Below are 57,671 nucleotides of genomic sequence, written 5' to 3' on the forward strand. Positions count from 1 at the left end.
TTCTTTAATTAAAGACATAACAAAACCCGAATAACGTCCCTTTTTTAAGGGTGTCCATTATTCGGGTTATAGTTCACAGGCACCCTGTCCTTTTAGTATGCAACTAGATTTTTAGAGGACAAAGTGCCTTTCCCTCTGTCCGGTAAATTTTTACCATTAAATTGTATTATTCTGCTAAAATATTGATAGGGTATAGGTAATATGATGTAATTGAAATATTTGGATTAAAAAGTCAAACTATCTATGTCATCAAAGAATTTTTCTATTGGAGAGGATTTTATGCGTAACCGAAAAACAATGGTAGTAAGTATTTTAACTGCGTTCATGCTGTTTTTTTCTGCAAGTACGGCTTCAGCGGCTGTGATGTGGGGAAAGACTGAGTTAAAGCAGGGGCAACTTGGTAAGGTCACCATTTTAGCTGATGTTCCCTCTTATAAGCTAGTAAATAATGTGGAGAAGCCTGATAAGTTACTAAAAAAGGCTGGAGAATATCGAGTATATTCTTATAAAAAAGTGGGGGATAAGGAATTTTACGGATTAGGAGGAGGTTTATTTGTTCAAAAGACTCCTAAAGTAAAATACGAGACCCCTTCAAAAAGTAAACTGGCACAATTGAAAGCTGAACTTACAAAACGTACTGCTGTTCAGGATATTCATGGTCTATTAAGAGGCTGGGACCTTGCTGCCGTTAGCCTTCATTATGGTAAGAATCTGATTGAGTTTGAAAAGATGGAACCCATCGGGAAAAAGTGGGCTGTTAATCGCTTGACCATTAACAAGTGGGATGAAACTGGAGCATCGTTTGAAAACGATGTGAAGGACTATATCCGAAATGAAAGCCAGAATAGTGTCCAATTTAAGATAAAAAAGAATACATCTTCTTTATTTGAAGGAACTGCTTTTAATGGAATAGAATACGTCTATGATTATATTGTTAAAACGAATACTGGCTATACGGTTTATGAAATCCATCTGGAAAAAGTAAATGAAGGCTGGAGATAAGGTGTAGGGGATGCGGAAGTGCCTACTCAAGCGACAATCAATCAAATTGAAAAATTAGCTCCTCAACTCATTCAAAAAATGAAAAACTATCAATTTGTTGACAGCTTGAAAAATGAGCCTGTTATGAAAACGATATCCTCTCAGAAAGAATGGAGATTAATATCGACAGCAATTACAGGAAACGCACTGACTCAATTTGTTCCAAATGGATGGACGCGTTCTTTTGAAAGGGATGATGAACAGGGAAGCTATGGGCTAGAGATTAATAAAATGGCCATTTCTCAAAAGAAACATGCCGAATTGCTAAAGAAGTATAAAAGTATCTCAACTCTAACCAATTCATCCACAAATGTGAAAGCCTATCGAACCGACCTCCCAATAAGTGTCGTGGATGAAATTGTTGGAGGACGATCTGGTGATAATCGTATTGTCTTTGTTCAGAAAAAAGGCAGCACAACTGTCGATTATTATAAAATCTATTTTGACACACCTGAATACTATCCCGTTGAACAATGGACTGCAGCTCATAAAAGCGAAGCCAACCAAGCATTTAATATCGTAATCGATAGCATTATTAAATCCAATCAGTAGGAAGGACAAGGGGACAGGCACCTTGTCCGGGGTAGTTTCGAAGATTTGGTTAATACCGCTTGTTTCAATGGCCTTATTTTCACGCAATTGAAGCAAAAATTGTCTTACATTTTCTAAGGACAAAGTGCCTGTCCCTCTGTCCCGATTTGTCGAAATTTGATGGGGTTGCGGGGGCTTGGAAAATGTTAAAATGGTAGTGCAACTGAATAAATTAGGGTGGCCAGGTTGTCTGCTTCTTTTCCACTTAGGAAGGGAGGTGATAATACTGGATGAAATTCTCGACATTCTAAAGGAAATTCTGAAGGGAATCATACGTGAGATTATTGCTTATGTCTTTCGGAAAAACTTCTTAGAAACGAAGAGAACCACCCATCGCCGTGGACAGCATGGTGGTTCTCAAGACAAACATGAATGATTTTGACAACCACCATCCTAACGGCAGCGGTTGCAAAGAGAAGTGTTCGCGCACTTCTCTTTTTTATTATAACTCCATTATACACTAATATATTCCTATTTTAAAGGAGGTGCTTTCAGCTGTTAACATAATTCACCCATTTCGAAACCAGTAGGAAGCCCTACTTTATCAGACAATGCTCAATCACCAGGTATCGTAAGAACTTCGCTATTAACTGCCTTCGGTTAGATCAGTTCAACTGTTCATAATCTTCCCTGATTCTTGTCGTGAAAAATCACTGCAGCAATGTCGAATTATTTTTTAAAAAAGAGGACAAGTTTCAACTCCCTTCAAAATTTATTTTTTGTACATTGAATAAAAGACCAGTGAAGGGTGAACAGACATGTACTTTAACTATTTATTAAGTATACTATTTGGTGAAACCGAGGTCTTACATTCAATGGAGTGTCCTGTATGTGGCTTTGATGAAGTTTATTATATGGACAAGGTAACAGGTAAACAGGTAGGAAGAGCATGTGAAGGCTGCAACTTTGTTCAGAAATTTGACTTTGACTAAGAAGGACACGGGGACAGGCACCTTGTCCGGATTATCTCAATGAAGTTTTGTCTGCCTAATGGTAAAATTTTAATAGAAGCAGAACCGCCCAGATTTTTTTTATGAACAGGAGGGATATAATGTCATTAAATGTGGCAATCCTAGGATGCGGAAATATGGGTTCCTTCATTACAAAGGCAATTGTAAATGGAGAAGCGGGAGATATTACTTTACATACCCTTATTGGTACTAAACGTAGCATAAAAAAGTTAGAGCAGCTGGCGGAATCGGCAAACTGTAAATGGACAACGGACCCTGGGACATTAGAGATCGATGAAGTCGATTTTATTATTGAAGCTGCGGGACAACAGGCTGTTAAGGACCATATGCTTTCTTATTTAGAAAAGGGGAAGCACATTATGATCATTAGCATAGGTGCCTTGGCTGAAAGAGAAGTCTATGAAAAAGTGTTGGAACTTTCAAAGAAATCAGGGGGACAGGTGATTCTTCCTTCTGGAGCGATCGGCGGACTTGATGCCATCAGGAGTGCGGCCATTGGAGGGCTGGAAACGGTTGAGTTAATTACTAGAAAGCCGCCAAATGCGCTAAAAGGTGCCCCATATGTGATTGAAAAAGGGATCAATCTAGAAAACTTACAAGCTGAAATTGAAATTTTTCACGGAAATGCCTTAGATGCGGCAAAAGCCTTTCCGGAAAATATTAATGTAGCTGCAGCCTTAAGCCTTGCGGGAATAGGTCCAGAACGAACTCGGGTAACGATTGCAGCGAATCCCAGTTTAACCAGAAACACCCATGAAATTAGGGCTGCGGGCGCATGTGGAGAATACTGCTTTAAATTTGAAAATAATGTATCCCCGGAAAATCCAAAAAGCAGCCATCTTGCCGTGCTAAGTATTCTAAGTGCCCTTAAAGAATTTCAAAGGACAGTTTTGTTTTGAGCATGCCCTTATTTCTTCGCCTTATCTGTCTAATAGCCACGGCACGGTTAATAAAAAAAGTCCAAGGAATCACGTCTGATTCGTTGGACTTTTGGCGCGGTGTAAGAAAACCATGAATGATACCCTATAAAACTCTAATTATTTACCTAAAAAAATATATTGGATCTATATAAAAATAAGATGTATCGCTCTTCCGTCGCAAGAGACGGTGACACTTCTCTTACGACGGTCGAGAAGCGCCACCAATTTTGTTGGCAATTTTGTATTGTAATCCGTATTTTGTTGAGAAATACCCTGTTACCGCAGTATTTATCAACTCTGAAACTTGAATCTTATCAATATGAATGGTTAAGATTCCGTTTAAGTATCCGATGATCGCAATAATTCCAACATACATTAATACATCATTCACACTTAATTTAATTTTTTTCATGGTTTCTCCACCCCGCGCAACTAATTTTACGACAGGGTGCGCTGTTACGCGTTCCTTAGAAGATGGCTGCTTCAAAGCCGACATCCCCTACGCATTAACTAAAGATTATCATAAGGCAAAATAAATTGTAAACATTTTTCTAGTAGATATTACCTATTTTAAGGACAAGGGGACAGGCACCCTGTCCGGGCTATTTTTGCGAAAACTTGTTGATTAAACTTTTTATAAAGAATCCTTTTTGTTTATCCCGCTTTATCGGTAGCAGTAGGAGCAAGGACAAAGTGCCTGTCCCTCTGTCCACATTCTAAACCTGACTTACAAGCGGAACGGTGGTGAAGTCGATTTGGATGAGATCCCATGAGGTGACAATGCCAATGGGTTTTTGCTCCTTGCTTCCGGTTTGCGTAATCAGGATGGCTTCGAGTTTTTCATTTCGTTCAAATGCCCCTTCGAATACTTCCTCAAGATCATAGATGGTGCTATCCCTGCTCAAGAAAGCGACGTTATGATTTTTTTCGCAGGCCAGAATGTCCTTTGCTTTTATACCTTCAACTGAAAGGCTATCCCCAATTAAATTCTTTGACATCCATTTTGCGATTCCACCTTCAGTTAGCAGACCGACAAACTGTTTCTCATCATAAATGGGAAACTGAGAAAATCCTTTCATCTCGACGACTTTTAAGATTTCTTTGATAGAGGACTCTGGACTAAAGCAGGTAACTGGCTGGGAAGCAATAGATAGAGCTAAAGGCGGTTCCATTAGCAAACTTGCAATTTTTTCAATCTCTTTAACCGTTTCTTCATGCGGGTCAGCGATATAATGTTCAGTATCAAATTTTTGGTGAACAAGGGCGTTGCGTAAATGGCCAAACTGCTTAAGCAGATTGTAATGATGGCGAACAACGCTATGTAACTTTCTGCTCGCATATAATGCTTCACTATAGGAAACATGATCAGACGTGCCAGTGGCTAATTCCTTCAATTGAAAATGAATTCTATTAAAAGCTGCCTCAAATCTCACAGCCCGATCTTTTTGGTCCAATATGGTACTCATGGGTGTTTCTTCCTCTCTTTGAAGTTTATTTTTAATTTATCATAAATAGTGCGTCAGCTACTACGTGGATTTTTAGGAGGACACAGGGATAGGTTTCCAGTCCCGTGCAAGGAGGTGATGAAACTTTTTTTAAAATCTATCGTATACAGTTTATGACGGTAAGTTATGTACTAAAAAGGAGATAATGAAACAATTTGAATAAATGACTGAAAAAACTATTATTTTTGGTCTACTTCATTACCATAGTGGAAGCCTATTATTCTACAATTTTTATTGAACCTAAATCGCCTCCGCGTCCACAGGCACAAAATGTACAAATGGCTAGTCAAAACTCTGTGGTTCATATGCGGTAGCAGGGATTAATGAGGGGCAAAGGTACGGTGTCTGTCCCTATTACTTGTGATCTGTGGCTTCCAAAAAGTAGCACTTAATTCAATTTAAACTGGAAAATATATAATAGAGAATAAGTTTAAAAGATTAACTGGAAAATTCTAAAAAAAAGGACAAGGTGCCTGTCCCTCTGTCCACTAAAAGGAGATTAAGATGAATATTCAAAAGGGTCAGAAGGCGGATGTGACAAAAGGCAGAGGTTTATCGGCATTACAGGTATCTTTGGGATGGAGCACTCAGGTGAAGGAAATGGAAGTGGACGGGGCGGCGTTTTTGCTGTCAGCTAACGGAAGCTGTGCAAGCGATGAGGATTTTATTTTTTATGGACAGCCTGTCAGCAGAGGCAATGCTGTACGTACGAATCCGTCCTCTAATGATAGAAATGACGGATTCCAAATTTCCATTCCAAACCTGCCTGGAGATATTGAAAAAATAGCATTTACCCTCACGATTCATGAAGGTGAAAAAAGAGGGTATCATTTTAGCAGCGTGAAAGATACCTTTTTGTTAATCACAGACAGCCATAGTGGTGAGGTGATTCTCCGGTTTGAATTTGGTCAAGACTTGCAGCAGGAAACGGCTATTGTGTTAGGGGAGTTGTATCGTTATAAGGGAGAATGGAAATTTAATGCGATCGGAAGCGGCTTTCATGGCGGATTAGCTGCATTGTGCAACAATTTTGGAATTGAAGTGGATGATGAAGACGAAGCTGAGATGGCTCCAGCTCCGGTAAAAGCTGAATCCTACCAGACTATGAAGGAAACCGTGCCTAGCCTGCCTGTACAGGAAATTCCGAAAGCACACCAGCCAAATCCTATACCGGCAGCACCCGTAATGCTTCAAAAAGTGGAACTTAAAAAGAAAGAATCTATATTGATTAAAAAAACCGATAAAGTCACCGCCATGCTGGAATGGGAAAATAAACACAAAGATTTGGATTTGTACTGTTTTTATGTCACGAAAAATAATAATACTGGAAAAATATATTACAAGAACTTAGGAAAACCAAATCAATCTCCTTATATCACGCTGGATGGAGATTCCAGGCAAGCAGGCAGGGAGACTGTTATTGTTCATCGGCCAGATGAATTAAAATACGTATTATTTGCTGCCTATAGTGCCATATCTAATGGATTTGGCAGTTTTAAAGGTATGAAGGCAAAGGCTGTGGTAGATAACCACAATGGTCAGACCGTTATCGCACCTCTTTTGCAAAGGAATATTTTCTCCTATTGGGTCGCGATTGCCCATATAGATTTTACAGACTCCCATGGGATGAAAATCAGTCATGTTGAAACCTATTCTAGAGGTGGATCCGAAAAATCGCCATTACTTTACGAAGACGGATCCTTCAAAATGGATGTTGGACCGGAAGAATTTAAAAGGTAAATTATTCTACAGCCTTAGGATAGATAAAATAACTCGCAGCGTAAATTATCTTGCTCGTCAAGAAAAGGAGCAAGCTTCTAGCGATTTTTATATCCAAAATTATATCAGTGATTAAAAAGAGCGATTATCACACGGATTCGCTCTTTTTTTATTTTAGGATTGTTAGTTACTGTAAAAAATTCATATTTTACAAAAGTCATAGATAAGATAACATAGGTCTTTCCCATCGGAACGGCAAAGCCGTCCATATATTAGAAAATTCTGCAAAAAGGACAAGGTGCCTGTCCCCGTGTCCACAAGGCTCTCTGTCCAATAAAAACTGGAAATTATACAAATATGTGGTATAATTATTTTAATATTTTGTATTTTATAATAATTTTGTATAGTTTGTTAATTTTGATTAGGCAGGTGTACATATGAAGAAAGAACCGATTCTCAAAATTAATCAGCTTACTGTTTCCTTTCAATCGGGAAAAAAATTCGTGCCAGCGGTTGATGGCGTTAGTTTTGAACTGAGAGAAGGGGAGATTCTGGGCATTGTCGGGGAATCCGGGAGCGGCAAGAGTGTGACTTCCCTGTCAGCCATGGGGCTGATTCCGAGTCCTCCAGGAAGGATCGAAACGGGTGAGATTATTTTTGACGGAAAGGATTTATTGCATAACTCCGAAAAAGAATGGCGAAAAATTCGCGGGAACCAGATTTCAATGATATTTCAGGAACCGATGACATCACTTAATCCTCTATTTACGATTGGCAACCAATTAATGGAGGCCATCCGCTTACATACTACTCTATCAAAGGCAGAAGCGAAAAAGCATAGTATCGAATTATTAAAACTAGTTGGCATTCCAAGGGCTGAGGGAATCTTAAAAGAATATCCGCATCAGTTATCCGGTGGGATGCGCCAGCGCGTGATGATTGCGATGGCCATGGCCTGCCAACCGCGTGTTCTGATTGCCGATGAGCCCACTACTGCTCTTGATGTCACCATCCAGATGCAAATCCTTGCCTTAATGAAAAGCTTAAACGAAAAAACCAATACCTCTATCATCCTTATTACTCACGATTTAGGCGTTGTTGCCGAAATCTGTGAGCGGGTCATTGTTATGTATGCAGGTGAAGTGGTAGAACAGGGGGATGTGCGAACGATCCTGAAAAATCCGCAGCACCCATATACAAAAGGACTGTTAAAATCAGTGCCAGATTTACGGGAAAAGAAGGAGAAGCTGTACAGCATTCCTGGGACCGTCCCAACACCCGGGTCGATCCAGCAGGGCTGCCGTTTTGCGGCCAGATGTTCCGAGGTGTTTGATAAGTGCCGAGGTGAATCACCAGCCTTATATAAGACGGGAATTGAAGAGCATGAAGTGCGCTGTTTCCTGCATACCTTGAAGGAGGGGAGGGATGAACATGTCGGAGTTACTTCTTGAAGTCAATGGGCTGAAAAAATACTTCCCCATTAATGGCGGCATTTTCGGGCGAAAGCAGGGGGAAGTCAAAGCTGTTGATGATGTTTCTTTTTACGTAAAAAAAGGGGAAACTCTAGGCATTGTCGGGGAATCGGGATGCGGCAAATCGACAACCGGCCGGCTGCTCATGAGACTGATTGAGGCAAGTGACGGATCTATTATTTTTGAAGATAAAGAGATTACGAACATGTCAAAATCAGAGCTTCGAAGAATTCGCAGGGATATTCAAATGGTTTTTCAGGACCCATATGCCTCACTGAATCCGAGGCATTCCATTGAACGGATATTGGAAGAGCCTCTGATTGTTCATGGGATTGGCACAAAGGAAGAACGGCGCAAGCGGGTCAAGGAAATGCTTGAGGTTGTAGGTTTGAGCAGCTTCCATGCTAAAAGGTTCCCGCATCAATTCAGCGGCGGGCAGCGACAGCGGATCGGAATTGCCAAAGCATTAATGACCAAACCGAAGCTGATTATTGCCGATGAGCCAGTTTCAGCGCTTGATGTGTCCATCCAGGCTCAGGTGCTTAACTTGATGAAGGATATTCAAAAGGAATTCCAGCTCACCTATATCTTTATTGCCCATGACCTTGGGGTTGTCCGTCATATCAGCGACCGTGTTGGCGTGATGTATTTAGGCAGAATTATAGAGCTTGCTGATAGTGAAGAGCTGTATGAAAATCCGTTACATCCTTATACCAAGGCTCTGCTTTCCGCGGTGCCTATTCCAGATCCAGATTTAAAGAAACAGCAAATCTTAATCGAAGGGGACCTTCCAAGCCCTGCAAACCCTCCCTCTGGCTGTGCCTTCCACACCAGATGTTTCGAGTGTATGGATATTTGTAAAACAACAAGACCAACAGAGAAACAGATTAACGGTCATTATGTTTCCTGTCATTTATATAACGAATGACTAAGAAGCATTTTTGATAGATAAATATAAGGGGGAAATGGTGTAAATGAAGAAAAGGACATTCAAACTGATGCTGATTTCCTTATTAGCTATCAGCATGTTCCTTGTCGGCTGCAGCAGCAAGTCCAATAATACTGAAAGCAGCGGCGAAAAGGAACCAGCAAAAGAAGAGGAAAAGGCAGCAGCCCCAGCTAAAGACACACTCGTCTATGGCCGCGGCGGTGACTCTGTTTCGCTTGACCCAATTACGACAACAGAAGGAGAGACCTTCAAAGTAACGATCAACATTTTCGAAACCTTATTAAACTACGGGGAGCAGGATACAACCATTCATCCGGGTCTTGCCGAAAAATGGGAAGTATCTGATGACGGTTTAACCTATACATTCAACCTCCGCCAAGGGGTAAAGTTCCATGACGGTACAGATTTCAATGCCGATGCCGTTATTTATAACTTTGACCGCTGGATGAACGGCGATGCAGAGAAATTCCCGTATTACACCATGTTTGGCGGTTTTAAGGCTGATGAAGGCCATGTCATTAAAGAAATTAAAGCACTTGATGAGCACACTGTTCAGTTTATTTTAAAAAGACCGCAAGCTCCATTCTTGAAAAATTTAGCGATGTCCATGTTTGGCATTGCCAGCCCTACGGCACTTGAAAAATTTGGAGATGATTTCAGAAGCAATCCAGTCGGAACAGGTCCGTTCAAATTCGTCGAATGGAAGCCAAATGACCGCATTGTCATTGAAAAGAACCCTGAGTACTGGGATAAGGAACTTCCGAAGCTAAACAAAATTATTTTCCGTGTCATTCCAGAAAACACAGCCCGTCTAAATGCCCTTGCCAACGGAGAAATTGATGTGATGGATGGTCTAAATAACTCTGATGAAGCAACAGTGCTTGCCAATGATCAGCTGCAAATCATTGAACGCCCATCCATGAACGTCGGATACTTAGGATTAACAACAACTCGTAAGCCATTTGATAACAAGCTTGTGCGTCAGGCGATTAACCATGCGATTGATAAGCAGACAATTATTGATGCCTTCTACGGCGGGAAAGCGCTTCCAGCGAAAAACCCAATGCCGCCATCTATTGAAGGCTATAATGATGCCATCGAAGAATATCCGTACGATTTAGAAAAAGCAAAAGCGCTTCTTAAGGAAGCAGGCTATGAAGACGGCTTTGAGATTGATCTATGGGCAATGCCTGTAGCGCGTCCATACATGCCGGAAGCGCAAAAAGTGGCGGAAGTCATCCAGGAAAGCTTAAGCCAGATTAATGTAAAAGCGAACATCCAATCAGTTGACTGGGCTACTTATCTAGACATGGCAACCGATGGTGAATTCGATATGTTCATGCTTGGCTGGACAGGTGACAATGGAGATCCAGATAACTTCCTGTACACATTGCTTGATAAAGACAGCATCGGAAGTAATAACAATGCCCAATACAGCAATGATGAATTGCATGATATTTTAATCGAAGCGCAAACCGTTGCCGATCAGGAAAAGCGTAATGAGCTTTACAAAAAAGCACAGGAAATCATCCATGAAGATGCTCCATGGGTGCCGCTTGTTCACTCCACACCGCTGTTAGCAGCAGCTAAGGACGTTGCGAACTATCTGCCGCATCCAACTGGCTCTGAAGTATTAAGCAAAGTTGAATTTGCCCAATAAGTGAAAAAGAGGGGGAGGTAGTTTGCCTCCCTTTTTGCAACAATTTTTCTTATAAAAAGGCTTTGTTATTATACATTGTTGATCTCCTGTAGGTATGAGAATTCATAGGCGGAGAATTTCCTGCTAATGTGAATAGTTGGAGCTTAAAAGCAAATATAAGTGGAGTTATTCCGATTAACTGCACAAATAAATCGAAAACCAAAGATTTGGATCATATAACCGAAAAAAGCTCCTTTATTTTTAGGGAAATAGGGGTATTTCCAAATTTAAACGAATTTTCACCGTTTATTTTTTGAACACAGTGAAATCAACATTCATTTATAAAGAGCCTATAAAAATGAGGTGATGAAGATGCTTACCTATACGATCCGGCGAATTTTTTCATTAATTCCCGTATTAATTGGGATGACGCTGATTGTTTTTGCCATCATCCATGCGATTCCAGGGAACCCGGCCCAGGTAATCCTCGGACAACGGGCGACAAAGGAATCCATCGCGGAGCTTACCAAACAATTAGGGCTGGATCAGCCTTGGTACATACAATATTTTGATTATATAAAAGGATTATTGCAGGGGGATTTAGGTATTTCGCTTCGGACAAGGGGCCCCATCAACGAAGAAATTTGGCCATACTTGGCTGCTACGGCAGAGTTAACTTTGGTAGCCATTATTATTGCGGTCATAATCGGCGTAAATGCCGGGATTATCAGTGCATGGTTTTCGAATTCCTGGTTTGATTATGCTGCAATGGTTATTGCGTTAATCGGAGTATCCATGCCAATCTTCTGGCTTGGGTTAATGGGACAATGGATCTTTTCGATTGAACTGGGCTGGCTTCCTCCAACAGGGCGGGAGAATGCCAGGGATCCTGTATCAGCAATTACGAATATTTATCTTATCGACACCCTCTTGCAGGGAAGGTTTGATCAGTTTCAAGTGGTCCTTAAGCATTTAATTCTGCCAAGTGCAGCCTTGGCGACCATCCCAATGGCGATTATCGCCAGAATGACCCGGGCGACCATGCTTGAGGTAATGAAGTCTGATTACATTCGCACAGCAAGAGCAAAAGGATTGAGAATGTTCTTTGTGGTGTACAAACATTCATTGAAAAATGCGATTATTCCTGTGCTTACGGTTATTGGCTTGCAGACCGGCCTGCTTTTAGGCGGAGCAATTTTAACCGAAACGATCTTTGGCTGGCCCGGGATTGGCCGATATTTATATGATGCAATCGGGTACCGTGACTATCCTGTTATCCAATCTGGGATTCTGGTTATTGCCGCCATCTTCGTTTTCATCAATTTAATTGTGGACTTATTATATGTCTTTATCGATCCGCGAATTAAGTACACAAAGTAAAGGAGGCAGATGAAATGGCAGAACTTGCAAAAAATACGGCAAATATCGAGACCATCCCCCCTGAAGAAAAATTTATCCCCCCATGGAAGGAAGCATGGCGTTCCTTTTGTAAAAATCGGCTGGCTGTTGCAGGTTTAGCAATCGTTATTTTTTTCATTATTCTTGCTATAATTGCTCCATGGATCGCCCCATATGGGTTTAAGGACCAGGTTATGTCCGAGCGGATGCAGGCTCCGTCAAGCAAGCATTGGTTTGGCACAGACGACTTCGGGCGTGATATTTTTTCGCGTGTTCTGTATGGAGCAAGAATTTCTTTATGGGTCGGATTTTTCTCCGTATTAGGATCTGTTGTTGTCGGGACTTTCTTAGGGATTATTGCCGGGTATTACGGGCGCTGGGTAGATGCGATTATATCCAGGATCTTCGATATTATGCTTGCTTTTCCGAGTATTTTATTAGCGATTTCCATTGTCGCAATCCTTGGTCCTTCTTTGCAAAATGCACTAATCGCGATTGCCATTATTAATGTGCCAAACTTTGGCCGGCTTGTCCGTTCAAAGGTTTTAAGTGTAAAGCAGGAAGAGTATATTATGTCTGCGCAGGCAACCGGGATGAAAGATTCCCGCATTCTTTTCCAGCATATTTTACCAAACAGTATTTCCCCGGTCATTGTCCAGGCAACATTGGCCATTGCCACAGCTATCATTGAAGCGGCAGCCTTAGGTTTCCTAGGCTTGGGCGCGCAGCCGCCAACACCGGAATGGGGTAAAATGCTCGCGGATTCGAAGAACTACATTACTACAGCTCCTTGGACATTATTTTTCCCTGGGATGGCCATCATGCTTACCGTTCTGGGCTTTAACTTGATGGGAGATGGCTTAAGAGATGTCCTTGATCCGAAGATGAAGAATTAGGGGAAATGAGTAAATGAAAGAGTATCATTGTTGTGCCACTTGCAAAAACTTTCTTATCCAAAGGGAAGATAAAAAATTAAAGATGATGTGTACCCGGTTGGGTTACGAAACAAAAACTCATTACAAATTTAATTGCTGGGACCCTCGTGAAGATATTAGAGAAAAAATTCGGAAGGAAGATAAGAGTTAATTTTTTTTAGAGTGGTGCTTTTGTCACCACTCTAAAAATGCAAGGAACTGTAACGCTTTTTGTGAATCTTTTATTAAATAAATGATGAAACAGCAGAAATCCTGTTAATTAAGTATTGGTAAATTATTCCCTATTTTAACAAATAGATCCCATTTTATACAGAATATTGGGAATTAATCCTCTTAAATTAAGCAGTTCCGTCCCCTATACTTAAATTGCTTATAGCAAACTATTATTATGTTGGGGAGGGCCATATGAGTAAAAACCACAAAATGCCAAAAGTTCTAACTGCTGTTTTAGCTGCTTCTCTAGCCTTTGGATCTGTCAGTTACGCAGCACCGCCTGCCGAGCCAGGGAAATCAGGATATTCACAGGATCAAAAAGTTATTGCGAAGGTGGATGCCGCACGCGCGATTGAACACATTCGTTATTTATCCGAGGAGATAGGTACAAGACCAGGTGGCTTAGAAGGTGAGAAGAAGTCTGCGGACTACATTGCTAAGACGTTAAAAAGCTATGGTTATGATGTAGAGTATCAATATTTTCCTGTTGCAGACCAGTACATAGCAAATGTAAGTTTTAACGATGGCACAGAATGGGAAATGGCCGCGGCCCCTAATGGCAAAGTTAGCAGCGAGCCTGTCAAAGCTGAAGTTGTCTTTGTAGAAGGTGGCCTTTCAGCAAGTGATTTTGAGAATGTCAGTGGGAAAATTGTATTAATGGCACGGGCTTCAACAACTGCTGATTATAGAACACAGGTAGATAATGCGGTGGAAGCAGGTGCTGCCGGGGTTATTTTACAAAGTTTAGTAGGCAGCCGCGGAAATTATGGGCAGACTTTTAACCCTAATCTGTCAAAAGAATATAATGTACCAGTATTTGGTGCTGCTTTTATTCAAGGGGAATGGCTGAAGGAGCAAATGGAAAAAGGCGCTGTTGAAATTAGTTTAACGGCGGAGCATTTTTCTAATCTGCAGTCAGTGAATGTTATTGCCACGAAACCGGCTAAATCAAAAAGCGGGGATGCGAAAGAAGTCATTCTAAGTGCTCACCATGACAGTGTTGTTGGGGCGCCGGGGGCGAATGATAATGCTTCAGGTGTAGGCCTCATGCTGGAACTTGCTCGTGTCTATAAAGGATATAATACGGATAAAACCTTGAAGTTTATTGCCTTTGGATCAGAAGAAAGAGGCCTGCTTGGCTCCCGATACTATGTTGATCAGCTAACTCAAGAACAAAAAGACCAGATCGAAGCCGTCTTTAATCCAGACATGGTTGCAACCAATTATGACAAGGCTAAAAACCTATATGCCATGACTCCAGATGGAAGCAGAAATATCGTTACGGATTCTACAACTGCTGCTGGGGCACGCTTAGGTAATTCCGACATCCTGCCTGGAACTTTTGGTTCGAGCGATCACGTACCATTCCATCAAGCAGGAATTCCTGCAGCCCTATTCATCTGGATGGGCATCGACAGCTGGGACCCGCTGGTTTATCATATCGAAAAAGTCTATCATACGCCGCAAGATACTATTGCTGACAACATCTCGGAAGAACGAATGAAGTCCGCCCTGGACATTATCGGATCTGGACTATTTGATGTGGTTCGGAAAAAAACTCCGGGGAATAACTAGGTCAAGCCAAGGACGGTACCTGGGGGCAAGTGAACCGCAGAACAGTACCGATATTGCGTTCTAAATTACTTTAATTTGAAAAGGACAAGGTGCCTGTCCCTCTGTCCGGTTAAGACGATTGCATGCGCGCAGTCGTCTTTTTTCTGTTGGCTGTGTTATAGCTGAATTTTGATTTTAATCGCTTAGTTGATCTTCGCTGCAGGCGCGTAGACTCCTGGGGGATCAGCATTGAAGTGAGACGTGCGCAGGAACGTATGTGGCGAGGAGGCTCGCAAAATGCCCCCCGGAAAGCGAAGCGCCTGGAGCGGAAATCAACGGCCAAAGTTAGCAGAGCCTTTCTGTTATAACCATCTCCGCAAAAAGAAACCTAATAAAGCAGGATTTCCTTACAGCCATAAAGAATTATACCATTCTAAAAAAGCCATGATGGGGGTATCTACTTGCTAAGTGAACAGCAATTAAAAGATATTAAAGAACTTCAGCACATCTGTGAAGAAGGTGAATCTTTTCAGTTAAAGTTAAATTGGGATATGCTGCAGGCACGCACTGAAAGGAACGATTTTTTTCAATATGAAGACGGAAAATTGGTTGGATTTCTCGGCCTCTATGGTTTCGGCAATAAGGTAGAGGTTTGCGGAATGGTGCACCCGGATTTTCGGAGAAAGGGGATATTTACAGAGCTCTACAGAAAGGCTGAAGAAGTTATGAAGGAAAGAGGCTATCGAGAGATTCTTCTCAATACCCCTTCAAGCTCGCAATCCGGTCAGGGATTTTTGCAAACTGTTCCGTGCACCTATGCTTTTTCTGAACATCAGATGAAGTGGCAGCAAAAGGAACTAAGCCTAAATCATGATGTTCAATTGCGGCCCTCCACCCCGGAAGATTTAGATATAGAGATTAGCTTGGACGTGCAATGTTTTCATTTTGATGAGAATGATGCCCGTGAATTTAATGAACGAATTAGACGTGAAAGCATGGAGGAATTATATATTATAGAATATGAAGGAACTTCAGTTGGAAAAGTCCGTGTTTCCCATTATGGGGGAGAGGCGTGGATTTATGGATTTGCTATTTTTCCAGCCTATCAAGGCAAAGGCATTGGCCGGAAAGTGTTATCCAATATTATTTTGCAAGAACATGAGAAGGGGTTTCCAATCTTTTTAGAAGTGGAAGCAAAGAATGCACATGCCTTAAAGCTTTACGAATCCTGCGGGTTTGCATCATATCATTCACAGGATTACTACCAAATGCGAATTCCATTTTAACAATTAGGTCTTTATTCCTTGTCTGAACTATACTATCCTATGAATATCTGAAAAAATTAGTAGGTGTTCATTAAATGGGTAGTTATGAAAAGGCAATTATTATAGGTGGGGGGATTTCGGGGAAACTTGCCGCACGGGTGTTATCCGACTTTTTTGAAGAAGTCCTCATTCTTGAGCGGGATCAAGATACGGAGGGACCGTTTCCTAGAAAAGGCGCTCGCCAAGGGGAGCATCTGCATGCTCTTCTCCACGCAGGACAATACGGGCTTGAGGAACTTTTTCCCGGAATTACGGAAAAGTTTCACCAAAGCGGTGCTGTGAAAATTAATTCAACGAAAGATTTAGCATGGTTTCATCATGGGGCTTGGAAGCTCCGCTATGATGGAGGTTATACCACCACTCTGCAAACCCGTCCGCATCTGGAATGGCATATGAACCAATATATCAAAGATATTCCCAATGTAACGGTTCTCTTTAATAAAGAGGTCAAGGATTATATATATCAGGCTGATGACAATCGGATCTATGGAGTCGAGGTTAAAGACCTTAAGGATGGAGCTGCAATCACGTTAACCGCTGATTTAATCGTTGATGCAAGCGGGTCAAGCAGCATTTCGGCAGCCTGGTTTAAAAAAGCGGGTGTACAAATTCCGATTGAAAAAGTTGATATTGGACTAAGCTATGTCAGCCAAATGTTTCAGCTTACGGAAAGCCAATCAAGGGACTGGACGATTAAATTAGTCTACCCTAATCCGCCTCTTGAAAAAATTGGCGGCACTATATCAAAGGTAGAAAATAACCGATATATGGTTACAGTTATCGGCTATCAGAATGAAATTCAGGAAAAAGAAGTTTTAAAAAGTGAAGGCGGGTTCCGCGAACTGACTAAGAGGCTGCCGAAATTAGATATTTATGAAGAAATCACGAGTGCCGTCCCATTAACTAACATCTCCGTCTATCGCGTTCCTCAGATTACTTGGAAACGATTTGAAAAAATGAAAGAGCTGCCGAAAGGATTACTATTAATCGGTGATACAGTTTGCAGAATCGACCCCGTTTTTGGACAGGGCATGAGTATTGCTGTGATAGAAGCACTAGCTTTACAAGAGGTGTTTAAGAGTAATCAAGATTCCTTTCAAAGTAAGATTACTAGTTTTCATAAGAAAGTATCACGCATAATCAAGCCTATATGGGAAATGGTGATTGCAGAGGATTTTCGCTATCCAGGCGTCACAGGAAAGAAACCATTTGCACTTTCGATCAGGCAATGGTATGCCAAAAGAATCTTTCTTTTATCCGCACAAAGTGAAGAAGTCTATGATTCTTTTATTAAGGTCATGAACCTCACGCGTCCTATGGAATATTTGTTTCGGGTGCCGGTCGTTGCCCGGGTTTTGTCGAAATTTAAGGTACGCTAAGAAAAAGCCGATTTTCCCCGTGCAGGGAAGGTCAGCTTTTTTTAATGCGTGCTAATCGCCATATGGATAAAACTTGTATACACAATAATATTTAAGGTAATCAGAATCTTTCCTCATTATATATAATAATTATGATAACATTCTTAATAAGACATACAACTTGGGAAGTCTTTTTCGAAAATTCTATAAAACAATCAATCTGTAGTTTAATACGGTTTAAGGAGGCTGAAAATGAATCAAAATGGTGTTGTCCATGCAGTTTGCTCCCTTGATTGTCCGGATCAGTGCGGATTGCTGCTGCACAAACAGGATGGAAGGATTGTAAAAGTGGAAGGGGATCCGGATCATCCGGTGACAAAAGGTAATATTTGCAATAAGGTCCGAAATATGACGCATCGCATTTATGATGAGAAGCGTTTGACACACCCGATGAAGCGGGTAGGTGCCAAAGGGGAGGGGAAATTTGCGCAAATTAGCTGGGAGGAAGCCATTGAGACGGTTACTTCCAAATGGAAAGAGCTAATTAAAACCGATGGACCCGAGAGTATTCTCCCTTACAGCTTTTATGGCAATATGGGAAGACTCGCAGCGGAAGGTATGGATCGTCGCTTCTTCCATCGCCTGGGTGCTTCACAGCTCATTCGCTCGATCTGTTCAATCGCCGGAACTGTAGGCTATAAATACACGATGGGCGGTGCTTTTGGCATTGATCCAGAGGATACGATCCATTCCAAACTGATTATCCTTTGGGGGATTAATGCGGCTAGCACGAACAAGCAACAGGTGGTTCTTGCTCAGAAGGCCCGTAAACAAAATGGCGCCAAAATTGTTGTGATTGATGTTCAGAAAAATCAAACGGGCCGATTGGCAGATTGGTTTATTCCTATTTTGCCAGGGACAGATGCTGCGCTGGCCCTTGGTATCATGCATATCCTATTTAATGAAGACCTGGTTGATGAGGATTTTTTACAACAGTATACTGTCGGGCACGAAGAACTCCGCGAGCATGTCAAGCAATACACCCCTGAATCTGTTTCTAACATTACGGGAGTGCCAGTAGAGGATATCTATAAGCTCGCTCGGATGTACGGCAATACTGCTCCTTCTTATATTCGGATTGGAAACGGCCCGCAGCACCACGATAATGGGGGCATGTTTGTTCGAACGGTTTCCTGTTTGCCTGCCTTAACTGGTCAGTGGCTGGAAAAAGGCGGCGGAGCTATTAAATCAAATTCAGGATACCTGGCAATTAATGAGCGGAACCTGCAGCGGCCTGACTTGCTTGAAAACAAAAAGACACGTGCTATTAACATGAACCAGCTTGGCGATGCCCTGCTGCATTCGGACCCGCCTGCAAAATCGCTGTATGTTTATGGCTCTAACCCGGCTGTCGTTGCTCCTTCGGGAAATAAGGTTAGGGAAGGACTGGAGCGGAAGGACCTGTTCCTTGTTGTCCATGATTTATTTTTAACTGAAACGGCTAAATACGCTGACATTATTTTGCCTAGCACATCGTCATTCGAAAACACCGATCTTTATACTTCATACTGGCATCAATTTCTGCAAATCCAGCAGCCGGCGATTGAACCAATCGGCGAATCCAAATCGAATGTCGAGGTTTTCAAGATGCTGGCAAAGGGGATGGGCTTCACTGATTCTGCCTTTGAGGATTCAGAAGCGGAGATGATTGCTCAAGCGCTGGATAACCCTGGCAATCCTTATTTGGAAGGAATCGATTACGAGGATTTGGCTGAGAAGCAATATATCAAAGCTAATATAAAGCCTCTGTTTGCAGACAAACTGCCAACACCGAGCGGAAAGATAGAGCTTTATTCACAACGGATGAAAGCTGACGGTCATCCGCCATTGCCAACTTATATTCCATTAGTTGATGATGGGGATTATCCATTTTTATTTGTACCAGCACCGAATCACAATTTCTTAAACTCTACTTTTTCAAACAATGAAAAGCATATCTCGCTTGAAAAAGAGCCGCGCCTGCATATCAATCAAAAGGATGCACATGCGGCAGGCATTGAAGATGGAGACATGGTATGCATTTGGAATCATCGCGGGGAATGCAAAATAAAAGCTGCTGTAGGTGAAAACGTCCTGCCAGGTGTCCTCGTCACACAAGGTCTATGGGCGGATTTAGAAGGTACCCAGCATCTAGTCAACTCCTTAACACCAGATAGAATCGCCGACATGGGCGGCGGCGCCACCTTCTTCTCTGGACGAGTGAATATGGAAAAGGTATCTAGTATGGAAAGTGATTTCCAAATTAATAGGGGTAGTACCTGTAATTGTTCGGGTTTTGTCAAAATGTAAGGCATAAAAAATAATAAAGTAAAAGGCAGAGTTTCAGCCTGGTTAAGCATGTTTTTCGGACAACCCTCATATGGATTAAAATAAGTCTTTTTGTTGGAAGTATGAGGTGATCAACATGTTTGCCAGGATTGCTGCTTTGGTAATTGGAAGCATTCTTCTGGGGATTGGGATCAATGGATTTTTAGTGCCGCATCATTTGCTTGATGGAGGAATTATTGGTCTCGCCCTCATTTTGCATTATTATTTCGATTTTCAAACGGGATTATGGTCGGCGTTACTAAGTGTCCCGCTGATTATCTATGCATGGATGAAGGATCGTGCGCAATTTCATGGCAGTATTTACGGGATGATTTCCACTGCTATATGTATTGATTTATTTGCCCCAATACACTTTTCATTGCCAGTCTGGCTGAGCGCCATCCTCGGCGGAGTCATTTGCGGAATCGGAGTGGGGCTGATGCTTCGCTATAAGACGAGCACTGGGGGCACTGACTTGATTGCCTATTTTATCGCAAAGGCAACCCCAATCAGTATCGGACTTCTCATTGCCATTATGGATTGCTTAATCGTATTGATTGGCTACCAAACCCTTGGTCTTCGAAGCGTGATGTTTTCCAGCATCACAATATTAACCGCTGGAATGCTGGCAAATGTTTGTTATGAGAAGTTTTAGGCTAAAAAATTGGTATTGTCCTAGCCTAAATCAAGAAGGCACAACCAGCAAAAGCTCATTGTGCCAGAAGATGAAAAGGGTTACTTCCTAAATACCGAAACCTCATCAATCGAGATTGAATGGTTTGAATTATTTGTTATTGTCAGTGTCGGGTTTGCATCTAAGGCTTCGAAAGTAAAAGCGTACATGACATAAGCATTAATGCTTACAAGGTTGCCAGCCTGGAAGCTTTGCACCGGCACGCCGTCAATGGCAATGTCAATTGTACCTGTTGCAGGAATGGCACCGCTTGCAGATACAGCAAATCTGAATTCATAAATTTTTCCTGGATCTAAAGGAAGCAATTCCTGTGAGATGCTGGCATCAATCAATAGATTCGCGTTTTGTTGGCCAAGCAGCTGTGGACCATTTCTCCCGATAACGACTCCACCCTCGGATGTCCAAAAGGGACCGATGTTTTGATTTTCAAAATCAGACTCCTCAAAACCCCCGTTTTGAACACGATTCGTATTTTCGGTTACTATACCCAAGTTTCCATCTCCTTTCTCTTGGATTAGATAAAGGGAGCCCTTTATCCGTTACCATTATATGAACAGACAGATTAAAGGCTTGTATATCTGTCTAAGACGTCTTTGCTCGTTTATGCCATTGGTTTTTAGATGAATTTTATTCAGTTAGTTCAGAAATAAATGCACAAAAAGGTGACGATTCTAGTATTCTTAAGTATAATTCTAGTAACAAATAGGAGGTGATGAGGGTGAAAACCATAACGGTTGAGAACTTAGCTAAGAAATTCTCGTTGAAAGTAGTAGTCGGCGAAGGGCAGCTGCAAAAAAAGATAACGCAATCACGGGTGCATCGTCCGGGTCTGGAATTTGTCGGCTATTTTGACTTTTTTCCAACAGAACGAGTTCAAATACTTGGCAAGAAGGAAATCACCTATTTACATAGATTAAGCAAAGATGAACGTAAACTTAGAATCGGAAACATTGTCCATTATCATCCGCCATGCTTTATTGTAACGGCTGGGGAAGAGGGGCTTACCTATTTAACGCAGCATTGTGAAGAACAGGGCATTCCTTTGCTTTTAACAAGTAAGCCTGAAGTCACCTCTGAGTTTATTACGAAATTAGATGCGTATTTGGTCAAGGAACTCGCACCGGAAATAGCCGTTCATGGTGTCTGTATGAATGTGTCTGGGATTGGGATTTTAATTCGCGGGAACTCAGGGGTCGGAAAAAGCGAAACGGCACATACCTTAATTCGCCGGGGACATCGGCTGGTGGCAGATGATATTGTTGTTTTAAAAAAGCTAAGTCACCAAACGATTCTGGGCACGCATGATGAAAAAACGAAGGAGTTCTTGGCTCTCCGCAGTATTGGACTGCTGAATGTGGTTCGTTTATACGGACGCAAAGCTTTCCAGGACGAAACGCGAATCACCCTAGACATTAACTTAGTTCGCTGGGAGAAGGATGCTCTGTATAATGATTTGGATCAGGAATTTCACTACACCGATTATATGGGTGTGAAAATTCCGTCTATGGAAATCCAACTTCAGCCTGGGCGCGATGTTGCGGGACTCATTGAGGCAGCAGCCAATAACTGGTATTTGAAGCAGCAAGGCTACAGTGCAGCAGAAGAATTCATGAGCCGAATTCAGTCGGAGATTGATTAGGGATTATTGCTGTTTCTTTTAAAATGCTAATGGAGAGTTGGAATCGTGCCCAGGAGAGCTAGATTTTTGAGGGTGAAGGGAACGGAAGGGCTGGAATCGTGCCCGGGAGAGCTAGAATTCGAGGGTGGAGGGAACGATAGCGCTAGTACCGTGCCCGGGAGAGCTAGAATTCGAGTGCGCAGGGAACGGAAGCGCAAGTATCGTGCCCAGGAGAGTTAGAATTTGTGGGTGGAGGGAACGATAGCGCTAGTACCGTGCCCAGGAGAGCTGGATTTGGAAGGTGAAGGGAACGGAAGCGCTAGTATCGTGCCCAGGAGAGCTAGATTTTGAGGGTGAAGAGAACGGAAGCGCTAGTATCATGCCCGAGAAGGTAAGATCTCACCTCTGGAAGGAACGGACCGGGATTTATCCAGCTATTTTAAGTACACGAAGGGGACTATATAGTACGTCCTTAAGAAAAAACCAGAACGGAAATTTCCATTCTGGATTTTGTTCTGCCTATAGTGAATCGTAGGCTTCCTTAATATCTTCGATGGTTTTATCCAGTTCCTCGCCCCAATGGTCATTTACATGCTTCAATACCACTTCACCATCCGGAGTAAGGATAGCGTATCCTCTATAAGCGACTTCGCCATTTTTCATGCCTAAATCATCAATTAATTCAAGCTTCTGATCCGAAACAAAGGGAAGACTCGTTCCAAAAGTCTTTACTAATTCATCATGCAAGAGCTTTTGCTGCTCAGGCTGATCTCTGCTAATAATATATTTTTCCATGTCAAACTCATCTAAAACATTAAGATTGTTATGCAGCTCAACTAGCTGCTTGAGGCAAGTCCCTCAGGTATAGGATGTAATAAAAAAGAAAAGAACCGGTTTTTCCTGCGGGAAGGTGACTTCATTCTTTTCATGGTCTACCAAAGTAATTTCGTCAACGGTTTTTGATCCGCATGCGGTTAACAGCAGCATGATGGCTGCTATTGTTAAGAAAATTTTCAGCTTCATGATTGCTCCTTTATCATTTCTTGAATTCTCATTAAATTATATGTGAATGAATCCACAAATTCAATGTTGGAGATTGCACTGTCTGCAGTAGTCATCATTTTTCACAAGGATGGTGAAATTTGGTGGATATATTGCAAGTTGGTTGATATCTACCTGGAATTGGCGGGCATTTTCAGTTTTTGCATCTTATTTTGAAATTTCACTTTGGAAATAAAAGTGAATGATAAGATAATGGGGGAAATTAAATAGAAAGATGTTAATGTTCATTTTGAATAGTGTATAAAACAAGCATAGCAAAAAGCTATGCTTAAAATAACAGCTATTCTTTACTGATTTTTTCCTTGGTTCATCATATCCTCAGCCACTGTTTCCGCCATCCCATACAATCCGTTCATTGCTTGTTCCTCAGGATCTAAACCAATTCCATTGTCGTTAGGCACTTTGTTTTTGTCTGTCATTTGTTCTTGATTTTTATCATTTGAATGATTCAAAGCTTTCACCTCCATTTTTTAGAATGCCTTTATTTAACATAAATCATTCATTAAAAAATGGGGAAGCATCCTGACGCCTTCCCCAAAAAACAAGTATTAGTGCTGGAAAAACACTTCATGAATATCCTCGACCTCTGCGGCCAATAAGACCGCCAATTTGATCCGCGCCTTTTTGCTGTCATAATCACCAGCCAAAAGTACACCTAGATTTTGCTGGGACCAAGCACTTCCTGGGAAATCATAGACCGTCTTTACTTCTCCTTCTTCGGCGCTTGTTGTAAGCAGGACATAGATGCCCTGTTCTGTTGCTCTTTTTACACTTTCAAGGATAAATGGAGGGGCATGTCCTCTTCCAGGTGCCTCTACGATAATTCCTTTCGCTCCGTGCTCAGCTGCACAGTCAATGAATTTTCCATCTGATCCTAGCGAGCATTTGATTAGTTCCACACTTGGCAATTCAGTGTTCAGTGTATAGGTCTCTCTTCTAAGAGGTTTTTGATAAATAAAAATGGTGTCCTGATCGACAATTCCTAAGTAGCCGAATCCGAAGGAAGTAAACCCGTCAACGTTAGAGGCATGTTTTTTCTTAACATATCGTGCTGAAAAAATTCGCTCATTAAACAGGACCACTGTGCCGATATCTTTGCATTCAGGCCAGGCCGCCAATAATATCGATTGCTTCAGATTGACAAAAGCTTCTGTCCCAGCTGCTTCAGGCCCTCTTTGTGAACCTGTGACGACGACCGGTCGTTCGTCGGAGATTACTAAATCTAAGAAATACGCCGTTTCCTCAAGTGTATCTGTCCCATGAGTCACAACCACACCGTCAACATCTTTACTCTCGAAGACCGCTTCAATTCTTTCTTTGAGCGCAGTTAAATGCTTGAACGTCATATGATTGCTGGGGATTTGAAAGACTGAAATTACTTCAACATCTATGTATGCAGGTAGATCACATTTTTGTGAAAGTTCCTCACCGGTCATGACGCCAGCGGTTAATAGTCCTGTTTCGGGATTTCTTTTGCTGGCAATTGTGCCGCCCGTACTCAGCATAACAATTTTTTTCTTATCCACGGTTTCTCCTCCTCCTCATTTAACAATAAATAAAGACACACCTAGCCCTTTAAAAAGAGAAAGTGATTTCATTGCTTTAACGCAGTAACACACCGGGGGCCTGTCCCCCGGTGCTGTAATGCGTTAAACAACTGGGGGCCTGACCCCCAGTGCTTTAAAGTGCTAAAATAATTAGTTTTTACTTAGCCTTCACCTTCGTTTTCGTCTTCGTCTGTTCCGCCGTACCATTTCCATAATGCGAAGCCGCAAAATATTAGTGATCCTAGGGTGGTGTAAAGCCAGATGGATAACATAGGATTAATCCACATTTGTGTTTTCCTCCTTATCTATCTTCTGATTGGAATTTTTAAATACGGTGGCTCCAATCCACATGACGGCGATTCCAACTAATGTGCCCCAACCGCCAGCGGCTTGAGGGCTTTTTTCAAATCCGGTGAAATAGAATAATAGATAGGATACAAGACCTAAAATCATGGAAAGCTCAGCAGCTCGTGCCGACGCTCTTTTTCTTGTGAAAACAGCATACAATATTGGCCCGAGTGTACCAGAAGCAACACCAGAAATGCCAATCCACATAAAGTCACCGATAAATTTTGGCGGATTTAGGACAATTAGCAGGGCAACGATTCCTACGACAATGACTGCATAGCGGCTGATTCGAAAGGCAACTCTATTTAACTTTTCTTCATCAGCTTGAACGATCCCTCTTTTTACAAGAACTTTTCGATAAATATCATTGGCGAAAACCGTTGACATAACAACAAATAAACCATCAGTAGTGGAAAGTGCAGCCGCCAGAATGGTGACCCCAACTAATGCTGCTAAGAACGCAGGCATTCCCCAAGTGACATATTCCAATAATGACTGATCGGCGATTTCTAATCCAGGAAGCGCTACACGAGCGTATATACCGCCAAATAGAACTACTAGACATAATAAAGCGGTGATAATATAGGTTGCGATCATTTTTCGCAGATCACGCGGGTTTTTTAGTGATAAAACTTTGTTAAATAATTGCGGCTGCGAAGAAAAAGCAAACTGAATAATAAATAATCCAATTACCGCCGAGGCCGCATAATAATTCGAGTTAGGATTAAAAATCTTCACCAAGTTTTCATCCTGGCTGGCAAGATTCTCAGTAATGTGGGTAAACGCTTTGGTTATACTTCCGTCCCCAAAATAGATAATTCCAGAAACGAAAATAATGACCCCTGTGATTACCATAATAATGGCTTGAGCGGCATCGGTGTAAACATCGGCATAAGAACCTCCAACATACACATAGGCGACAACAATGACAGTGATCACAATTAGGCCCGTAAGGTACTCCATTTTGAGCATATTTTGAAAGATTTGCGCACCTGCTGAAAATTGGGCCGCGATATAGAAAATATTAAATAACATAATAAGACCCGAACCAACACGGAGAATATCACTGTTATAATAATCGCCCAGCCAGTCAGGCAATGATAATGATTTTTGCGACGTATTTACTTTTCGAATGACTTTAGCAACGGCAATGATTCCAATCGGCGCAGCACAGATTAATGACAAAAACAGCCAAAGATTACTGTAACCCCATGCATAAGAATAACCTGGATACCCCATAAATGTAGCTGCACTAAAAAAAGTAGCCGCAAATGACAGACCTAAAACATATGGACCTAAATTGGCTCCGCTTATAGCGAAGTCCTCGATGGTTTTTGTCTTTTTTGCGGCATAGTAGCTTAGGACAACCATTACACCAAGGAATAGAATTAATTCAATCCATAAATAAGTACTGACCATCTTGATCTCCTTTCTAAAAAAAGATTTTTGAAATCAATAATATATATGATTTAATTTTTTAAATATTATAAAAATAGGATAAGAATCTTCGAATGAATAAAGAAATGGATACATAAATTTTTATAGAAGAATATGAGGACAAGGGTGATAAATAAATGAAAGATTTAGAGTTTCTATTACTGCAATCATTAGAAGAAACGGCAGCGAAAATCGAGAAAAGAGAAATTTCTCCAGTCGAATTAGTGAAAGCGCAGCTTGATCGTATTGAAAGGGAGGACCAAGCCCTTAATTCCTACATAACAGTCAACAGCAGCGGGGCTATGGAAGAGGCTGAAAAATGTGAACTGGAGATTGCCAGCGGTATATACCGGGGGCCTTTACATGGGATTCCCATTGGATTAAAAGATTTGATTGATACCGCGGACATGAAGACCACTTGCGGTTCGGGAATCTATGAAAATCACATGCCTAAAGAAGATGCAGAGGTTGTGAAGCTCCTGAAAAAAGCTGGGGCAATCATTATTGGAAAACTGAATACCCACCAATTTGCTTATGGCCCGACAGGGGATCGATCCCACGCAGGTCCGGTGAAAAATCCGTTTAATCATGCTAAAATCACTGGCGGATCAAGCAGCGGTTCGGCTGCTGCAGTAGCGGCAGGACTGAGCTTTGGCACGTTAGGTACAGATACTGGAGGATCAGTCAGAATTCCAGCGGCTTTTTGCAGTGTGGTTGGCATGAAACCAACCTATGGCAGGGTCAGCACGAAAGGCGTTTTTCCACTATCCTCTACGTTTGATCATGTAGGACCGCTGACAAGGACGATGAAGGATAATGCCTTATTATTAAATGCTTTAATAGAGAATCAAGAGGACTTCACCAGATCTATCGGCCAGAGCCTAAAAGGAAAAAAGATTGGCATTGAGAGCAAATTTTACTTCGACAATGTGCATCCGGAAGTAGAGAGTGCTATTTTAAGAGCGATCGATTTATTTAAGGGCCTTGGTGTGCAAATTGTTGATGTAGACATGCCGAATATGGCAAGGTTCTCCGAAGCCCATAAGGTAATTCTCCGGAGTGAAGCCTATGCCGTCCATGAACATCTATTAAGAGATTTTCCTGATCAATATGATGATGAAGTTAAAGAAAGGCTTCTCACTGCATTAGAAACAACAGGCTTTGATTTCGTCAAAGCTTTACAAGATCAGGAACGGGCGAAGCAGGAGTTTAATCATGTTCTTGACCGTGTCGATGTGCTGCTCTCGCCGACTATTCCTATCCTGCCGCCTGACATCAATAGTCGATACACATCTGCCAGCACGGGTGAAAGCAAGGATGTTCGCTGGATCATTACAAAACTAACGGGCCCGACGAACTTAAATGGTCTTCCAAGCTTATCCGTCCCATGCGGCTTTTCAAAAGACGGGCTGCCAATTGGCCTGCAATTGATAGGCAGAGAACATGCTGAAGCTGCATTGTATCAGTTTGGCTATGCCTTAGAAAAGGAGCTATCTTTAAAGACTAGTCAATATCTGCAAAAGACAATGATCATTGAATAACTGCTAGATTGCCGATGCCTGAAATAGATAGTATGCTTATTCACAATATCACCCCCAGTATATTCCAAGTTTCCTATTTTCTTATACCTAGAAAAGAGGTACCATGATAGTAATCTTATGATTTGAGGTGAACTTATGAAAAAGGGATTATCTGCTGTGGGGTGTTTTTTTATTGCAATAGCCGCATTTTTGTATGCGACGAAGCATATTACGGCAGCTATCATATCAGTAAATGTAAATACTCCAAATGCCAATTACTATGAGGGTGCCTATAAAATTATTGGATTCGGCATGTCATTTTGGATCTTTGCTGCGCTGCTTACGGGGATTATCTTTCTCCTCATCAGCCTCTGGCCATCTCTAAGAAAATTATTTATTATTGGAAAAACAGGAGAGAAGAATGCAGAGCTCTAATTCTGATAATGTCATTTTTCGAGAGGTGCAAAGACTGCGGCAAATATGGATTTGGGGATTAGTATTCATCATTGCAGCCTTTGCCTGGTATGGTTTTATTGTGCAGGTCATTATGGGAACTCCCTTTGGCAGCAAGCCAGCACCAGATGCCGCACTGCTATTTATATGGATTGTTTTTGGGATTATTTTTCCTTTCTTAATGCTCGGTTTTCTCAAATTGGTAACAGAGGTTCGAAATGATGGAATTTATATTCGTTTTATCCCTTTTCATTTTCACTATAAAGCATTTATGTTTGAAGAGATTGACCGCTGCGAATTCATAGTTTATAACTCTTTTAAAGAGTTTGGCGGATATGGCTTGCGGATAAATTTTAAGGGAGAAATAGCCTATAATATCAGCGGAAAGCATGGGTTAAAGCTGAGGGTGAAAAATAAAAGTGTAGTGATTGGAACGCAGAAACCGGAGGAATTTAAGAAGGCTATTGATTCTCTTACGGTAAGTCGTCCTAATAATAGGAAATAACCAGAAAAGCAACTGACCAGTTCAAGCAAATGGACATGGCGGTTGCTTTTTTTGTGTGTCTTACGTTAGCACGTTAAAGCGCCGGGGGCCTGACCCCCGCATCATTAATGCGTTAAAGCGCCGGGGGCCTGACCCCCGCTTCGTTAATGCGTTAAAGCACTGGGGGCCTGACCCCCAGGTGTTTGACCCCCAGGTGTTTAAAGTGTTAAAGGGATGAAGTTTTTTATGTTTTGGGGGTGGTTTGGGGCTGTATATATGTGTCGGGTTTTGTCCATTATTGGAAGGAGGATATTTAGAAGAGGTGAGCGGGGATTTTGAAATTTTTATTTGGCAGGAAGGGTTTTTCGAAGAGTCAGGCTAAGCAGCAGTCAAATGAAGATTTTTATATTGGAATTTTCAAGGATTTAGAAAAGAACATTAACAACATTCAATCCTCCATGCATTCACCGAACGATCTGATCGTCAGAAAGATCAAATTAGGGACGACAGATGTAAAATGTGCGCTGTTTTTTATCGATGGGCTTGCCGATAGTGAGTTAATTAATCACCAAGTTCTTCCGTCACTCTTGTTTGAAGTGAAAAAAAGTGACATCCATTTATCGGCATTGCCTGAGGAAATTTTGGAAGTGCTTATTGAAAAGGTTGTTTCGAACAGTGAAATTAAAAGGGCAAACACCTTTGATGAGTTATCGTTAGCCTTGCTGTCCGGAGATACTATTCTTTTGATTGATGGATTAACAGATGGTCTAATTATTGGAAGCAGAGGCTGGGAAAACCGCTCTATTGAAGAGCCTTTATCTGAAGGGCTAATTAGAGGTCCTCGGGATGGATTTATTGAAAATCTCCGGACCAATATCATTTTAATCCGCCGGCGCATCAAAGATCCCAATTTGCGGTTGACTTCTTTTAAGATTGGCCGCCGGTCAAAAAGAGACCTTGTAATGGCTCATATTGAAGGCATTGCAAATCCAGCCCTAGTAAAGGAAGCGAAGCGTCGTCTTGAAACCGTTGATCTAGATGATGCCCCGGAATCTGGCTATATTGAGCAATGGATTGAAGATAATTTCTTATCTCCATTTCCGCAATTGATGCATACGGAAAGGCCGGACAAAGTAGTTAGCTCTCTGTTGGAAGGAAAAATAGCCATTATCCTTGATGGTACACCGTTTGTTCTAATTGCACCCGTAACATTCGGCAACACCTTACAATCTCCGGAGGATTATTATGAACGGTGGATGGTTGGCACCTTAATACGGATTCTGCGCTACATTGGCGCCTTCATAGCCGTCTTTTTGCCATCCATTTATATTGCCTTAGTTTCCTATCACCCTGGCATGATTCCCTCAAAGTTAGCCTTTTCTATTGCTGCAACAAGAGAAGGAGTCCCATTTCCTGCTTTTATAGAAGCGTTTTTAATGGAATTTACCATGGAAATGCTTAGAGAAGCAGGGATCCGTTTGCCAAGACCTATCGGCCAGACAATCGGCATTGTTGGCGGTCTTGTTATTGGGGAATCAGCCGTCCGGGCTGGGATTGTCAGTCCCATTATGGTTATTGTCGTTGCTATTACAGCTGTTGCATCTTTTTCGCTGCCTTCTTATAGCTTTTCTATCTCACTGAGAATTCTTCGATTTGTATTTATGCTGTCAGCAGGTTTTTTTGGTTTGTATGGAATCATCCTTACGTACATTATGATTAATATCCATCTTGTCAATTTGAAAAGCTTTGGTGTTCCCTATTCAGCACCCTTTGCTCCAAATTTTCTAAGGGACTGGAGGGATCTTGTTATCCGCAGCCCGATTTTTTATCTTTCTAAGCGTCCTAAATATATGCAAACAGATGATAAGGTGCGGTTCAATAAAGAGGGTGAATCATCTTGAGGTCCTTAGAATACGGGGATGAAGAAGTTGGCGCAAAGGAGATTATGTTTGCCGTTCCTTCAATGGTAATTGGAATTGGCATTTTGTTTTTGCCTCGCAGCCTGGCAAATGAAACTAATTTTTACGACGGTGCAGTGTCGCTTTTAATTGGTGGCTTTCTAGCGGTTTTTTTTACATGGGTAAATGCAAAGCTTGCATCCAAGTTTCCAGGAAAGCCGCTTTTCTCCTTTGTTCCACTACTTGTGCCGAAGCCTGTTGTCTTTGTTTTAAAAATGATACTAACCGTTCATGCGATGATTTTAGCTGCGTATGAGGTTAGGATGATTGCCGAGATTGCTAAGCAATATCTTTTTGATCAGACACCGGTTGAGGTTTTGTCCGTTTTATTTTTACTGGTAGTTGTGTATGCAGTATCAGGATCACGTGTAGGGATTTTGCGTTTAAATATTTTGTTTTTACCAATTATCTATTGTGTTGCCCTGGCGATTTCTTTCATGAATATTGCTTATTTTGATTATCATAACCTTTTCCCTGTATTAACCACTGATTGGAATGGGTATGTGGCGGGAATTAAACAAAGTTTTTTTTCTATGCAGGGATTTGCCATTTTGCTTTTCTACATCGCATTAATGAATAAACCAAAAGAAGCGCCCAAAGCAGCAGTGAAGGGTATGGGTATGGTCATCCTGCTGTATTTAGTGCTTTTTACAACCTGTATCGGAGTATTTTCAAATGATTCAACATCGACGATGGTCTTTCCCACGATTGAGTTGGCAAAGGAAATTCAAGTTCCGGGCGGATTTTTTGAACGATTTGAGTCACTATTTTTTACGATTTGGATTATGGCGATTTTTAATACAGCTGCGATGTCCCTTGATATGACAGTCATCTCTTTGCGTTCTATGTTCAAAAAGTTAAAAAAGAAAAATGCTATCATCATTATTAGCCCGATGGTATACCTAATTTGTATGTATCCGCAAAGCTTTATCGAAATAATGGGATTTGGAAAAATCATCAGTTATTCTGGGGTATTGGTGGCCATTATTCTCCCTTCCATATTATTAATCATTGCAAAGATAAGGAGGATCGGAGAGTCATGAATAAATGGGTGAATGCTCTTTGTTTGCTCTTGCTGTCTCTTTTATTAACAGGCTGCTGGGATCGTGTTGAAATTGAGGAGCGGGGATTCACTGTTGGTGTAGCTATTGATATTGGGGAGGATGGAAAAGTGGAGGAACAAAAGACTTCCCATGTTTATAAGGGTACGTATCAGCTCGTCATTCCCGGCGGGCTATCCCAGGGTTCGGGAACAAGTAGCGGTAATCTTCCCGCTTTTCAAAATCTATCCCTATCAAATGATTCTCTCTTTCAGCAAATTCGATATTTAGCCCAACGAACGAGCCGTTCCCTTTTTTTTGAACATCTAAAAATGATTATTATTTCGGAAGAAGTGGCAAAGACACCAGGGGCATTTGCGAACATCATGGATATTTTTCGCAGGGACCATGAAATGCGCAGGGGAGTCAAAATTCTCATCGCCAAAGGGGAAGCCTCTGATATCCTGCAATATAATACGAAAACAGAGCCTTTGCCTGTCATGTTCATTGAATCAATTGTTGGCAATGCACCTAAAAACCCCTTAATGCTGCAGGAGGTGCGGATCGGAACGGTTCATAAATTTCTCGTATCAAAAGACAGTTTTATTGTTCCAAAAATTGAAATTAAGGATGGAAAAATTGATGTGGAAGGTGCTGCTGTCATCAAAGGCCGTGACAATACAATGGCTGACTTTATTAGCGGGCCAGTGACAGAGGGATTAAACTTTATTAAGGGAGATTATAAAAGCGGAATTGTTAAAGCAACCGTTGATGATTTCATGGTTGTCTATGAAATTAAATATGCGAAGAGCAAGATAAAAGTTAATACCGACGATCCCAATCATATTACCTTTGATATTCTCATTGAAACCGAAGGAGTGATTGGGGAATCATTCGGTAATTTTAATTTTACTGATAAGGAAGTCTTGAGAAAAGCTGAACAGGCATTTAGGGAAGAAATCAAAAAATCGGCAGAACGAACGGTAAAAACCCTGCAAGATGATTTAAAAATTGATGCTCTTGGTTTGGGTGATTATGTCAGACGAAAAGACTATGATTTGTGGAGAAAAAAGCTCATCGACAACTGGGATAGCGGTGAGAATTACTTCGTCAAAAGCGATATCAATATCAAAGTAAAAACAATTATCAGGGGTACTGGCGGGATTATTCAGAATGAAAGGGATTAGGATTTGCGGTGAGATTTTTTTACCGCCAGTTTTTCTTGGTTCACACCTGAATGGAAAAAAGGAGATAGATCTATGTTAGAAAAACTGTTGGGAAGATTTCCTACTAATTTGATCATCATTTCGTCCATCATGTCAGCCCTCATCCCCTGGATATTTTATAAGATTAACCAAAAATTACATAAATACGGGGATCCGCCTTGGAAGAAAGGGGAGTAGCGGCAAGTGAATTTTGATCCACAGCAGCTCTCTGCCATGTAAAAAGGTAACTGCCGGGTTTGTATAACAGGCAGTTATCTTTTTTCAAAAAGCTAAAAAACTAGTTCATTACTCCACAATTTCTCTTCATTTTTTTGTAAATGATTTAGCATTTCCGAGCGCGCTTTACTTACATCTTTTGCTAAAATTGCATTCAATATTGCTTCATGCTCCTGGTGAGTTGCAGTGATATAGCTTTGCGATAGCATGAGCGACTGCTTCTTGGTGATTTTGATAGCTTCAAATATCTTCGGAGAGATGGCGTCAAATATCGTTTTATAGATTGAATTGTTTGATGCGACGATGATCTGATAGTGAAAATTAAAATCCTCATCAATCCCGATTTCTCCTTTATTGTTAACGGCGATTAAATCAAGATGAGCCTTTTTTATTTTTTTCATTTGTTCTTTTGTTGCGCGCTGTGCCGCTAATCCAGTGGCTTCAACCTCCATTACCCGCCGAAACTCTAAGATTTCCTGTAAGGATTGCTGATTAAAGATAAGCTGAGTCGTTATATTTTCGACAAATGTACTGCCTGTTATTTCCTGAATAATACTACCTACACCAGGCCGTTTTTCAATAATACCCTTCGATGCCAGAATGCTTAACGCTTCTCGGACTGCGGTTTTACTCACTTGAAATAAGGCAACAAGTTTATCTTCCGAAGGCAATTTGTCACCAGGCGATAAATTTTCATTTTTAATATATTGAATGACTTGCTGAACGATTTCTTCATATAAGCTTTTTTTCTGAATAGATTTTAGAGACATAACCGCACCCCTTTATTGTAAAATTTAGAAGATTTATTATTTACAAAACTTAATTATTGATGGTAAAGTAATCCTATACATACATGTTTTAATGTTTGTATGGTCTGACCATTACAACTTTAGAATACTTTTAAAACAATTATAAAAGATTTATCGCAGTAATGTAACTATTTTTAAATTTAAAGGCGGTGCAAATGTGAATACAGTCAAAGAAGTTCTTTCTAAGCGTGTCCACCAAATTGATTCGTCCCCAACAATTGCTCTAACCATGAAGGCAAGAGAGTTAAGAAAACAGGGGATTGATATTTCAATCTTTGGTCAAGGTGAGCCAGATTTTATCACACCAGACCATATCATCGAGTCAGCCTATCGGGCAATGAAGGATGGCTATACAAAATACACTCCTGTTCCTGGAATTCTAGAACTTAGGGAAGCCATTTCGGCAAAATTAATGCAAGAAAACGGGCTTCAGTACAGTCCTGAACAGATTGTTGTCTCTTCGGGCGCAAAACACTCGATTACAAACATGATGTTTGCCGTTCTTGATCCGGGGGATGAGGTCATCATACCTGTGCCAGGCTGGGTTAGTTATGCCGAACAGGTTAAGCTGACAGGCGCTAAACCTGTTCTGGTTAAAACTGATAATAGCAATGATTTTAAACTTACTGCAGAGGAATTGACATCTGCCGTTACACCAAATACCAAATTATTAATCTTAAATACTCCTGGCAATCCTACAGGCTCTGTTTATACAAAAGCGGAACTGGAGGAAATTGCAGAAGTCTGCCTGCGTCACAATTTATTAGTTATGGCCGATGAAATCTATGAAAAATTAATCTATGACGGACAAGTGCATGTAAGCATCGGCAGCCTAAGTCAAGAGATGCTAGAAAGAACGGTTACGATTAATGGCTTTTCCAAGGCTTTTGCAATGACTGGCTGGCGAATGGGTTATGCTGCAGCGCCTTTGGAAATTGCCAAAGCGATGAATAAACTCCAAAGTCAGATGACGAGCAATGCTGCATCCTTTATTCAGATAGCAAGTATTGAAGCATTGCAGGGGCCATTTGAACCTATTAACGAAATGATTGCAGAATACGATAAACGCAGAAAGTTAATGGTCGGGTACCTTCAAGACATGCCAGGCATAGAGTGTTCATATCCAAAAGGTGCTTTCTATGTTTTCCCTGGTGTTCAAGGCCTCTTTGGCAAAAAGTACAATGGAATTGAAATTACCGATGATGAGCAGCTTACCGATCTGCTATTGGAATATGCGCATATTCTGGTTATCCCTGGGAGCAGCTTTGGCATGCCGGGGTCGATTAGGCTGGCTTATGCAACCGATGAAACTACAATCATCCAAGGCATGGAGAAATTAAAGGATTTTGTTGCTAAATTGGTTTAACTGCGGCTTGTTAGAAAAGAAGTGAAAGGCTTTGATGATGCCGAAATTTTCTTTCATGTAAAAAGCGGCAGTCAATCTATTTTAAAGCTTAAGATAGTAAAACCGAAAAACGAGGGGGAATTAAAAATGAATTTAATAGAAGAAAAGTTTTTAAAACTTGGAGCTGACAATGCACCTGGACAAGAAGTACGCCAGAAAACGGATGAAATTGAATTGCGCGGGGATAAGCTTCCTGGTACACCTGTTGATTTTTCGCATGGAGATGTGGATGCATTTGCTCCAATTCCGGGTTCTTTAGATGTCTTTATCGATGGTTTTAATGTTGGCGGAAAGCAGGCCTATACTGAGTATCGGGGAAGTAAAGAGATTCGTGAAGATTTAGCGCAAAAGCTTGCAACTTTCACGGGCTCGACAATCGATGCAGAACAAAACTTAATCATTACTCCTGGAACACAAGGGGCGCTTTTCTTGGCTATGGGTTCTGCCGTTGCCAGAGGCGATAAGGTTGCAATTGTAGTGCCAGACTACTTTGCTAACCGGAAACTGGTTGAATTCTTTGAAGGCGAAGTTGTTCCTGTCGAGATTGATTATTACAGCACAGATGAAGGCGCAGGCTTGAACTTAACACAGCTGGAGGATGCATTTAAAGCAGGTGTGAAGCTCTTCTTGTTCTCGAATCCTAATAACCCTACTGGTGTTGTCTATTCGGCAGATGAAATTCGCGCGATTGCAGAACTTGCCCATCAATATGATGTTACTGTTATCGCTGACGAACTGTATTCCCGTCAGATTTTTGATGGACGAAGCTATACGCATCTATGTGCGCAGAATATCTTGGATCCAGAAAAAGTCATCACTATTATGGGGCCATCAAAAACAGAATCACTAAGCGGTTTCCGTCTTGGTGTAGCATTTGGATCAGCGAAAATTATTGAACGTATGGAAAAGCTGCAGGCAATTGTGTCCTTGCGTGCAGGCGGCTATAACCAAGCAGTGATGAAAACTTGGTTCTCTGAGCCTGAAGGCTGGATGACTGAACGTATTGCCCAGCATCAAGCCATTCGTGATGATTTATTGGAAAAATTCCGCTCAGCGGATGGCTATAAGGTTCGAGCAACAGAAGCGGGAAGCTACCTATTTCCGCAACTTCCGGAATTAGATGTTTCAATTGAAGAGTTTGCGAAAATTCTTCGCCTTCAAGCCGATGTGATCGTAACGCCTGGTACTGAATTTGGTCCGCAGTTCACAAATAGTTTCCGAATCAATTTTTCACAGGATCATCAAGCAGCAGTAGCAGCAATCGAGCGTGTCATAAAGGTAGTGGAGGAGTATCGCAAATGAGCAAATTAGGGGAAAATGTAAATCCGATACCGCAAGGACATTATGCGCCGGCCACACGCTTTGGCAATCTGATTTATACCGCTGGGATGACACCAAGAAATAATGGCGTTCTGATCCAAAGCGGAAAGGTCACTGCCGAACAGCCCATTGATGCGTATCGGGATGCGGTTATTCAATCAATAAGCAATGCCCTGACTGGCGCAAGGAATTTGCTAGAAGAAGGCGAAGTGCTAGCGCAAATCCTCTCACTTACTGTTTATGTTAATGCAGAAGATACATTTGAAGCACATTCGAAACTGGCAGACTTTGCTTCAGCTTACCTGCACGAAAAGCTAGGAAACGCAGGCATTGGTGCCCGCGCAGCAATCGGTGTTGCCTCATTGCCGGGGAATGCACCGGTAGAGATTCAGCTGGTTGCAGGAGTAATATAAGATACTTGTCATAAAAATAATTTTTCAAAAGCGGGACTGTCCTTATGCGGCAGTTCCGTTTTTGATTTTGGGTTAACCGCTTAGTTGATTGGAGCGAAGCGCCTGGAACGGAACGGCCAAATTTAACAGAGCCGAAATTATATAAACAGGATTGTTTAAAAGGTTAAAGAATATATTTAAATACATTCATTTGTTACTAGAAAATAATAGGAGGAGTTTGATTGGAAGATAAAAGTGTAAACCTGGTAATTGAAGAACATGTAGGCATCATTACATTAAACCGCCCGGAAAAAGGAAATGCCATTGATTATCAAATGGCGAAGAAATTAATGGAGATCGCCATCTTTTGCTCTGAAAGTGAGGACATCCGCGCTGTAGTTATTACGGGGGCAGGAACCGCATTTTCTGTTGGCGGAGATTTAAAGAGTTTTGCGAGACAAGGTGAAGAAATCGGGTCCCATCTAAAAATAGTAACAGGCTATTTCCACCAGGCTATCTCACATTTTGCCCGTATGAATAAACCATTTATCGGAGCTGTGAATGGGGCAGCAGCTGGCGGCGGGATGAGTCTTGCTTGTGCTTGCGATCTTATTTACGCGTCAGATGAAGCACAATTTGTCACCGCTTATAATCGAATCGGCTTAACGCCTGATGGAGCGGGAAGTTATTTTTTGCCGCGGATGATTGGGATGAAACGCACGTTAGAACTAATGTATACCAACCGGCCATTGGGTGCTTTTGAGGCAAAGAAATGGGGGATTGTTAACCAGATTGTTCCAAAAGACAAATTAATGGAAGTGGTCCTTGAAAGTGCGGGGAAACTGGCAAAAGGATCGATGAATTCATTTGGAGCAACCAAAAAACTTTTATATCATTCCTTTCAAGAAACACTAGAATCGCAAATGAGCATGGAATCCCAATTCATCTCCGAAAGAGCGAACAGCATGGAGGGGAAAGAAGGGATTTCAGCTTTTTTAGAAAAACGTGAAGCAGATTATCTGAAATAAGGCAGATAGAGAAAGCCCTTGGATTCCCAGTAAAGGAGGCCAAGGGCATTTTTTAGGTTTAATATCTTCCCGTAAGCATTTTCTTTCTTGTGTAAAATTCCACTCCGTCTTTCCCATTCGCATGCAGATCTCCATAAAAGGAATTCTTGAACCCGGAAAATGGGAAGAAAGCCATGGGTGCTGGTATGCCGAGATTGACTCCAAGCATGCCCGCGTCGATTTCCTCGCGAAATTGGCGAATCGCTTTCGCACTATCTGTAAAAATGCACGCCCCGTTGGCAAAATCAGACTGGTTAGCAATATCAATCGCTTCGCTTAAATCGTCTGCTCTTATAATAGAAAGAACTGGGGCGAAAATTTCATCACTCCAAATTTTCATCCCAGGTTTGACGTGGTCAAAAACGGTCGGGCCAACAAAGTAGCCGCTGCTGTTTCCCTGGACATCTTTTCTGCCGTCGCGGACTAGTGTAGCCCCTTCCTTTTCCCCGATTTCAATATATTGAAGAGTGCGGTCTTTATGGGCTTCGCGGATCACCGGGCCGAGGAATACCCCTTCATCCAATCCATTGCCAATGGTTAAGCTGTCAGCTTTTTTTACAAGCCTATTAACAAGTTCATCGGCAATTTCACCGACAGCAACAACAACAGAGCAAGCCATGCAGCGTTCACCTGCTGACCCGTAGGCAGCAGAAATAATGTTTTGCACGGCATGGTCCAGGTTAGCATCAGGCATGACAATCGTATGGTTTTTTGCACCGGCCAGTGCCTGCACTCGTTTGCCGTTAGCGGCAGCTGTTTTATAGACGAATTCTGCCACTGGCTGCGAACCAACGAAGGATACTCCTTTAATCTTTTTATGTTCTAATATGCCGTTGACTACATCATGGGCACCATGAACAATATTCAGCACACCGTCGGGGAGGCCAGCTTCTGTGAAAAGCTCAGCCAAGCGGTTGGCCAATAACGGTGTGCGTTCAGATGGCTTCAGAACAAACGTATTCCCGCAGGCAATTGCGAGCGGAAACATCCAGCAAGGCACCATCATTGGGAAGTTAAACGGAGTAATCCCGCCAATGACGCCAAGCGGGTAACGGTACATGCCCGATTCAATGTCATTGGCAATATCGGGAAGATGCTCGCCCATCATTAAGGTTGGCGCTCCTGCCGCAAACTCAACACATTCTATGCCGCGCTGCACCTCGCCATAGGCTTCCTCGAAATTTTTGCCATTCTCAATGGTAATTAGGCGAGCCAATTCGTCCCAGTGTTCGGTCAATAGCTGCTGGTACTTGAATAGAATTCGTGCCCGGCGCGGAACCGGCACCTTTTTCCAAGATTGATAGGCAACATGTGCTATTTCAACAGCCTCATTCAAGTCATCCTTTGTGGAAAGCGGAACATTGCTGATTACTTCTCCGGTTGCAGGATTATATACTGGTTCATATTTTTCCGTGCTGGATTCTACCCACTTGCCTCCAATAAAATTCTTAAGTTTTTTTACTTCTGTATTAGCTGTCATGTATGTATCTCCTTTCGGTTTTACTTTGCAATGCTTGTCCTTGTGTTTAATCATATGATTCGCTTCCTGGGATTTAAATCCCTTCTTTTCGTTATGTGCAGGGAAAAGAGGCAATCAAATCGAATATAATGATAATATTTGAATATTATGAAAAGTATGTGATGATAATACAAGTGATTGGAAAGGGGGAGGCCGTGTTACGAAACGTTTCTTGATTGGTTAGTTCCTATTGTAATAAACTTATAGAGGCGAAATCCCTCCGAGCAGAATTTTTTACATATTGCCGGATGTTGATAGCCATCGGGGGCTGCAGCAGATTGAATTGATATTAGGAGTGTGAGGAATGGAACTACAGAATGAACGGCCCAGGATAGAACCTGCTAGACAATTATTTAAAGAAACAAAACTGGGGAAGAACCTTGCGGGACTCATCATGGTTTTTTTAATTGCATATGTGTCTCAAAGTGTTGGAAATGATATACCTGTGGTTGGAGCAACGGTTACAGCGATTGTTTTAGGTATCTTAATTCGTAATTTTATAGGTGTGCCAGCTGTTTTTAACCCGGGTGTGCAATATTCCTTAAAGAAAGTATTAAAATATGCCATTATCCTTTTGGGGACAAGCCTTAATCTCTGGCAGGTTTTTACCATAGGCGGGAAGTCTATATTAGCGATTTTGGCCGTAGTTATTTTAGGGATTTTCCTGACTATTTATATTGGCCGTTTGATGGGGCTGACCGGAAAGATTCCTGCGCTGATTGGGGTTGGAACAGCGATTTGCGGTGCGACAGCAATTGCCACGGTATCTCCCATTATGAAGTCTAAAGAGGAAGAAACGGCATATGCGATTACTACTATCTTTGTTTTCAATGTGATTGCAGTCATCTTATATCCGATTTTGGGCTCCATTTTTGGAATGAGCAATGAAATCTTTGGGATGTGGGCCGGTACGGCTATTCATGATACCTCTTCGGTTGTGGCCGCAGGATTTGCTTACAGCAATGAAGCTGGCGGAGTCGCGACTGTTGTAAAGTTAACCAGGACCTTATTTTTGGTGCCTTTGGCGATTCTAATTGGTATTTATGTAAGTATGAAGGGCAGCAAAGAGCAGGGACAAGGGAGCAAGGTGAAGGTATCAAAGATTTTTCCATGGTTCTTGCTTGGATTCCTTGGCATGTCGATCTTAAACACGTTGGGGCTATTTAATGAAACTGTTGTAGAGTATGTGACAGCTGTTTCCAAATTTATGATTCTAATGGCCATGGCAAGTGTCGGATTAGGTGCGGACTTCAAGGAAATTCGCAAAATTGGCATGAAGCCTGTTTATTTAGGATTAATTGCGTCTGTTATTGTTGCTGTCGTAAGTATATCCATTATTTATTTAATCGTGTGAGCTAAATGAAAGAACCGCCCTTGGACTGAGTCAGGGCGGCTCTTTCAATTTGCTTCTAGCTTCGCTCTTTCTTCGATGACTTTGATCATTTGATAGAGCTGCTCGTTAAACGGCGTAGGGATATTGTATTTTTTTCCTAATTCACAGACTACTTTTCCAAAGGACTCGACTTCAGTTTTTCTGCCTGCTTCAACATCCTGAAGCATGGATGTTTTTCCTTCTGGAGAAAGCTTATTAATGGTAGGCCCGACTCTTTTCACATCGTCTTCGTTCAAGAGGACATCCGCTTTTTCTGATACAGCAACTACCTCGCGCATAACTGATTCAACTAACTCGAGTGCTGCTGGAACCTTTTGGATCACCCCATATGGCGCTTGTAAAACAGCTGTGACTTGGTTTACACCAACATTTAGCATAAACTTCCACCATAATTCCCGATACATGTTTTCAGGGATTTCATAGGGAACGCTAGCTTGCTCAAATAGTTCTTTTACGGAAAGAACATCATCTGAAATGGACTGGTACTTTTCACCAAAGCAGATCCTTCCTAGACTTGAGAAGGTAATTTGATTGGCTTCACGTACCGCATCAATTCCCACGCTCATGCTGTAAAGAATATGCTCATTTTGATATTCATTGTAAATTTCTTCTTCACTGGTGATTCCATTTAACAACGATAGAATAATTGTGTTAGGGCCAACATGATTTTTCATATCCTTAATGGCCTGAGGCAATTCAGCGTTCTTCACCGCGACAATAACGAGATCAGCAGGTTCTGTATCCATCTCAGGAGTTATGTAATGAAACCGGTATTCCTTTCCATTAATTTCAAACGGAGACTTCTCATACCGACTAACCCGCTCGGCATTCGCAATCACGCGAAACGAATCTCCTAAATACTCCTGAAGCTTGCTCCCATAAGCGGCACCAATGGCACCAAGTCCAATCAAAGAAACCGTACGAATAGCTCCCATTCCAAATTCCTCCTTTGCAGTATTTCAAGATAGCGGGAACCCCGTTTGTTTAGCACAGTAAAGCATTGGGGGACAGGCCCCCAGCAGTTTAAAGCGGTAAAGCATTGGGGGAGAGGCCCCATTGCTGTGATGCGTTAAAGGGATGCCTATCATTTATGATAATTATACATTAATTTTTCATTATTTGGCTCTGGGAGTACTCGGAGCAGACTTAGGCGGTAAAGGGTAACTTAGTTTGGAAAGAATACATGTTTTACTTCTATTGGTTCTCCTTCATTAATAGTAATGATTCCGTAGGAGAATTTTGGCTGGAATCGCTTGTCGGTTGGTGACCCGGGATTAAATAGAATAGTTTCGCCATGTGTTTGCAAATAGGGGATATGTGAGTGCCCGAACGTAATTATATCCATTTTTTCATGCTGAAAGGCTTCAAGGGCACGCTCAGGGGTCGTTTTCTTTTTTCCAAGATGGCCATGGGTGATGCCGATTTTTATTTTTCCAACCTCCACGATTTTACGCACTTCAAAAAACTCTTGAACCTCCGGCGGATCAACATTCCCATAGACTCCAATAACAGGAGCAATCCTTTTTAATTCCTCGTACACCTCAAGACTTGTCCAATCCCCAGCATGGATGATCATATCCGTATCTTTTATTTCATCGATAACCGTATCGGGAAGCTGCTTAGCACGTTTTGGCATATGTGTATCAGATAGCACAGCAATTTTCATATTTTTTCACCCCATAAGATTTCACTTTAACTGAAATTTCACTTGAAAACATCTTACTAGACTAGGACAATGAAAGAAAGACAAACAGGCAGATTTTGCCTGGACAGACAGAAGGGAAGCGGAACAGCATGCAGTCATTTTACGAAAAATTAATAAAAGACTATGATCTGAACTTAAATCATTCTGGGGTGAGCGGGGAAAGGCTCGCTAAGCGGTTGTATGAGCTTTCAAAAATCGGAAGCATGGAAAGCGGCGGTGTTACCAGACCAGGCTATTCTAATGAAGAAAAAAATGCGAAGGAACTAGTGATTGACTGGATGAAGGAAGCTGGTCTGTCTGTAAGAACAGATGGGGCCGGCAATGTGTTTGGGAGAATGGAAGGCCGCACTTCTGGGTCCGCTATTGGTTCTGGTTCACATGTAGATAGCGTGCCGAACGGCGGCAATTTTGATGGTCCATTAGGGGTTTTAGCTGCTTTAGAGGTTGTCCAGGCTTGGAAGGCAGAAGGATTTGTTCCGAATAAGCCATATGAGGTTGCCATTTTTTCCGATGAAGAGGGATCCAGATTTAAAGTTGGTCTAACGGGAAGTCGTGCCTACATGGGACAGGTTACCCGTGAGGAATTAGAGAATTTTAGGGATCAGGATGGTAAAACGTTCGAAGAGGTTATCGGGGAGTATGGAAGCAGCGTTGACGCTTATCTTGGTGCGAATAAGGAAAAAACCGAGATAGAAGCATTTGTCGAAGTTCATATCGAGCAAGGAAAAATTCTTGAAAGAGATGGGCAGCCGGTTGGTATTGTCAGCGGCATTGCCGGTCCTGCTTGGGTAAAAGTTTCCTTTATCGGGGAAGCGGGTCATGCAGGCAATACACCAATGATAGGTCGTAAGGATGCTGTGGTTGCGGCGGGCATGTTTGTTCAAGCAATTGAAACCTTGCCAAAGCAGGTTTCCAACACGGCTGTAGCGACTGTTGGAAAAATGGATATCCAGCCAAATGGAGTAAATGTTATTGCGCAGCAAGTAGATATGATTGTTGATATCCGGGATATTCATGAGGATTCACGTGATCGTCTTGTCAGCCTAATTATTGATGCTGCTAATAAAATTAGTACTGAAAGGCAGATTGAAGTAAAAATAAATATCAATTCAAAAATAATGCCGATCCCAATAAGCGAAGATCTTCAGGAGCGGTTAAGGGGTGCCTTGAACAAATATGATATTGAACCCATTCGTATTCCGAGTGGAGCCGGCCATGATTCCATGATCCTCGGGACTGAAATCCCAGTCGCCATGATCTTTGTCCGCAGCAAAGACGGAATCAGCCACAACCCGCGCGAATGGACAGACCTTAATGACTGCGTAAAAGCGGTACATGTCTTGAAGGCATTCGTAGAGGACCTTGGGGAGAAAGGTGTCTCGAGGTAAAGCGGTAAAGTGGTGGGGGACAGGTCCCCGCTAGGGTACAGCGTTAAAGTAATGGGGGACAGGCCCCCGCTAGGGTAAAGCGTTAAAGCAGTGGGGGACAGGCCCCCAATAGAGTAATGCGTTAAAATAGAAGAGTGCAAGCTCTAGTGGCTTGCACTCTTTATTTTACAAAATATTTTACGCCTGCAGTGCCAGCTGAATCATCAGTTCAAGTCCAGCGGGGATGGCTGTTTCGTCAATATCGAATTTCGGATGGTGGTGAGGGTATTGGCTTCTCTCACCTTGCATGCCGACATTAATAAATGCTCCTGTGATTTCCTTTAGGTAAAAGGAGAAATCTTCCGCACCTAGAACTGGTGCTACGTCCATGAATACATCCTCACCAAAGGTTGACTGGATAATTCCTTTTGCTACCTCACAGGATTCTGGATGGTTATAAAGCGGCGGCGTGCCCTCAATAAAATGATAGTGGCCTTTTGCGCCAAAGCTTGCGCAGAGCATTTCTGTTAATTGAGCGGTTTTTTCATTCATTAATTTGGCTCCGTCAAAGGTAAGGGCACGGATGGTTCCATTAATGGTGACCTTATCAGGGATGACATTGTAGGAATTGCCTGCCTGCATGCCGCCAAAGGAAATCACTCCTGGATGCAGCGGATTTAAATTCCTGCTGACAATGGACTGGAATCCTTGGATCAAATGGGAAGCTACATAAATAGGGTCGACCGTTTCATGCGGATTTCCGCCATGCCCGCCTTTTCCTTCAATCACGATATCAAAGTCATCGCTGGATGCCATGGCAAAACCAGAAGCGAAGCCGATTTTTCCAAGAGGTACGCTTGACATGTAATGAATGCCATAAACCGCATCGACTCCATCTAACACTCCCTCTTTGACCAGCTGCTTAGCCCCGCTTGGTGAAGCCTCTTCAGAGCTTTGGAAAATCAAAACAATATTATTTTTAACCTGATCAGGATTTTGACTCATCCATTTGGCTGCACCTAATAACGTTGCTGTATGGCCATCGTGGCCGCATCCATGCATCACACCAGGAATTGTGGAAATATAAGGTTTTTCTCCTTCTTCATGCAGTGGAAGTGCATCCATATCTGCTCTTAGTGCAATGGTTCTTTTCCCTTCTGTCCCTTTAAAAAAGGCAACCACATTTGGAGCAGAGAACTTTTCTAAAAGGGGAATGCCAAATTCCGCAAGCTTTTCTTTCACAAATGCAGACGTATTGTATTCCTGCCCTGAAAGCTCAGGATACATGTGGAAATGTCTGCGCTGCTCAATTGTCCACTGGATTAAATCTGAATTTGCTAATTTTGTCTGTACCATGTTGATTTCCTCCATTAGTTCGCGAATATATGAATCTTCTTAAAATGGCCCGTACTGGATGGCTTGAGCGATAAGCAAGAAAATAACTGCAAGTCCTACCTCAATAAGAATAAATGGAAATACCCATTTTACCCACTTTGTATATGGAATACCTGCTATGGCTAGTCCAGCGATAAGTACACCAGCTGTTGGGAAAATTGAATTTGAGATCCCGTCTCCAAGCTGGAAAGCTAACACAGATGTTTGTCTGGTAACACCGACTAAATCTGATAAAGGAGCCATAATTGGCATTGTTAGTGCGGCCTGTCCACTGCCAGATGGAACTAAAAAGTTCAGGAAAAGCTGTACGAAAAACATTCCAACAGCATTGATTGCCGGCGGCAGATTGCCTAAGAAGGAAGCGGCATAATATAAAATTGAATCCATTAATTTTCCATCTTGGAATACAACAAGAATGGCTTGGGCAAAACCAATAATTAAAGCGCCAGTCATAACTTCTTTAGCACCAGACATAAAGCTGTCAGACATTTGGCTAGGATTTAATTTTCCGATGAACCCGACGATGATTCCGAATAATAAAAACAGTGCAGCAATTTCAGTTATATACCAGCCTAGCTTCATGACGCCAAAAATTAATACGACAAAGTTTAATAGAAAAATAACCAATATCCATTTATGATGGGTTTCTAACTTTACATCATTATCTCTTGTTTGCGGCTTTTCGTCGGAAAAATTGCCTAAATAGCGAAGCTCTGGGTTTTTCTTTATTTTTTTGGCATATAGGTAAATGTAGGTGACTCCGGCAAGATAAAATGCTGCAAGAAGTGCAATTCTAAATCCCATTCCAGAAAAGACCGGCAGCTCGGCAATGCTTTGAGCAACGCCTACATTAAAGGGATTCATAATGGCACTCATAAATCCCATATTAGCCCCTAAAGAAACAACGGCAAATCCAACGATTGCATCAAATCCTAATGCAATAGCCAGAGGAACAATAATGGCAATATAGATAAGTGTTTCTTCCGCTAGACCCATGAGGGATCCGGCTATTGAAAAGAACAGCGTAATGACAGGTATCAGCAGCAGCTCTTTATTAACTAACTTTTTTGTCAGAGTATAGATTAAGGCATCTAGTGCCCCAGTAGCTTTTAAAATCCCAAATGCTCCTCCAACCATTAGGACAAAAAAGATAATTCCAGCACTATTGACTAGGCCGGTATGGATACTCTTAAAAATATCGAAGAATCCAACAGGAGACTGTGCTATGTGCTCAAACGAATCTGGAACAACAATGGTTCTGCCGTCCTTTTCAATTCTATCATACTCTCCTGCGGGCAAAATGTAGGTCAGGATTGCCGAGATGATGATAACGCCGAAAATTAGAACGAACGCGTTGATATTAATGCCCTTTTGTTTTTTGACACTCAGTGTTTTTTCCTCTTCTTGTCTGTCTAGCTGTCTAGAAATACTCATTTTCTGTAAATCTCCTTTTCCATTTTTTAGATTTACGGGCATAAATGAAACGCAAAAAGCAGCAGCGAGGGCTCGCTGCTGCTTTAGAAACAAAACTCGTTCTTAGCGTAAGATAGCCCTCCATATAGCACAGCTATATGACAGTCCTGTATTTATTCAACATCAGGACCAGCCTTAAGAACATGAGCAACCTAAAGCTTCGGCGAATACCCCTTTCCATAGCCATCCTCGGATCCCATGCTCCTCCGACTAAGTACTATTGGTCTTCGCACCTCTATCCTTACTTCAAAAAGAAATTGAAATAAGAAAACTATTAATTTATTTTTCTAATTTAACAAACTCTAATTGTTATTGCAACATAATTTTTAAAAAAAGAGGGAACTTCCTACACTAAAGCACTAATCAGGCGGGGGCCAGTCCCCCAGTGCGGTGAAGCGTTAATCAGGTGGGGGTCAGTCCCCCGTTGCGGTAAAGCGTTAATCAGGTGGGGGTCAGGCCCCCGTTGCGGTAACGTGTTAAAATAGGGGGGAATATACGCCACGCTTGTTTGGTGTTATTTAGTGGAAGGAGTGGGATTTTAGGTGAAGCCATTTACTGAAAATGTTATTCGTGTGTTAAGGAGTATTCCTAGAGGCAAAGTTATGAGTTATGGCGCGGTTGCAAGAGCAGCAGGAAGCCCGAGGGGGGCCAGGCAGGTGGTAAGGATATTGCATTCGATGAGTGAGAAGTACGAATTGCCCTGGCACCGAGTGGTTAATAAAGATGGACAAATCTCATTAACCGATGAGGCAGCTTTTAGTCAAAAGGAACTGCTTGCCAGTGAAGGTGTATTTTTAAGCAGAGATGGGACAATCAATATGAAAAGGTATGGCTATCAACTGGACACGGAATTCTTTCCTTTTCCAGACGAGGAATAGGTGAACCTGTATCTATTTTTCCAATATATCTTTAATAATGTGAATATGAACATCTGCCCAAGCCCTTTCCCGAAAATGCAAAACTACGTAAAAAACTATAATAATTAAATAAAGAAGGCTAAATGTAGCCAATACAAGGATTCCGCCGCTAAAAAGGAAGTCCTGAATGCGGTTGGAAAACATAAATAGCAGCCATGGGAATGTGGAGACAAAAATCGGAATAATCCCGGAGCCGCTTCTTTCTTTTACCATCCGATAAAAAATACGCTGTAGTGTATCATTGTCAAGAGTCTGGTAAAATTCCTGAATCTCCGCAATCTCCCTTAATTCGGGAAGCTTATTCAGATCAAGCTTTTGGTTGTTAGCCTTTTTGAGCTGTACATATAGCCTATGGGCATCACCGCGAAACATCATCATAGAATTTAGCCTCCTTTCTTTTCAGTAATCATCTTTATAATGGTTGGTATTATTTGTATTATTATTGTTTTTATGTATCTAAACAGAAATGAATCGTTTTAAAAAAAAGAAGTAATTCCCTAATCGTATGAAAAGGGGTAATTACTTCTTGAGAGTTAGCGGTATAAGTAATAAGTAAAAGCAATTAGGAGCTAACTAAGTAGTTACAAAGCAATCTTTAGCTCACTGACTTTTTGAGAATTTCATCCCAATGAGATAAATAAAGTAAGTGTCCGGCGTTATCAATGAAAGAGTAAGTGGAATTAGAATACTTTTCGCGAAGGTAAGCTGAAGTTTTCGAAGTCCAAACAGTATCTTCGCCGCCCTGCCATATGTTTACTTTTGTATTTGAGGCAGGATTTTTTAATTTCGGGATTTTTTTGCACAATGCAAGAGCATCGTAATATACTCCGTTCCCATTATTGCGATAACCTTCTACTGTTCCTTTTATAATAGCCTCCTGTAATATTTGATCATTTGCAACTTTTTTATCCTCTTCAACCATCTGTTCTATCGATTTCTGTATGATAGAATCTAAGCTCTTGGTTACTTTCTTGCTAAGACTTTTAAAATAAGTCTTTGTCATAAGAGGCATATACCTGTTCATATTCCTAATCATTTTCCAATTCATGGGTAAAATACTTTTGGTTTCACTGCTATTTAGAGGTATAGCACTACTAACTAAGTTCAAGGATGTGACTTTTTCTGGATATTTGCCTGCGAATACTTGGCTGTATAATCCACCAGATGACCAACCAATTAGTGAAGCCTTTTGAATTCCTTTAGCAGTAAGGAATTCATTTATCCAATCAGCGTAATCCTCCATAGAATACTCCAACTCAAAATCTGAATCTCCGTAACCTGGACGATTAATGGCAAAAAAACGAATATTATTTTCGTCCAATATTTTTATATCAGGATGAATGGAATGAACGGAAGAACCGAATCCGTGAAAGAAGATAACTGTGTTTTGATTATTATCTCCATAACCGATATACGATAATTTTCGATTATTTGATAAAAGAATATAAGATTCATAGTAATTTGACATTATATGTCTAATCTCCCTTTTCTAACTTTCTGTAAATATTCAACACAGCAGCTTAAATTCCTTTTAAAGCTATCCTGCTATTAGTTTAAGGGCAATTCTTCACAAACTCTTATTTATTTTTAAAAATAAGTACAATTATCTTTATGAAAAATTGTTGATTTGTAAAGGAAATTAAAAGACCGAATCATATGCGATTCGGTCTGATAATTAGTTTGTTTTTTCGTATATAACTCCACAGAAAGTGAACTGCTTAGATTTCAACAGTGGCACTTTTGCTTTGCTTTTTTGACTTGAATTGATATATGAAGTCAAGCATTACAGTCCCGATTTTCTGGCAGATAACCGCATAAATAATTATTTTCCAATCGACAACAATGCCAGTTAGTAATAGAAGGATTCCGTTTATGTAAAAAAGAGTTTTCCCTGGCTGTGCCCCGGTCATTTTTGAAATAATTAAAGCAAGAATATCCATTCCTCCTGAGGAAGAACCATAGCGGAATAAGATTCCTAAAGAAAGCCCAACTAAAATGGAACCGATAATTAAATCGATAATGACATTGGAAATAGGGTGTGTGACATGCAAGGAAAAGAAATCAACCACGCCAGATGTAATGGACACACAATACAGAGTCCACAAAACACTGCTCTTTCCCAGCCATTTCCCGCCTGCCAGCAGCAAGCCGGCATTTAAAACCCACAGAGTAACAGAAAAAGGTATATTCAATAGGTAGTTAAACAAAACACTTACACTTGCAGCTCCGCCTGATGGGATAAAATGGGGAAGTAAAAACGTTGCCATCGCAAAACCCTGTAAAGCCGCGGCAAATCCAAGCAAACAGCATTTCTGTAAAATATTCATAACATATCTCCTCACGGCCAATGGTGCATTCTATCGCTTTAACACATTAATACGCCGGGGGCCTGTCCCCCGGTCCTTTAAAGCGTTAATAAATTGGGGGCCTGTCCCCCAGTTGTTTAAAGTGTTAAAGAATTGTTTTTGCTATCATTATACGACTCTTTGATTTTTATATATATAATTTTTTCACATTTTTTTTAGCTGGGAGGAGTTTGCAGGATTTTGTCGAAAATAGAAATCGATTGTGTGATCCACATTTTTAAAAAAACTTATCTGAAAGGGTGACTTATTTCATTGTCCAGAAAACTCCGTTATTGGTATCCAGGTGCCATGTATCATGTTACAAGCCGCGGGAATCGGAAATCAGCCATATTTTATGATGATCCCGATCGCTTTGCCTATCTAGACATACTAAGTGAAGCACAAAATGACTTCCCCTTTTACCTGCATTCCTATTGCCTCATGACAAACCATATCCATCTCCAAATAGAAACCATCCAGCACCATCCCAAAGATATTATGAAGTATTTAAATTTCAAATATGCAATCTATTTTAATAAACGTCACGACCTTGACGGCCATGTTTTTCAAGGGAGATACAAGTCAGAACTTATTTTATCGATAGACTATTTTCTCAAGGCTAATCGGTATATTCATTTAAATCCAGTAGAGGCTAGCATTGTACATTCTCCGGGGGCTTATCCTTGGAGCAGCTATGCAGCCTATATCTCCAAAACAGAAAATAAACTTGTCACAACAGAGAAGATACTGTCCTTCTTCCCAGAACCAAAACTGGAAAACTATCGGAAGTTTGTAGAGGAAAAAAAGGAGGAAACTGAGCTGGTTTCTAATATGGTAACGCGTTAAAACATCGGGGGCCTGACCCCCAATAGAGTAACGCGTTAAAGCGCCGGGGGTCTGACCCCCAGTTGTTTAAAGGGCTAAAGTATTTTATAGGTTTGCTGCTTTTTCTTGCGGTTTTTCGAGTTTGCCCTTTCCTATGAGATTGACGATGATAATCCCTGATAGGGCAATGATTCCGCCTATTATTGATAGGGGGCTGGGTAGTTCTCTTAGCCAGACCCAAGCGACAATTATAGCTATGACAGGTTCGAGATACAGAATGCTGCTGATCGTGCTGGCTTTGCCTAGTGAAAGGGCGATGGCCCATGTGACGTAAGCAATACCTGCCGGAAAAATCCCAACGTATATAGCTGACAGATTTGCCTCCATAGTAGCATTTTGAATGGTATCAAAAAGCCCTGGTGCAAAAATGAAAAATGGAAGCGTACCAGCCCATGTTACATATGCTGTGATCTCAATTGCTGAGTATCGCTCAAGAAAAGGCTTTTGATACACGAAAAATATCGAAGTCGCAACAGCAGACATCAAAATTAAAAGAGCGCCGTGAGATAGTGAAAACGATGATCCTCCAGTACCAAAAGTGATTATGAGGATTCCCATAAAGCCAATCCCCAGTCCGATCCATCCAAATAGCCCTAAGCGCTCCTTTAAAATTAGAACTGCAAAAATGGAGGTGAAAACTGGTCCTGAACCAATCAGCATTCCTGTTGTCCCTGCTGACACTGTCTGTTCGCCAAAAGTAACACCGATATGATAGACACTAATTCCAATAAAGCCAAGCAGCAGAAGTTTTAGAATATCTTCCTTTTTGGGCAGGCGAAAATTACTGCGAGGCCAAATGGCATAAAGCAGAAATAATCCAGAAGCGATTAGGTAACGTATAAGTACTAAATGACCAGGAGAATAGCCTCCATGCAAACCCGCCCGTATCGCGGCAAAAGTGGATCCCCATATAATAACTGTAAACAGTGCAAAAGAAAGTGCCTTCGTATTCAATTGTTTCACCTCTGATTATTTTGGACGCATCTTGTTAAGCAAACCCCATATTATATGACTCTAGTAAATTCTATTTTGCAATAGAAAAAGAAGTAACCCTTTTTGGCATTTCCAAAAAAGAGTTAGCTTCTTTTTAAAAACAGAGTAATTTTTTTAGGTTGAGCATTGTGTCATTGTTAGCCATATTATATGGCATCAGTAACCAAATTACAATGATTGTCAATTTAAAGAAAGTATTTCTGCCCGATCGTCGAATGTAACATCTGTCCATCCGCCGATAAGATAGACATTCTGATCAATCACCCCATAGGCGAATCTGCTTCTTGGAATAGAGAGACCACTGTGACTTTCCCATTGATCTGTCTTTGGATCATACACTTCGATGGTTTTTAATGGTTTAACAAACAATCCTCTTCCGATGGTCCCGCCAAGTGTGTAGATATGGTTATTATAGGTGAATGCGACGAAATGAGAGCGGGCTGTCGGCAGTGCATTCTTTTGTTCCCACATTTTCTTCTCTGGGTCAAAAACCCAATGCTCATTTAATGTTTTTCCTCCACCAATGATATGAATCTTGTCTTCTAAAACAGTAATACCCATAGCCTCGGAAATAAACGGGGCTTTTCCTTCATCCGTCCATTGATCAGTTATAGTGTTATAGGAATATATTCGATCAGAATAGCCTTTATCGTGTGTTCCTCCGATTATATAAATCTTCTCTCCAACCGCTGCGGCCTCCATGTCTTCTAAAGCAATGGGCATCGGTTTTTTTGTGTACCATTTATTTTCTTTAATATTATACATTTCATTTTCGGCAAAGCGTGTGCCCTTATACTCATGGCCGCCGATAGCATAAATATTATTTCCTGCATGGACAAGAACTAGGTCATACCTTGAAGTAGGCATCTCAGCCCCCAATGACCACTGATTTGATTTTTGATCATAGATATATAGCTGGTCTGATGTCGAAAAATAGGCCGTGTATCCGCCGGCAATATAGATTTTTTTATTAACAGTTGCATAGCCCATATTAGTTAATCCGATGGGCAGGCTTGGTATGGCTAAGTTCTCCTTTTCATTCGTCCTGGCACTTGCTTGTTTTATGCTGAAAAACATAGTGAAAAAAACAAGTATAAGTATTCTTTGTTTTAGACCTAACTTCACAAAACCTTCCTCCCGGGTTTTACGGCCTATGACTAACGATTTATTCTATGTCGGCAAAATAAAAAAAGTGAGTGATAGACTGGTTCCAGGAAAAGTTTTTTCAGTTATCGCGTTAAAGCGCTGGGGGCCTGACCCCCGCTATGGTAACGCGTTAAATCAGTGGGGGTCAGTCCCCCGATGCCTTAACGTGGTAAAGGGCTATCCGATGCCTGCCCTAAATATTTAATGCCCTTCCTTTGCATGGGGGAGTAGAGTCTGTTCTTTTTCCCATTTCATGCTGGAGATTGTTACACCAAGGAGGGTGATGATTCCTCCGATAATTGCGTAGAGGGAAGGTGTTTCGCCGAGCCAGATCCAAGCGATAAGAAAGGCGAATACAGGGGTTAAATATAAAGAGGCTGTTGCCTCAGCCGCACCAGTCTTTGTTATCACGTATGCAAGTGCAAAGTATGGAATTACAGTAGGAAAAAGTCCTAAATAGATAACCACCAAGGTTGTATATAATGGTGCATTCGTAATTGCTTGTCCCAAGCCTGGCGAAAACACTAGCATACATAGGCATCCAGCCCATATGGTGTATATGGTAAAAGGGATCACCCCGTATTTTTTTAATAAAGCACTTTGAAATACGAAGTATATGCTTTCAGCAAGTGCTGCTATTAAAATAAGGATGACTCCGAGGTTAAATTCAAAATGGGACGATGAATGTCCAAGCGTGATAAATCCTACACCGATAAAAGCGGTCAAAGCTCCAATCCAGCCTTGGATTTGAAAGGATTTATTTAAAAAAAACACAGAAAATACTGCTGTTAAAATTGGTGTAGTAGAAACTAGCAGGCTAGCCGTACCCGCGCTGACTGTTTGCTCACCATAGTTTAAGGCAACGTGATAAACCGCAAACGCTAGAAACCAAAGAAGAAAAATTATAGGGATGTCCTTCACGTGAGGAAGACGAATTTTTAAAAATAGAGCTATGAAGAATAGGAAACTTGAACCAACCAGCAATCTTAGAAGGGAAACATGTTCCGGAGAGTAGGCAGTAAGAGCCACCCGGATGGCTGGAAACGCTGAGGCCCATAGAAAAATTGTTAGAAAATGAGCGGATATAATTTTCCCGTCAACCTTCATCATCATTAAACACATCCTTTCACAACCAGTTGTACCAAAGTATTTCAATCATAATTAGATTTTGATAAAATGTCCTCAACCAGTTAGGGTTTTAAAAAACCAACCAATTTACATACCTAAATAACAGACATTAAAGGGGCAGACGATGGGAAAAGCAAAATATTTACAGATTGTTGATTTTATTAAAGAGAGAATTTCCAAAGGAGAATGGACGATTGGAAGTCTTATTCCCAGCCAGCGTGAGCTCGCCAAAACTTTTCGGGTTAACCGAAGCACGGTTATTACAGCTTTGGATGAGCTAATGGCGGAAGGGCTGATTGAAGCCAAGGCTGGAAGCGGCACTATGGTTACAAATAACACATGGACATTAATGGGGAACGACTTTTCGCCCAATTGGAATGAAAATATAGCGTTTGGGATTCATAAGGCAAGTATGGCAACGGTACAAAAAATAAATGAGTTGGAGTCGAATTCCGATTTTATTCAGTTAAGCAAAGGTGAGCTATCCCCAGACATTTTTCCGCTAGAATCAATGAAAAAGGTGGTTAAAAAGGTTTCAGGCCAAATAACACCTTTTGGATATGAGGAACCGAAGGGAAACCTTAAACTTCGACAGGCGATTAGTGATTATTTGCAGAAACGAGGAATCGATGCCTCCCCGGCTTCTATCCTTGTTGTATCTGGTGCTCTTCAGGGTCTCCAGCTAATTTCCCTCGGTCTTTTACAAAGACGAACGACTGTTTTTTTAGAAAAGCCATCATACCTTAACTCATTATCAATTTTTCAATCGGCGGGAATGGAGTTAAAAGGAGTTCAACTGGATGAGGAAGGTCTTGATTTTAATAGAATTAGTTTATCTAACGAAAAGGGAAGGAGCGTGCTTTATACGAACCCAACCTTTCATAATCCGACCGGGAAGCTAATGACCGAGAGCAGACGAATGGAGCTGATTGAATTCTGCAGGGAAAACCAGCTTCCGATCATTGAGGATGATGTCTATCGGGATTTATGGATTGATTCCAGTCCGCCTTCTCCTTTAAAGTCAATGGATCGATATGGAAATGTCCTTTACATAGGGAGCTTATCTAAGACATTAAGCCCAGGCTTGCGGATTGGATGGCTGCTTGGACCTGAGTCAGTTATTTCTCGTTTGGCCGATTTAAAAATGCAGTCAGATTACGGGTCGAGTACCTTATCGCAGTATGTTGCAGCGGAGTGGCTGGCCAGCGGCTTGTATGAAGAACATTTAGAGAACGTGAGAGAACAGCTCAAGATTCGCAGACAAACTGTACTAGAGACCCTTAATAAATACTTAAAGAACTATGCGGATTGGGAAACTCCGAAAGGCGGCTTCTTTATTTGGGTTAAAATGAAACCCGAACATAAAACGGCACGTCTATTTGAAAAAGCATACGCCCAAGGAATACTCCTAAACCCCAGCAAGATATACGAAAACAGTGCAGACCAGGCCATACGCATATCCTACGCTAACGCCCCACTAGAAAAACTAAAAGAAGGAATCATCCAATTAAGCATCATTTTAAAAGGAGAAAGCGTTAAAGCACTGGGGGACAGTCCCCCAGTGGATTAATGCGTTAAATCGACGGGGGACAGTCCCCCGACAAGGTAAAGTGCTAAAGCGATTTGGTTTAAGTTTTATTTTTACATATGCTCTCATACACTCTTTTGAAGGGGTGGGAAAGATGAAATTCGAGATGCAGAAGGCAACAATGCTGGCTGAGAATATTACGTCTTTCATACGATTTGTTGAAGCGCATTATGAAAATAAGATGGCCTTTTACGGTCAGCCTGATAAATGGTTTCAAGTAAAATTGTTTATAGAGGAGTTTAAGTTTCATATAGTAGCAAGCGAACTATTAAGAATTAATAGATTTACCTGGGATGAAAAATATACGAAACATTTAGTGAACCAAATTCATGAGGGGATGATGGTCATAGAAGAATATATTAACAGGAATTATAATGACCTTTTTCTCCTGTCTGGAAGAATTCATACACTAAAGAACCTAAGGCAGCCATTTGTTGTGGAAAAAAGTAATGGGTAGAGAGAGTGCTTGTCATAATGTAGCAGCGTAAATAATATAATTATTTCTGATCCGTTTAAATGTTCTAAATAATTTGTATGCTTTTTAGAACGAATGATATAATTATGTCGTTAAAGTCTTGCCGGATGAGGATATTGTGACACGCAATTTTAGAATGTCATGGGGAAGGGGAATGAACGTATGAAAGCAGCAGATTTACATGTCAAAGGTGCATATATTGGCGGAGAATGGGTCGTACCAGATGAAGGAAAATTAATTAAGGTTCGCAATCCTGCGGATGGTTCCTTGCTTGCTCTTGTTCCAAGAGGCGGGGAAGAGGAAATTAATTTAGCCGTTAAAGCGGCAAAGAAGGCGTTCTATTCAAAGGAGTGGAAATCATTTCCTTACCATAAACGAGGCCGGCTGCTTTATCAGACCGCCGATTTCATTCGCGAAAATAAAGAAGAGCTTGCTAGACTAGAAACATTAGATGTCGGCAAACCGCTTATCCAAGCAGAGACAGATGTAGAAATTGCTGCCCGTTATTTTGAATTTTATGCAGGTGTGGCAGATAAAATTATGGGAGAAACCATTCCGGTTGAGGATGGCATCATCAACTATACTGTTCGTGAACCCATTGGAGTTGTTGGACATATCATTCCATGGAACTATCCGCTTCAAATCGCAGCACGAAGTATTGCGGTTTCCATTGCGACAGGCAATGCCTGTGTGCTAAAACCTGCTGAGGATACTCCATTAACAACCTTAAAACTCGTACAAATCATGGAAGCCTTGCAACTCCCAAAGGGGATCATCAATGTTGTCACA

At 41.4% G+C, this 57,671-nt stretch carries 55 protein-coding genes, 1 pseudogene and 1 riboswitch (1 of these 57 running past the window's edge); of the genes and pseudogenes, 34 read left to right on the forward strand and 22 right to left on the reverse strand.

Annotation, left to right across the window (positions count from 1 at the left end; all coding sequences use genetic code 11):
• Positions 1-279 precede the first annotated feature (279 nt).
• From AC1Q59_RS03170 to AC1Q59_RS03190, 5 genes are all read left to right on the forward strand, one after another.
• Positions 280-1,002: a hypothetical protein gene (locus tag AC1Q59_RS03170; protein WP_492364333.1), complete on the forward strand. Its 723-nt coding sequence runs from the start codon at positions 280-282 to the stop codon at positions 1,000-1,002.
• Between the two features lie 18 nt (positions 1,003-1,020).
• Positions 1,021-1,593: a hypothetical protein gene (locus AC1Q59_RS03175; RefSeq protein WP_492364334.1), complete on the forward strand. Its 573-nt coding sequence runs from the start codon at positions 1,021-1,023 to the stop codon at positions 1,591-1,593.
• A 175-nt stretch (positions 1,594-1,768) separates the two neighbouring features.
• Complete coding sequence (locus AC1Q59_RS03180) at positions 1,769-2,008, forward strand: hypothetical protein (RefSeq protein WP_492364335.1); 240 nt, start codon at positions 1,769-1,771, stop codon at positions 2,006-2,008.
• Positions 2,009-2,390: 382 nt separating this feature from the next.
• Complete coding sequence (locus tag AC1Q59_RS03185; RefSeq protein WP_492364336.1) at positions 2,391-2,564, forward strand: acyltransferase; 174 nt, start codon at positions 2,391-2,393, stop codon at positions 2,562-2,564.
• A gap of 119 nt (positions 2,565-2,683) precedes the next feature.
• A complete protein-coding gene (locus AC1Q59_RS03190; RefSeq protein WP_492364337.1) occupies positions 2,684-3,502 on the forward strand; it encodes an aspartate dehydrogenase in 819 nt (272 codons plus the stop codon).
• Positions 3,503-3,722: 220 nt separating this feature from the next.
• Here the strand turns inward: AC1Q59_RS03190 and AC1Q59_RS03195 are convergent, their stop codons facing one another.
• Together AC1Q59_RS03195 and AC1Q59_RS03200 are read right to left on the reverse strand one after the other, a co-directional pair.
• Positions 3,723-4,010, reverse strand: a complete 288-nt coding sequence (locus tag AC1Q59_RS03195) for a hypothetical protein (RefSeq protein ID WP_492364338.1) — start codon at positions 4,008-4,010, stop codon at positions 3,723-3,725.
• 229 nt (positions 4,011-4,239) lie between these two features.
• Positions 4,240-4,989, reverse strand: coding sequence for a CBS domain-containing protein (locus AC1Q59_RS03200; protein WP_492364339.1), 750 nt, complete (start codon positions 4,987-4,989; stop codon positions 4,240-4,242).
• Between the two features lie 543 nt (positions 4,990-5,532).
• Between AC1Q59_RS03200 and AC1Q59_RS03205 the strand changes: the two genes are divergently transcribed.
• The 11 genes from AC1Q59_RS03205 (at position 5,533) to AC1Q59_RS03255 (ending at position 20,612) form a co-directional block, all read left to right on the forward strand.
• On the forward strand, positions 5,533-6,768 hold the full coding sequence (locus AC1Q59_RS03205; RefSeq protein WP_492364340.1) for a TerD family protein: 1,236 nt from the start codon (positions 5,533-5,535) through the stop codon (positions 6,766-6,768).
• Between the two features lie 416 nt (positions 6,769-7,184).
• A complete protein-coding gene (locus tag AC1Q59_RS03210) occupies positions 7,185-8,198 on the forward strand; it encodes an ABC transporter ATP-binding protein (RefSeq protein ID WP_492364341.1) in 1,014 nt (337 codons plus the stop codon).
• Positions 8,179-9,147, forward strand: coding sequence for an ABC transporter ATP-binding protein (locus AC1Q59_RS03215; protein ID WP_492364342.1), 969 nt, complete (start codon positions 8,179-8,181; stop codon positions 9,145-9,147). Before AC1Q59_RS03210 ends, AC1Q59_RS03215 begins: the two co-directional genes overlap by 20 nt.
• 46 nt (positions 9,148-9,193) lie before the next feature.
• A complete protein-coding gene (locus tag AC1Q59_RS03220; protein ID WP_492364343.1) occupies positions 9,194-10,828 on the forward strand; it encodes an ABC transporter substrate-binding protein in 1,635 nt (544 codons plus the stop codon).
• A gap of 351 nt (positions 10,829-11,179) precedes the next feature.
• Complete coding sequence (locus tag AC1Q59_RS03225; RefSeq protein WP_492364344.1) at positions 11,180-12,187, forward strand: ABC transporter permease; 1,008 nt, start codon at positions 11,180-11,182, stop codon at positions 12,185-12,187.
• Between the two features lie 14 nt (positions 12,188-12,201).
• A complete protein-coding gene (nikC, locus tag AC1Q59_RS03230) occupies positions 12,202-13,101 on the forward strand; it encodes a nickel transporter permease (protein WP_492364345.1) in 900 nt (299 codons plus the stop codon).
• Between the two features lie 444 nt (positions 13,102-13,545).
• A complete protein-coding gene (locus AC1Q59_RS03235; RefSeq protein ID WP_492364346.1) occupies positions 13,546-14,928 on the forward strand; it encodes a M28 family metallopeptidase in 1,383 nt (460 codons plus the stop codon).
• 440 nt (positions 14,929-15,368) lie between these two features.
• Positions 15,369-16,193: a GNAT family N-acetyltransferase gene (locus AC1Q59_RS03240; RefSeq protein WP_492364347.1), complete on the forward strand. Its 825-nt coding sequence runs from the start codon at positions 15,369-15,371 to the stop codon at positions 16,191-16,193.
• A gap of 74 nt (positions 16,194-16,267) precedes the next feature.
• Positions 16,268-17,611, forward strand: coding sequence for an FAD-dependent monooxygenase (locus AC1Q59_RS03245; protein ID WP_492364348.1), 1,344 nt, complete (start codon positions 16,268-16,270; stop codon positions 17,609-17,611).
• Positions 17,612-17,842: 231 nt separating this feature from the next.
• Positions 17,843-19,939 (forward strand): molybdopterin-containing oxidoreductase family protein, encoded by a 2,097-nt coding sequence (locus AC1Q59_RS03250; RefSeq protein WP_492364349.1) that lies wholly within the window; start codon positions 17,843-17,845, stop codon positions 19,937-19,939.
• A 115-nt stretch (positions 19,940-20,054) separates the two neighbouring features.
• Positions 20,055-20,612 carry a YitT family protein gene (locus AC1Q59_RS03255; protein WP_492364350.1) on the forward strand — a complete coding sequence of 186 codons (558 nt, stop codon included), beginning with the start codon at positions 20,055-20,057 and terminating at the stop codon, positions 20,610-20,612.
• A gap of 80 nt (positions 20,613-20,692) precedes the next feature.
• Here the strand turns inward: AC1Q59_RS03255 and AC1Q59_RS03260 are convergent, their stop codons facing one another.
• Positions 20,693-21,142: a DUF642 domain-containing protein gene (locus tag AC1Q59_RS03260; RefSeq protein WP_492364351.1), complete on the reverse strand. Its 450-nt coding sequence runs from the start codon at positions 21,140-21,142 to the stop codon at positions 20,693-20,695.
• A gap of 227 nt (positions 21,143-21,369) precedes the next feature.
• Between AC1Q59_RS03260 and hprK the strand changes: the two genes are divergently transcribed.
• Positions 21,370-22,290 (forward strand): HPr(Ser) kinase/phosphatase, encoded by a 921-nt coding sequence (gene hprK, locus AC1Q59_RS03265; protein WP_492364352.1) that lies wholly within the window; start codon positions 21,370-21,372, stop codon positions 22,288-22,290.
• A 498-nt stretch (positions 22,291-22,788) separates the two neighbouring features.
• On the opposite strand, the pseudogene AC1Q59_RS03270 reads toward hprK, so the two are convergent.
• The 6 genes and pseudogenes from AC1Q59_RS03270 to AC1Q59_RS03295 form a co-directional block, all read right to left on the reverse strand.
• Positions 22,789-23,109, reverse strand: a pseudogene (locus AC1Q59_RS03270) (hypothetical protein); the annotation flags it as partial.
• Between the two features lie 18 nt (positions 23,110-23,127).
• Positions 23,128-23,292 carry a hypothetical protein gene (locus AC1Q59_RS03275; RefSeq protein WP_492364353.1) on the reverse strand — a complete coding sequence of 55 codons (165 nt, stop codon included), beginning with the start codon at positions 23,290-23,292 and terminating at the stop codon, positions 23,128-23,130.
• 326 nt (positions 23,293-23,618) lie between these two features.
• Positions 23,619-23,783 carry a DUF4021 domain-containing protein gene (locus tag AC1Q59_RS03280; protein ID WP_492364354.1) on the reverse strand — a complete coding sequence of 55 codons (165 nt, stop codon included), beginning with the start codon at positions 23,781-23,783 and terminating at the stop codon, positions 23,619-23,621.
• 96 nt (positions 23,784-23,879) lie between these two features.
• Positions 23,880-24,857 carry an asparaginase gene (locus AC1Q59_RS03285; protein WP_492364355.1) on the reverse strand — a complete coding sequence of 326 codons (978 nt, stop codon included), beginning with the start codon at positions 24,855-24,857 and terminating at the stop codon, positions 23,880-23,882.
• Positions 24,858-25,039: 182 nt separating this feature from the next.
• Positions 25,040-25,165, reverse strand: coding sequence for a hypothetical protein (locus tag AC1Q59_RS03290; protein ID WP_492364356.1), 126 nt, complete (start codon positions 25,163-25,165; stop codon positions 25,040-25,042).
• Positions 25,155-26,645: a sodium:solute symporter family protein gene (locus AC1Q59_RS03295; RefSeq protein WP_492364357.1), complete on the reverse strand. Its 1,491-nt coding sequence runs from the start codon at positions 26,643-26,645 to the stop codon at positions 25,155-25,157. Before AC1Q59_RS03295 ends, AC1Q59_RS03290 begins: the two co-directional genes overlap by 11 nt.
• A gap of 155 nt (positions 26,646-26,800) precedes the next feature.
• Here AC1Q59_RS03295 and AC1Q59_RS03300 point away from each other — a divergent pair, with 155 nt between their 5' ends.
• The 6 genes from AC1Q59_RS03300 to AC1Q59_RS03325 all read left to right on the forward strand — a co-directional run bounded on the left by AC1Q59_RS03300 (position 26,801) and on the right by AC1Q59_RS03325 (position 33,305).
• Positions 26,801-28,204, forward strand: a complete 1,404-nt coding sequence (locus AC1Q59_RS03300) for an amidase (RefSeq protein WP_492364358.1) — start codon at positions 26,801-26,803, stop codon at positions 28,202-28,204.
• 135 nt (positions 28,205-28,339) lie between these two features.
• Complete coding sequence (locus tag AC1Q59_RS03305; protein ID WP_492364359.1) at positions 28,340-28,618, forward strand: hypothetical protein; 279 nt, start codon at positions 28,340-28,342, stop codon at positions 28,616-28,618.
• Complete coding sequence (locus AC1Q59_RS03310; RefSeq protein WP_492364360.1) at positions 28,605-29,141, forward strand: DUF6141 family protein; 537 nt, start codon at positions 28,605-28,607, stop codon at positions 29,139-29,141. The genes AC1Q59_RS03305 and AC1Q59_RS03310 overlap by 14 nt, the downstream gene beginning before the upstream one ends.
• Before the next feature lie 311 nt (positions 29,142-29,452).
• The gene (locus AC1Q59_RS03315) at positions 29,453-31,021 is read left to right on the forward strand and encodes a spore germination protein (RefSeq protein ID WP_492364877.1); all 1,569 of its coding nucleotides are present in this window, start codon (positions 29,453-29,455) and stop codon (positions 31,019-31,021) included.
• A complete protein-coding gene (locus AC1Q59_RS03320; protein WP_492364361.1) occupies positions 31,018-32,121 on the forward strand; it encodes a GerAB/ArcD/ProY family transporter in 1,104 nt (367 codons plus the stop codon). The genes AC1Q59_RS03315 and AC1Q59_RS03320 overlap by 4 nt, the downstream gene beginning before the upstream one ends.
• Positions 32,118-33,305: a Ger(x)C family spore germination protein gene (locus AC1Q59_RS03325; protein WP_492364362.1), complete on the forward strand. Its 1,188-nt coding sequence runs from the start codon at positions 32,118-32,120 to the stop codon at positions 33,303-33,305. The genes AC1Q59_RS03320 and AC1Q59_RS03325 overlap by 4 nt, the downstream gene beginning before the upstream one ends.
• Here AC1Q59_RS03325 and AC1Q59_RS03330 read toward each other — a convergent pair.
• A complete protein-coding gene (locus AC1Q59_RS03330; protein WP_492364363.1) occupies positions 33,302-33,436 on the reverse strand; it encodes a hypothetical protein in 135 nt (44 codons plus the stop codon). The genes AC1Q59_RS03325 and AC1Q59_RS03330 overlap by 4 nt on opposite strands.
• Before the next feature lie 177 nt (positions 33,437-33,613).
• Complete coding sequence (locus tag AC1Q59_RS03335; RefSeq protein WP_492364364.1) at positions 33,614-34,330, reverse strand: FadR/GntR family transcriptional regulator; 717 nt, start codon at positions 34,328-34,330, stop codon at positions 33,614-33,616.
• Positions 34,331-34,526: 196 nt separating this feature from the next.
• On the opposite strand from AC1Q59_RS03335, the gene AC1Q59_RS03340 reads away from it, so the two are divergent.
• From AC1Q59_RS03340 to AC1Q59_RS03355, 4 genes are all read left to right on the forward strand, one after another.
• A complete protein-coding gene (locus AC1Q59_RS03340; RefSeq protein ID WP_492364365.1) occupies positions 34,527-35,735 on the forward strand; it encodes a pyridoxal phosphate-dependent aminotransferase in 1,209 nt (402 codons plus the stop codon).
• Between the two features lie 126 nt (positions 35,736-35,861).
• Complete coding sequence (locus AC1Q59_RS03345; protein WP_492364366.1) at positions 35,862-37,076, forward strand: pyridoxal phosphate-dependent aminotransferase; 1,215 nt, start codon at positions 35,862-35,864, stop codon at positions 37,074-37,076.
• A complete protein-coding gene (locus AC1Q59_RS03350; protein ID WP_492364367.1) occupies positions 37,073-37,507 on the forward strand; it encodes a RidA family protein in 435 nt (144 codons plus the stop codon). The genes AC1Q59_RS03345 and AC1Q59_RS03350 overlap by 4 nt, the downstream gene beginning before the upstream one ends.
• 221 nt (positions 37,508-37,728) lie before the next feature.
• Positions 37,729-38,514, forward strand: a complete 786-nt coding sequence (locus AC1Q59_RS03355) for an enoyl-CoA hydratase/isomerase family protein (protein WP_492364368.1) — start codon at positions 37,729-37,731, stop codon at positions 38,512-38,514.
• A gap of 58 nt (positions 38,515-38,572) precedes the next feature.
• On the opposite strand, the gene AC1Q59_RS03360 is transcribed toward AC1Q59_RS03355, so the two are convergent.
• A complete protein-coding gene (locus AC1Q59_RS03360; protein ID WP_492364369.1) occupies positions 38,573-40,033 on the reverse strand; it encodes a CoA-acylating methylmalonate-semialdehyde dehydrogenase in 1,461 nt (486 codons plus the stop codon).
• 343 nt (positions 40,034-40,376) lie between these two features.
• On the opposite strand from AC1Q59_RS03360, the gene AC1Q59_RS03365 reads away from it, so the two are divergent.
• Positions 40,377-41,426 carry a YeiH family protein gene (locus tag AC1Q59_RS03365; RefSeq protein ID WP_492364370.1) on the forward strand — a complete coding sequence of 350 codons (1,050 nt, stop codon included), beginning with the start codon at positions 40,377-40,379 and terminating at the stop codon, positions 41,424-41,426.
• A gap of 44 nt (positions 41,427-41,470) precedes the next feature.
• On the opposite strand, the gene AC1Q59_RS03370 is transcribed toward AC1Q59_RS03365, so the two are convergent.
• Entirely contained in the window at positions 41,471-42,400 is a 930-nt protein-coding gene (locus AC1Q59_RS03370) for a ketopantoate reductase family protein (protein ID WP_492364371.1), read from the reverse strand.
• Between the two features lie 230 nt (positions 42,401-42,630).
• Positions 42,631-43,131 carry a metallophosphoesterase family protein gene (locus AC1Q59_RS03375; RefSeq protein ID WP_492364372.1) on the reverse strand — a complete coding sequence of 167 codons (501 nt, stop codon included), beginning with the start codon at positions 43,129-43,131 and terminating at the stop codon, positions 42,631-42,633.
• A 128-nt stretch (positions 43,132-43,259) separates the two neighbouring features.
• On the opposite strand from AC1Q59_RS03375, the gene AC1Q59_RS03380 reads away from it, so the two are divergent.
• On the forward strand, positions 43,260-44,558 hold the full coding sequence (locus AC1Q59_RS03380; RefSeq protein WP_492364373.1) for a M20 family metallo-hydrolase: 1,299 nt from the start codon (positions 43,260-43,262) through the stop codon (positions 44,556-44,558).
• A 177-nt stretch (positions 44,559-44,735) separates the two neighbouring features.
• Here AC1Q59_RS03380 and AC1Q59_RS03385 read toward each other — a convergent pair whose 3' ends face one another.
• On the reverse strand, positions 44,736-45,893 hold the full coding sequence (locus AC1Q59_RS03385; protein ID WP_492364374.1) for a M20 metallopeptidase family protein: 1,158 nt from the start codon (positions 45,891-45,893) through the stop codon (positions 44,736-44,738).
• Between the two features lie 39 nt (positions 45,894-45,932).
• Entirely contained in the window at positions 45,933-47,366 is a 1,434-nt protein-coding gene (locus AC1Q59_RS03390) for a YfcC family protein (protein ID WP_492364375.1), read from the reverse strand.
• Positions 47,367-47,471: 105 nt separating this feature from the next.
• A riboswitch (Lysine riboswitch) is annotated at positions 47,472-47,651 on the reverse strand.
• Positions 47,652-47,947: 296 nt separating this feature from the next.
• On the opposite strand from AC1Q59_RS03390, the gene AC1Q59_RS03395 reads away from it, so the two are divergent.
• Positions 47,948-48,283 carry an MGMT family protein gene (locus AC1Q59_RS03395; RefSeq protein WP_492364376.1) on the forward strand — a complete coding sequence of 112 codons (336 nt, stop codon included), beginning with the start codon at positions 47,948-47,950 and terminating at the stop codon, positions 48,281-48,283.
• 12 nt (positions 48,284-48,295) lie between these two features.
• Here AC1Q59_RS03395 and AC1Q59_RS03400 read toward each other — a convergent pair whose 3' ends face one another.
• The 3 genes from AC1Q59_RS03400 to AC1Q59_RS03410 form a co-directional block, all read right to left on the reverse strand.
• Positions 48,296-48,700: a hypothetical protein gene (locus tag AC1Q59_RS03400; RefSeq protein ID WP_492364377.1), complete on the reverse strand. Its 405-nt coding sequence runs from the start codon at positions 48,698-48,700 to the stop codon at positions 48,296-48,298.
• Positions 48,701-48,917: 217 nt separating this feature from the next.
• Positions 48,918-49,790 (reverse strand): alpha/beta fold hydrolase, encoded by an 873-nt coding sequence (locus AC1Q59_RS03405; protein ID WP_492364378.1) that lies wholly within the window; start codon positions 49,788-49,790, stop codon positions 48,918-48,920.
• Between the two features lie 250 nt (positions 49,791-50,040).
• Positions 50,041-50,649: a YitT family protein gene (locus AC1Q59_RS03410; protein ID WP_492364379.1), complete on the reverse strand. Its 609-nt coding sequence runs from the start codon at positions 50,647-50,649 to the stop codon at positions 50,041-50,043.
• Positions 50,650-50,940: 291 nt separating this feature from the next.
• Here AC1Q59_RS03410 and AC1Q59_RS03415 point away from each other — a divergent pair, with 291 nt between their 5' ends.
• On the forward strand, positions 50,941-51,513 hold the full coding sequence (locus AC1Q59_RS03415) for a transposase (protein WP_492364380.1): 573 nt from the start codon (positions 50,941-50,943) through the stop codon (positions 51,511-51,513).
• Between the two features lie 84 nt (positions 51,514-51,597).
• On the opposite strand, the gene AC1Q59_RS03420 is transcribed toward AC1Q59_RS03415, so the two are convergent.
• The 3 genes from AC1Q59_RS03420 to AC1Q59_RS03430 form a co-directional block, all read right to left on the reverse strand.
• Entirely contained in the window at positions 51,598-52,515 is a 918-nt protein-coding gene (locus tag AC1Q59_RS03420; protein WP_492364381.1) for a DMT family transporter, read from the reverse strand.
• 210 nt (positions 52,516-52,725) lie between these two features.
• The gene (locus AC1Q59_RS03425) at positions 52,726-53,670 is read right to left on the reverse strand and encodes a Kelch repeat-containing protein (RefSeq protein WP_492364382.1); all 945 of its coding nucleotides are present in this window, start codon (positions 53,668-53,670) and stop codon (positions 52,726-52,728) included.
• Between the two features lie 222 nt (positions 53,671-53,892).
• Entirely contained in the window at positions 53,893-54,804 is a 912-nt protein-coding gene (locus AC1Q59_RS03430; protein ID WP_492364383.1) for a DMT family transporter, read from the reverse strand.
• Between the two features lie 139 nt (positions 54,805-54,943).
• Here AC1Q59_RS03430 and pdxR point away from each other — a divergent pair, with 139 nt between their 5' ends.
• The 3 genes from pdxR to AC1Q59_RS03445 all read left to right on the forward strand — a co-directional run.
• Positions 54,944-56,389: a MocR-like pyridoxine biosynthesis transcription factor PdxR gene (gene pdxR, locus AC1Q59_RS03435; protein ID WP_492364384.1), complete on the forward strand. Its 1,446-nt coding sequence runs from the start codon at positions 54,944-54,946 to the stop codon at positions 56,387-56,389.
• 112 nt (positions 56,390-56,501) lie between these two features.
• Complete coding sequence (locus AC1Q59_RS03440; RefSeq protein WP_492364385.1) at positions 56,502-56,864, forward strand: hypothetical protein; 363 nt, start codon at positions 56,502-56,504, stop codon at positions 56,862-56,864.
• Positions 56,865-57,044: 180 nt separating this feature from the next.
• A protein-coding gene (locus AC1Q59_RS03445) for an aldehyde dehydrogenase family protein (protein ID WP_492364386.1) crosses the window boundary here: on the forward strand, positions 57,045-57,671 show its start. It continues 831 nt past the right edge of the window; 627 of the gene's 1,458 nt are visible here — the first part of the coding sequence; the start codon lies at positions 57,045-57,047; the stop codon falls past the right edge of the window.

The sequence above is a fragment of the Cytobacillus sp. MT66 genome (genome assembly GCF_058792595.1).

What these genes read in the sequence shown, in the direction of transcription:
- AC1Q59_RS03170 (WP_492364333.1), top strand. Translation starts at nt 280, where the DNA reads ATGCGTAACCGAAAAACAATGGTAGTAAGTATTTTAACTGCGTTCATG.
- AC1Q59_RS03185 (WP_492364336.1), top strand. Translation starts at nt 2,391, where the DNA reads ATGTACTTTAACTATTTATTAAGTATACTATTTGGTGAAACCGAGGTC.
- AC1Q59_RS03190 (WP_492364337.1), top strand. Translation starts at nt 2,684, where the DNA reads ATGTCATTAAATGTGGCAATCCTAGGATGCGGAAATATGGGTTCCTTC.
- AC1Q59_RS03200 (WP_492364339.1), bottom strand. Translation starts at nt 4,989, where the DNA reads ATGAGTACCATATTGGACCAAAAAGATCGGGCTGTGAGATTTGAGGCA.
- AC1Q59_RS03205 (WP_492364340.1), top strand. Translation starts at nt 5,533, where the DNA reads ATGAATATTCAAAAGGGTCAGAAGGCGGATGTGACAAAAGGCAGAGGT.
- AC1Q59_RS03210 (WP_492364341.1), top strand. Translation starts at nt 7,185, where the DNA reads ATGAAGAAAGAACCGATTCTCAAAATTAATCAGCTTACTGTTTCCTTT.
- AC1Q59_RS03215 (WP_492364342.1), top strand. Translation starts at nt 8,179, where the DNA reads ATGTCGGAGTTACTTCTTGAAGTCAATGGGCTGAAAAAATACTTCCCC.
- AC1Q59_RS03220 (WP_492364343.1), top strand. Translation starts at nt 9,194, where the DNA reads ATGAAGAAAAGGACATTCAAACTGATGCTGATTTCCTTATTAGCTATC.
- AC1Q59_RS03225 (WP_492364344.1), top strand. Translation starts at nt 11,180, where the DNA reads ATGCTTACCTATACGATCCGGCGAATTTTTTCATTAATTCCCGTATTA.
- nikC (WP_492364345.1), top strand. Translation starts at nt 12,202, where the DNA reads ATGGCAGAACTTGCAAAAAATACGGCAAATATCGAGACCATCCCCCCT.
- AC1Q59_RS03235 (WP_492364346.1), top strand. Translation starts at nt 13,546, where the DNA reads ATGAGTAAAAACCACAAAATGCCAAAAGTTCTAACTGCTGTTTTAGCT.
- AC1Q59_RS03245 (WP_492364348.1), top strand. Translation starts at nt 16,268, where the DNA reads ATGGGTAGTTATGAAAAGGCAATTATTATAGGTGGGGGGATTTCGGGG.
- AC1Q59_RS03250 (WP_492364349.1), top strand. Translation starts at nt 17,843, where the DNA reads ATGAATCAAAATGGTGTTGTCCATGCAGTTTGCTCCCTTGATTGTCCG.
- AC1Q59_RS03255 (WP_492364350.1), top strand. Translation starts at nt 20,055, where the DNA reads ATGTTTGCCAGGATTGCTGCTTTGGTAATTGGAAGCATTCTTCTGGGG.
- AC1Q59_RS03275 (WP_492364353.1), bottom strand. Translation starts at nt 23,292, where the DNA reads ATGAAGCTGAAAATTTTCTTAACAATAGCAGCCATCATGCTGCTGTTA.
- AC1Q59_RS03290 (WP_492364356.1), bottom strand. Translation starts at nt 25,165, where the DNA reads ATGTGGATTAATCCTATGTTATCCATCTGGCTTTACACCACCCTAGGA.
- AC1Q59_RS03295 (WP_492364357.1), bottom strand. Translation starts at nt 26,645, where the DNA reads ATGGTCAGTACTTATTTATGGATTGAATTAATTCTATTCCTTGGTGTA.
- AC1Q59_RS03300 (WP_492364358.1), top strand. Translation starts at nt 26,801, where the DNA reads ATGAAAGATTTAGAGTTTCTATTACTGCAATCATTAGAAGAAACGGCA.
- AC1Q59_RS03305 (WP_492364359.1), top strand. Translation starts at nt 28,340, where the DNA reads ATGAAAAAGGGATTATCTGCTGTGGGGTGTTTTTTTATTGCAATAGCC.
- AC1Q59_RS03310 (WP_492364360.1), top strand. Translation starts at nt 28,605, where the DNA reads ATGCAGAGCTCTAATTCTGATAATGTCATTTTTCGAGAGGTGCAAAGA.
- AC1Q59_RS03325 (WP_492364362.1), top strand. Translation starts at nt 32,118, where the DNA reads ATGAATAAATGGGTGAATGCTCTTTGTTTGCTCTTGCTGTCTCTTTTA.
- AC1Q59_RS03330 (WP_492364363.1), bottom strand. Translation starts at nt 33,436, where the DNA reads ATGATGGACGAAATGATGATCAAATTAGTAGGAAATCTTCCCAACAGT.
- AC1Q59_RS03335 (WP_492364364.1), bottom strand. Translation starts at nt 34,330, where the DNA reads ATGTCTCTAAAATCTATTCAGAAAAAAAGCTTATATGAAGAAATCGTT.
- AC1Q59_RS03345 (WP_492364366.1), top strand. Translation starts at nt 35,862, where the DNA reads ATGAATTTAATAGAAGAAAAGTTTTTAAAACTTGGAGCTGACAATGCA.
- AC1Q59_RS03350 (WP_492364367.1), top strand. Translation starts at nt 37,073, where the DNA reads ATGAGCAAATTAGGGGAAAATGTAAATCCGATACCGCAAGGACATTAT.
- AC1Q59_RS03360 (WP_492364369.1), bottom strand. Translation starts at nt 40,033, where the DNA reads ATGACAGCTAATACAGAAGTAAAAAAACTTAAGAATTTTATTGGAGGC.
- AC1Q59_RS03365 (WP_492364370.1), top strand. Translation starts at nt 40,377, where the DNA reads ATGGAACTACAGAATGAACGGCCCAGGATAGAACCTGCTAGACAATTA.
- AC1Q59_RS03370 (WP_492364371.1), bottom strand. Translation starts at nt 42,400, where the DNA reads ATGGGAGCTATTCGTACGGTTTCTTTGATTGGACTTGGTGCCATTGGT.
- AC1Q59_RS03375 (WP_492364372.1), bottom strand. Translation starts at nt 43,131, where the DNA reads ATGAAAATTGCTGTGCTATCTGATACACATATGCCAAAACGTGCTAAG.
- AC1Q59_RS03380 (WP_492364373.1), top strand. Translation starts at nt 43,260, where the DNA reads ATGCAGTCATTTTACGAAAAATTAATAAAAGACTATGATCTGAACTTA.
- AC1Q59_RS03385 (WP_492364374.1), bottom strand. Translation starts at nt 45,893, where the DNA reads ATGGTACAGACAAAATTAGCAAATTCAGATTTAATCCAGTGGACAATT.
- AC1Q59_RS03390 (WP_492364375.1), bottom strand. Translation starts at nt 47,366, where the DNA reads ATGAGTATTTCTAGACAGCTAGACAGACAAGAAGAGGAAAAAACACTG.
- AC1Q59_RS03400 (WP_492364377.1), bottom strand. Translation starts at nt 48,700, where the DNA reads ATGATGATGTTTCGCGGTGATGCCCATAGGCTATATGTACAGCTCAAA.
- AC1Q59_RS03405 (WP_492364378.1), bottom strand. Translation starts at nt 49,790, where the DNA reads ATGTCAAATTACTATGAATCTTATATTCTTTTATCAAATAATCGAAAA.
- AC1Q59_RS03410 (WP_492364379.1), bottom strand. Translation starts at nt 50,649, where the DNA reads ATGAATATTTTACAGAAATGCTGTTTGCTTGGATTTGCCGCGGCTTTA.
- AC1Q59_RS03430 (WP_492364383.1), bottom strand. Translation starts at nt 54,804, where the DNA reads ATGATGATGAAGGTTGACGGGAAAATTATATCCGCTCATTTTCTAACA.
- pdxR (WP_492364384.1), top strand. Translation starts at nt 54,944, where the DNA reads ATGGGAAAAGCAAAATATTTACAGATTGTTGATTTTATTAAAGAGAGA.
- AC1Q59_RS03440 (WP_492364385.1), top strand. Translation starts at nt 56,502, where the DNA reads ATGAAATTCGAGATGCAGAAGGCAACAATGCTGGCTGAGAATATTACG.